Genomic DNA, 55,954 nt, shown 5'->3' on the forward strand with positions numbered 1-55,954 from the left:
CCGTGCACGGCCTCGTGATCGGCTACGGCTCCGCCTCGCTGCAGGAGGTCAGACGGGGGGTCGCCGTGCTGGCGGAACTGATCGACCGGTTCGCGCGGCGGGAGGCGGTGGCGCCTGAGGCAGGTCCCTGACCACGGGCATGGCCCGATGGGCGTAGAACGGGTCGACGGGCAACGCGTGCCGCCCCCACCACCGCGCGACCTCGGGCTCGGGTGAGGGCTCGACGAAACCGGGCAGGTAGTCGTCGTAGGGAGGGGCGTAGAGGTAGCCGGTGGCCACCCCGTGCCGCTCGAGCGCCGCGATCGCCGCATCCCGGTCGGCGACCAGCAGCGGCACCCGGAACAGCGGCTGGTCCAGGTGCTCACGCACGGCCCCGGCCACCGTGGGCAGCTCGGCCAGCGTCCGGACCCCGGCGATCCGCCGCTCCCGCTGCCCCGGCAGCGCCCGCAGCCGTCTCGACTGGTAGCGGCGGGAGACCCGGCTCCGCCTGGTCCGGTAGTCGTGCAGGTCCGCACGGACCCAGGAGTCGAACGGCGGCAGCTCGGGCACCCGCTTCATCGCCACGGCCAGTTCGTCGGGGCGCGTCGCGATCCGGTGGCCCTCGCGCTCCTCCTCCATGCCGAGCGCGCGCATCGTCCACAGCGCGGGCCTGACCAGGTTGAGGCGGACCGCCGTGTGCCTGGCGACCGAGGTCAGGACCGAGCGGATCTCGGCCGCGAGCGCGCGGGGCTGGAGCAGCCGGTCGCGTTCCGCCTCGAGCGCCCGCAGGTCCGCCTCGTCCTCGACCGCGACCACTCCGCCGGAGCCCGCCCCGGCGTGCTTGGACAGGCTGAAGACGCCGGCCGCCCCGAACGTGCCCAGCGGTCTGCCCCCGGCCGTCGTCTCCATGGCGTGCGCGACGTCCTCGATCAGGATCTTGCCCGCGAACGCGGCCACCCGGTCGGGCAGGCCGTACAGGTTGGTGGTCAGCACGGCGTCCACCATGTCGAGGTCGACGGCGTCGACGTCGATGTTGCCGTCGTCCGGCGACAGGGGCGCGATGACGGGGCGCAGCCCGGCGGCCAGCACCAGGAAGAGGATCTCGTCGGCGGAGATCGGCGACATCAGCAGCCGCTGCCCCGGAAGGCACCAGTGCCGCAGCGCGAGGTAGAGGCCGAGCCGGTTGGAGGGCACGGCGAGGCAGCGACGCCCGGTCCGGGCGGCCACCAGGTCTTCTGGGCTCACCGGGCGCTCACGACGACTGAAGGGAGGTGCGCAGGCGGCCGAAGGTCTTCAGCGCCCGGTCGGCCGTGCTGCGCAGGACCGGGTTGGCCAGGACCGTTCCCCTGGCCTTGCGGACCGGCACCCTGAGCATCCAGTGCACCCCCGCGCCCGCGCTCGGCCTGGCGACCTGGCCCTCCGCCACCTCGTACTCGCCGTTCTTGAGCTTCTCCTTGTACTCCTTCTCGCCGCGGCCCATGTCGATGACCTCGATCCCCGCCTTCGCCGCCTTCTCGGCCATGGCGAGGTGGTGGATCAGCCCGGGGGAGTACTTGGCGAAGGAGGTGTCGTAGGCGGGGAACCAGCCCGCGAGGGTGGTCGCGGTGCGCAGGCCGAAGTGGCCCGCGACGGGGCGCCCGTCCACGTAGAGCATGTCCAGGACCCCGCCGAAGTGCTCGGTGTCCGTGGCGAGCAGCCGCTCGACCAGCTCGACGATCCACGGACGGGCGAACCGGTCGGTGCGTCCGGTGCGCCGGTACTGGCCGGTCTTCCAGCCGAGCAGCGTCCGCAGCGTCGCGGAGTCCGTGACGGCGTAGTCGTGTTGGAGCGGTCCCACGTCACGCTGGAGCTTACGCGACTTGTAGGCGGTCGAACGGTACGTCTTGCCGGAGGTCAGCTTGATCGTCTCGATGTAGGAATCATAGCCGTCCCGCAGGTCGATGATCGGGGACGGGTGGAGGGTGTGCCGCGAGGTCAGCAGCGGCTGCCCGGCGACCAGATGGTCGAACTCGAACACCCCCAGACCGCAGGACTTGATCAACCGTTGCGGGTCGAACTCCAGGTCCTTGGCGTGCACGAGCCCCTGCGCGTCGGTCAGACCGGCGGCCACCGGTTTGCCGATGCCCATCGGGTGTCGTTCGTACGGGAAGAACCCCACCGTGTCCTGGCCGTCCTGCAGCACGGCCACCCGGACCTGGTCCTGCAGGTCACCGACCGTGATCGTGAACTCGGGTGAGAGGAACGGGCTGTCGAAGGCGGGATCGGCTCCCTGAAGTGTCCGCCATCTCTCGATGTCGGATTCGGCGAGGTCGCGGGGGTGGACGATAGAGACGCGCATGAGCTCCTACTGGGGTGTGCGGTTTCCCCGACGCCTTCCAGCATGGATACGTGCAGGACGTGCGTGAGCCCAAGCATGCGGGACGGCGCGTAATGTAACGGTAAAGGATCGTGACTGTCGGCGGCTGCGCGGGGTCACAACGTTTCGGAGACTCCTTCGATGACTCCTTCGATCCGTCCGCTTCCCTCTGGCGCGGGCCGACGCGGCGGCGTTCTAATGAGTGGCCATGAGCACCCCTGGCATTGACTGGGACCGGCTGGTCAGGTGGATGGCCGTCAACGTCTCCGACGCGGGGGAGCCGACCTCGGTCTCCCTGATCTCCGGCGGCAGATCCAACCTCACCTACCTCGTCGAGACCGGGGAACGCCGCCTGGTGCTGCGCCGCCCGCCGCTGGGGCACGTGCTGCCCGCCGCCCACGACATGAAACGCGAGTGGCGTGTGACATCGGCTCTCGCCTCCACCTCCGTCCCGGTTCCGGAGCCGGTCGCCTTCTGCGGCGACGAGGACGTGATCGGGGCACCGTTCTACCTCATGGGCCATGTGGACGGCGTGGCCGTACGGACGCCGGAGCAGGTCGCGGGGGTCGCGCCCGAGCGGAACCGGCGCCTCTCGGAGAGACTGGCCGAGGTCCTCGCCGCCGTCCACGCGGTCGGCTACGAGGAGGCGGGCCTGGGCGACTTCGGCCGCCCCACGGGCTACATGACCCGCCAGTTGGAGCGCTGGGGCCGGCAGTGGGAGCGGTCCAGGACCCGGGACCTGCCGGAGCACGACCGTCTGGCGGCCCGCCTGCGCGAGCGCCTGCCCGGCCGCGCGGCCGCGGCGCTGGTCCACGGCGACTACCGGCTGGACAACACGCTGGTACGGCTCTCGCCCGAGCCCGATGTCCTCGCCGTCGTCGACTGGGAGATGTCCACCCTCGGAGACCCGCTCGCCGACCTCGGCCTGACGCTGACCTACTGGCAGGACCCCGGTGACACCGAACGCGCCTCCGTCCCGGTGGCCGAGGGCGTGACCACCGCTCCCGGCTTCCTCACCGCGAGGGAGTTCGCCGCCCACTACGCGAAGATCTCCGGCGCCGACCTCTCCGACCTGGACTTCTACGTCGCGTTCGGCAACTACAAGCTCGCGGTCATCGCGGAGGGCGTCAACGCCAGGTTCAGACAGGGCAAGACGGTGGGGGAGGGGTTCGAGAACATCGGCGAGGCCGTTCCCACCCTCCTGCGGCGGGCGGCCCGCGCGCTGGAGGGCCGAGCGCTGGAGGGCTGAGCGCCCCTGGCGGGAGGGGCGTGGCCGATCACCGGGGGTTACCGGTGGAGCGGGGATCTGCGGTAGAAGTTTCAAGTGTTCTGCAAGTGAGCCCGGATAGCGTGAGGGCACGGTCGATAACGCTTGTCTGTGAACGACGCCCAGGCGCGGTCACGTCGGTTGTCGCTGTGGAACGCTTCAGAGGACCAGCGGCCAGGATCGAGGACGAGCGGTGATACCGACTAACGGACAGCACCAGCGGCGACGCCCGGGCTGGCCGATCGCACTGGGAGCGGGGCTGGTCGCGCTGGCGCTCCTCGTCGGGATCGTCATCATGTCGATCAGGCCGGACAGGCCCAGGGGGCAGGTCGTCGCGATTCCCCCCGCGCAGCCCGCGCCCGTCCTGCAGGAGCCGCCGGCCACCGCGGTCTGGCCGCGCTGGGGCGTCACGCACACCGAGTTCAGCGGCGACGCCGAGTCCGGTGAGGTGGCCGACGAGGCCTCGCACATCCTCAGCCGGGTCCCCCTGGTCCAGAACCAGCACATCATGGGCTGGGGCGCGGACAACCCCGAGCCCGTCCGGGGCAAGTACGACTTCCGCAACCTCGACCGCCGGATGAAGTTCATGGCCGAGTCGCAGGCGGTGCCCGTCATCACGCTGTGCTGCGCTCCCGACTGGATGAAGGGCGGCACGTCGGGGCGCACCGACTGGAACAGCCTGGAGACCGCGCCGAAGCGGGAGAACTTCGACGACTTCGCCAAGCTGGCCGCGACGGTGGCCAAGCGCTACCCCACCGTCGAGCACTTCATGGTCTGGAACGAGTTCAAGGGCTTCTGGAATCCCGTGGCCAACCGCTGGGACGCGGAGGCGTACACCGAGCTCTACAACAAGGTCTACACCTCGCTGAAGGCCGTGAACAAGGACATCAAGGTCGGCGGGCCGTACATCCCGATCGTGAGCAACAAGGGCGGCGGCGGCTCGGAGCTCAAGGGGGCCTGGGGCGTCGTCGACCAGCGTGACCTGGACGCCGTCGAGTACTGGATCAAGAACAAGAAGGGCGCCGACTTCATCGTGGTCGACGGCGCCTCGATGACCAAGGACGCCGGCGTCCACCCCGACGAGTTCACCGCGCTCGCCAAGTTCAGCGCCGTGACCACCTGGCTCAGGCAGAAGAGCGGCGACCTGCCGGTCTGGTGGGCCGAGTGGTACGTCGCGCCGGACAACGCCGACTGGACCGAGCAGCGCCGCACCGCCGTGCAGACGGTGGCCATGATGGAGTTCGCCACCAGCGGCGCGGCCACCGCTCTCTACTGGAACCCCCAGCGCAAGGCGGGCGAGGACTGCTCCGGCTGCCTGTGGAGCCCCGGAGAGGGCGCCGAGCTGCCGATGGCGGGGGTCCTGAGCGGCTTCACCAAGTGGTTCCCCACGGGGGTCACGCTGGAGACGGTCACCTCCTCCAACCCCAAGGTCAGGGTGCTCGCCCAGGAGCGCCAGCTCGTGATGGTGAACACCACGAACGCCGACGCGTCCGCGACGGTCGACGGCAAGAAGTTCGACCTGAAGCCGTACGAGGTCAGGTGGAGCGAGAGGGGCGGAGCTTAGGCGCGGACGACGGCGCGGCGGCGGGCCTGCGCCAGTTGGTCAACCAGCGCAGGAGCCACTCGACCGGGCCGTAACGGTGGCCGCGCAGCCACACCGCGCTGTAGGCGGCCTGGACCGCGAAGATCGCCACGGCGATCGACGAGACGACGAGCGGGCTGAGCCGGTCGACCAGGCCGAGCCCGTAGCCGGTGAAGATCAACGAGCAGATCAGGGACTGCGCCAGGTAGTTGGTCAGCGCTATCCGCCCCGGCGGCGTCAGCACGGCGGTCAGGCGCGGCATGGAGGGAAGCAGGCGCAGCAGGGTGGCCGCGTAGGCCGCCGCCAGCAGCGGCGCGGTGAGCAGGTCCACCGCCTGGCCGAGCATGTGGTAGGCGCTGCCGCCGCCCGACCAGGTCGAGTGCGCGTAGACGAACGCTCCGGCGCCGCCGATCGTGAAGCCCGCCCACTGGAGCCTGCGCAGCGCGGCCGTGTGCCCCGACAGGTCGGCGAGCAGCCGCTTCTTGCCGACGGCCAGCCCGATCAGGCAGGCGGCGAGCACCGCGGGCCCCTGGAAGAACACCCGCAGCACCACGATCTTGCCGAGTTTGTGCAGGTGCTCGGAGACGATCATGGAGACCGAGCTCTGCAGGGCCGCGTCGGACCTGGCCGCCTCCACCGTGCCCCCCGCCACGGTCCCCGAGGCGTCGGCGCCGAGCAGCGCCAGTCCCGCGAGCAGGACGAAGCCCATCGCGAGCATCATGGTCAGCCCGACCGCGGCGACCACCGCGGTCCGCGGCCTGATCCCCCGCACGGCCAGCAGCACCAGCCCCACCACGGCGTAGGTCGCCAGGATGTCCCCGGGGAACAGCAGCACGGCGTGGGCCAGGCCGAGCAGGAACAACCCGGCCAGGCGGCGCAGGAACCGGGGCACGAAGGCCGCCCCCGAGTTCGCCGCCGAGTCGACCTGGAGGGTGAGGCTGTAGCCGAAGAGGAAGGAGAACAGCAGGTAGAACTTGTTCTCGAAGAACATGGTGACGACCCAGCGCACCTCCTGGTCCAGCGGCGCGGAGAAGGCGGGCTCGGCCAGGCCCGCCATGCGGTACCCGGAGGCCAGGTAGGCGATGTTGACCACCACGATGCCGAACAGCGCGAACCCGCGCAGGGCGTCGACGGCGGCGATCCGCCGGGGCTGGGCGGGTGCGGTGGTCCTCACCGTGCCGAGTTGCTCTCCGTCGACCATCGAACCGTCCCTCAACGTACCGTGTGACACCACACGCCCCCCGGCAAACAGTGGTCAGTATGCCGGGGGGCGGAGGCATCTGGAGGCTTTCGCCCCTATTGGAGCCCTATTGGAGTTGGCTGAAGCCGATGACGATGAAGCGTTCGACGATCACCGCCACGGCCAGCAGGAACGCGGGAACCGCGACGAAAAGGATGCGCCGTCGCGCCTTCGCCGACTGGTCGAGGCCGCGCAGCCTGTACAGCTCGTAGGCGAACAGCGAGATCCAGGTGACGCCGAGCGCTCCCAGGCCGATCGGGGTCATGGGGGAGCCGCGGTCGCCGAGCCCGCTCAGGGGCTGCGGCTCGGGGATCTCGGCGCCCTTCGGGTAGTTCCGCAGGGTGTACACGGCGGCGGCGTCACTGGTGAAGACCCGTTTGAGCTCCTTCGAGGAGTCCAGGGCGGCGCGGAAGCGCTGCTCCCAGTCGGCGGGGTAGCCGTGGTTGAGCTGCAGGTAGGCGGCCTGGCCCCGGCTGGCGACGAGATAGGTGTTCGGCGGCGAGACGCGGAACTTGTCGATCACCGAGGAGAGCTGGGCCGGGTTCTTGTCCACGAGCACCTGCTCGTAAGCGATCTTACCGAGGTCCTGCTCTCCCCACGGGATGGTCGGCGTGACCTCGGGGCCGATGATCGGGACCAGGTACAGCACCCGGCCGCTGGGCTCGTCGTGCTGGTAGACGTAGTGCATCGCCGCGACCTCGCCGCTGGACACCCGCTCGAACTGCTCGTTGCCGTAGCGGGCGACCAGGAAGGCCATCGACAGCGCCAGCGCGCATCCCGCGGCGAGCAGCAGGGAGATCCTGCGGGTCAGCCGCGGGTCGAAGCGGATGTTGCGCCTGCGGATCGGCACCGTCTCCTCGGGGGCCTCCGCGGTGCCCGCGGGGAGGTTCGGGAAGAACGCGTACGCGGCCAGGATGCAGGCCCCCGGCAGCGCGAACAGGTAGATCCGCAGGCCGATCTCGCCGCCGTAGCTCTGCAGGCCCAGCGCGAGCACCGGGACGCACAGCAGCAGCAGGGCGGCCCGGTCGCCGACTCCCCTGCGCAGGCGGCGCAGCAGGCCCACGGCGGCCAGCAGCAGGATGGCGGCGCAGATGCCGAGACGGGTCATCAGCACGAGCGCGTGCCTGCTGTCGCTGCCCTCGATCCGGTCGCCGGTGTTGCTCTGGAGGTTCTCCAGGATCCGGCCGAGCCCGCCGAAGAGCTGGTCGATGTGCCCGCTCCAGAAGGTGACCGTCTGGTAGCTGATCCACGCCAGCACGATCAGTCCCAGCAGGAACGGCAGGCCCCAGCTGAGCGAGGAGCGTCGCAGCAGGATCAGGCCGGTCAGGGCGCCCAGCATCATGAACGGCGTGATCTGGTGCGAGGCCGTCGCGGTCCCGAACAGGGTGATCAGCACGATGAGCATGATCGACCGGTCGTACACCCCGGTCGAGTGGGTGAGCTCGCCGGGGGTCAGCCCGTCGAGCCGGGCCAGCAGCCGCCGGATCCTGCCCTTGGGCGGCGCGCCCTCCTCGCGGGGCTCCACCTTGCCGAACCAGCGCAGCACGATCGCCACGAAGGCGAGATAGATCGCGTAGGTGAAGCCCTGCGGGGAGAAGTAGTCCTGCCCGATCCACTGGACGATGACGAACAGCAGCGCGGCGAACCAACGCGCCCGGGTGGTCGCCACCACCTGGCGCAGGATCAGCACGAACGGCAGCAGGTAGAGCAGGTTGGACAGCAGCGGCGTCCAGCGCAGGATCATCGTCAGGTCGGTGACCCCGGCGGCCTTCGTGACGAACGCGACCAGGGCGAAGAATCCCGGCCACGCGAAACGGGCGTCGAGAATGGGGGAGGAGGTCCCCGTGCGGTTGATGAACTCCACGAAGCCCGCGTGGACGTAGGCCGTGTGGAAGCGGGGCGTGTCCTCGATCAGGGCGGCCGCGCCGTGCAGGGCGAAGGTGATCGCCGCGATCTGGAACAGCAGCAGGAACTTGCGGTCGGTGTTCTGCGCGATCGTGACGAAGAACGCCGTGATCATCAGTGCGATCGCGGCGAACGCGGTGACGGGCAGCGCCGAGATCAGGCCGAGGCCGTCGATGTGGGACAGGTCGACGCCCCGCAGCGGCCCCGGCGCGACGCGCAGGGCCAGCACGTACATGATCAGGCCCTCGACGGTGAGCAGCGGCGGCAGCCACGCTCCGGAGGTGCGCGCCAGCCTCTCCGTCCACGAGATCCTCTCCGTCCGCGCCTGGGGCCCGGAGGGGGGGACGGAGGCCGGGGCGCTCGCCGCGACGGCCTCGGGAACGGCTGAGACGCCCGAGGGGGAGAGCGCCGAGGCGGCGGGGGGCTGGGCGGCGGGGACGCGGGAGGGCGAGGGGAGGCGCAGCTCGGCCGTGGTCTCCGCGCCGTCCGACGCGGCCTCCTCGTCCGTTTCCGTCTCCTCGTCCTTCACCTCCTCGTCCTTGGCCTTCCCGAGGTCCCTGACGATCCCGGAGACGTCGATGACCGAGGTGTCCTCGATGGAGGCGTCTGTGACCGAGGCGTCGACGAGCGAGCCCTCGGTGCCGGAGAGGCCGGAGAGGCCGGAAGCGGAGGCGTCCACGACGGAGACGTCGATCACGGAGACGGCCAGGATCGAGGTGTCGTCGTCCGGGGCGTCCGGGTCCTCCGGGGCGTCCGGGTCTCCGGAACCCTCCGCGGCCTCGAGGGCGTCCGGCTCGCCCGGGGCGTTCCCGCCGCCGGAACCTTCCGCGCTCTCGGCGGCGTCCCGGTCGCCGGCGGTTTCGGGGTCTCCGGTGTCCTCCGCGCCCTCAGGGGCGTCCCGGCCGCCGGGGGTTTCCCCGGCGTCGGCGGTTTCCGGATCTTCGGGGTCCTCCGCGCTCTCGGCGGCGTCCCGGTCGCCCGGGGCCTCCCGGTCGTCGGAGGTCTCCTCGCTCTCGGCGGGGTCGGCCTCTCCCCGGGACTCCCGGGCCCCGTCGGTCTCGGAAGCCTCGGGGGAGTCCGGTCGCGGGACGCGCCCCTCGGGAGAGTCGTCCCCCTCCGGGGCCTCCTCCCGAGGCCCGGGGGCTGAGGGCGGCGTCTTGCGGACCGGGATGCGGAAGACGGCGGTGGCCGAGGGATCGTCGCCGCCGAGCGTCTCAGAGGACGGCTCCGCCGGCCCCTCGAGGGAGGTGTCGGTCTCCTCGGAGGGCGTCTCCCCGGCCTCTCGGGCATCCTGGGGCTCCCGGGCCTCCTCGGTCTCCTCGGGGGACGTCGCGTCGGCGGGCCGGTCCTCGGATCCGGCATGCGTCCTCTCCGGGGACGAGGGGCGGGCGGAGTCGTCGTTCTCCACCTCTGCGGCCTCCGCAGCCTCCGTTGTCACGTCATTACCTGGCCGTTGCCTCACGTCTAACATCATGGGGGCTACGCGGACCCCGCTGTGACGGATGATTGCGAAGTTTCGCCGCCGTTGAGCATTTTGCGGAGTCCCGGGAAGATCAACGCGGCGATCAGGAGCTCGCTCAGCAGCAGCGCGTAGCCCACCGAGTTCATCCCCGCCCCGGGGAACAGCAGCAGGGTGCCGGTGAGCACGAGAACCGCCAGGCACACCTGGACGAGCGCCAGCCTGCGGGCCTGTCCCATCGCGCGCAGGCCGCTCAGATAGATCTCGATCAGCACCCGGGGAAGCACCGCCACGGCCATCAGCTGCAGCAGCAGCGTGCCCTGGTCGGCGAAGCCGGCGCCGAAGACGCGCAGGATCAGGGGGGCCGCGAGAATTGTCACAACCACGATCGGAATAATGATCATGAAGGCCCTGCGGAGCGCCCTGCGGGAGTTCGACGCGAGACGGTCCCTGTCGAAGGAGCCCTCGACGGTGAGCGAGGTGGCCATGTTCATCGCCAGCAGCTCGATCAGCGATCCCAGCGTGTGGGCCATGGAGAAGTAGCCGAAGGTGACCTCGTCCACCCTGGCGGCGATCAGGACCGGGATCAGGTAGACGCTCGCCAGGATCGACAACGTGCCCGGATAGTCTCCCGACAGGAACCTGCCGACCTCGCGGAAGTCGAGCGGCCTGGTCGTGACGGTCTCGGTCTGCCGGACGTGCCGGGGGACGACCTTCCTGAACAGCAGGATGTTGATCGGGATCAGCGCCATCGCGGCAGGGATGATCCACGAGACGAAGATGCCGTCGTCGGGCAGCGCGAACGCGAGCCCGACCAGCATGGCCATCTTGACCAGGCCGTAGCCGAGGCTGTTGACCGGAACCCACGTGGCCTTGCGCAGCCCGGCCAGCGTCACGTCCTCAAGGGTGAACACCGACCAGACCAGGACCGAGGCCAGGAAGAACAGGCCGGGGCCGAACCCGCCGAGCGTGGCGTACGTCGGCCCCCACCACGGCAGCGTGATGAGGAAGCCGAGCGCGGCGACCACGCCGGTGGCCCCGGCGATGACGTAGGCCCTGACGATCAGCTTGGGCGTGTGCCGCCCGGCCACCGGAATGAACTTGGCCAGCGCCCCGACGAACCCCAGGGCCGTCAGCGAGGCGAACAGCCGCATGGCGGTGATCACCGCCTGGCCCCTGCCGAAGTCGGCGGGATCGTACAGCTGCGCGGCCAGCCACCAGTAGCCCATGCCGAGCACGGCGGTGATCGCGGTGTTGGCCATGAGCGCGTAACCATTGCGGAACAGTGGATTGCGCAGGTCGCGCAGTAATCCCTGCCACATCCCGGAGAGCCGTCCCGTGGGCCGCTCGCCTACCGGCGCGCTCATGCTCCTACCTCCCCCCACGTCCGAGGACGTGTGTTTCACGCGAGGCCGCGGACTCGGCGCAGGCCGTACCTGGTCCGCCTGACGACGGCGTAGCCCTTCGTCAGCACGCGTTCCCTCATGTAGATCAGCGGGACCTGGCTGCCCTCGACCGCCCGGCCGAACATCCTCATCGAGGTGCCGTCGGTGACGGTCAGGCGCGGCAGGGCGAGCACGTCGTGCCTGTCGGCGGCGATCGCGTTGTTCACCGCGCAGGCGGCCCAGTAGCCGGCGCGCCTGACCTCGCGTCTGACGCGGGCGCTGGAGTAGCCGTACGGGTAGGCCATGGTCGCGACCGGAGCCCCGATCTTGTCTTCGAGCAGGGCCTTGTTGCGGCGCAGCTCCTGACGGAGCAGGTCGTCGGGCAGCTGGTCCAGCTGGGGGTGGCTGTGGCTGTGGCCGCCGATCTCGACGCCGCACGAGGCGGCCTCGCGGGCCTGGCTCCAGGTCAGCATCGTGTCCAGCGGCCTGCCCGCGGCGTCCTTGCCGGCGTCCCTGACCCACCCGCTGGTCAGGAAGACCGTGGCGGGGAAGTCGTGGCGCTCGAGCACGGGCAGCGCCTCGCTGTGGAAGTCGGCGTAGCCGTCGTCGAAGGTCACCACGACCGGCCGCTCCGGAATGGAGCGGCCGTTGTTCCTGTGCAGCGAGGCGACCAGGTCGGCGACGGTCAGCGGGGTGAAGCCGTTGTCCTTCAGGTAGGACAGCTGCTCGGCGAACGCGGAAGGCCGTACGGCCAGCGGTCTGGTCTCGGCGTTCGGCTTGTCGGAGATCGAGTGGTACATCAGGATCGGCACCCGGATCATGACTTCGCCACCTTCAGCCTGAGAGAGCCGACGGCGTAACCCCACGTGGTCCAGGCGAGCCCGACCACGATCGCCCCGGCCCTGCCGAGCCCCGACAGGTCGCCGCGCAGCGCCTCTCCGACGCCGCGCAGCGCGCCCAGCGGCAGTGCCTTCAGCGCGTGCGCCCGCTCGCTCGCCAGGCCGTCACCGGCGCCGACGCTCTGCGTGACCAGCGCCTTGGACAGCCCTTCCGCGTAACACCGGGAGCGGAAGTAGGCGAACCTGGACCGTACGGCGGAGACCTTGTGGCCGATCACCGCCTCCGGCTCGAACAGCATCACCGCGCCGGGGGTCCGCTGGGCGAGCCGGATGCAGAACTCGGTCTCCTCGCAGCCGAGGGGCCGGGGCTTGCGCCCCTGCACGCTGCGGCCTATGCCCGTGTGGAACCCGCCGACGCCGCCGATGACCTCCCTGCGGAAGGCCGCGTTGCCGCCCATGACGTTGCGGATCGGCGCCCGTTCCGTGGGCATGCCCCGATAGGTGCAGCCCACGGTCCAGTCGAACTCGTGGGGAAACCAGCCAGGACGGCGTCCTGTCGCCCACAGCGGCCTGGTCAACCCGCCCACCCCCACGACGGTCGGGTCCTGGAAGCCCTCCTCCAGTGCTTCCAGCCAGCCAGGTTCCGCTATCGCGTCGTCGTCCAGATAGGCCACGATGTCGCCGGAGGCGGTCGCCGCGCCGGTGTTCTTGCCGCCGGACAGCCCCTTCTCCTGTGTGTTCTCCACCACGATCGCGCCGGGATACTCCTGCTTGAGCCTCAGGTGCAGGTCCGCGTTGTAGTCGACCACCAGGATGATCTCGTGCGGCCTGCGCCGCTGGTTCTCGACCGACTCGACGGCCGCCCGGATGTCCTCCCAGCGTTCCTCGGTGTAGACACAGATGACGACACTGGTCTTCATGACTATGCGGCGCCCTGGTCCGCCGCCGGGGTGGCGGTCGTGGGTTCGGGGACGGCGGGGGCGGGGTTGCCGCGCCACTCCCTGATGATGGTCCTCAGCACCCGGATGCCGTCGCGGACCGCGTGCAGGTTGCTCTCGCCGTGGATGCGGCAGCGCTCGTGGCTGGGCACCTCGTGGACCTTGAGCCCGGCCTTGACCGCCCTGATGTTCATCAGGGTCTCCACCTCGAAGCCGTCGCAGTCGAGGTTGAGGGCGTCCAGGTGACGCGCCCAGAAGGCGTTGTAGCCGTAGCAGAGGTCGCTGTAGCTGGTGCCGTAGATCTTGTTCACCAGGCCGGTGAGCACCTTGTTGCCGAACTTGCGGTTGAAGGTCAGGTCGTCGCTGCCGCCGCCCGCCGCGTAGCGCGATCCCTTGACGAAGTCGGCGCCGGTGACGAGCGCGCCGACGAACTGGATGATCTCCCGGCCGTCGGTCGACCCGTCGGCGTCGATCATCACGATGATGTCGCTGGTGCAGGCGGCGAAACCGGCGGCCAGCGCGTCGCCCTTGCCCTTGCCCTTCTGGGTGACCACCTTGACGTTGGGGCGCAGCCTCTTGGCGACGGCGACGGTGTCGTCGACGGAGTTGCCGTCGACGAGCACGATCTCGTCGATCCACTGGGGCAGCGTCGCGAAGACGTGCGGGAGGTTCTCCGCCTCGTTCATGGCGGGGACCACGACGCTGACCGTGGGCGCGATGGCCATGTGCGGGGTTATCGGGGTAAACCGCTCAATCGGTGGCATCGCTCGCAATGCTGGCTTGGTGTTGTGCTTGACGATGTCGGGACTCATGAAAGTTGTCCTTCCGGATGGGCGGTCGTCGAAGACGACTGACGGGAGGACCCGGAGCCAGACACAGCCTGAATGAACGGCGGGAATGGCGAATGCGATGAGGGATGCATGGGAGGGTCCTGGCGGGCGGTGTGCGATGCGGCGAGGTGTGGGCCTGTCAGCCCACGCCCCATGGTTCCTTGACGGCTGGAGTGGCTGATTGGTTCTGCGCTGAGGTGCGCATACGGCCGAAACCTTTCAGCACCCGGTCGGCAAAGCGATACAGATGAGGGCGATCCAAGACGATGGTGCGGGCCTTGTTGACCGGCGTACGGCCCATCCAGTGAACTGCGGCGGCGGGAGAGGGACGCGAGACACGGCCCTCCGCGACGAACAGGTCGCCGCTCTTCAGCCAGCTCTTGTACTCACGGCCGCCCTTGCCCATGTCCACCTGGTGCAGACCCGCGTTCGCGGCGTGCTCGGCCATGTGAAGGTGGTGCATGATGCCAGGGGAGTAGCGGGCGAACTCGGTGTCGTAGGCGGGGAACCAGCCGACCAGGGTGGTCGCGGTGCGCAGCCCGAAGTGACCGGCGACGGGGGTGTCGCCGGCGTAGACCATGGTCAGCACGCCGGAGAAGGTCTCCGAGCGCTGCGCGTGCATCTGGTCGATCAGCCGGACGATCCACGGCTGGGCGAAACGGTCCACCCGGCCCGTGCGCCGGTACTGGTCGGACTTCCAGTCCAGCAGCGTCCGCAGGACCTCGGGGTCGGTGGAGTCCCATTCGAAGCGGATCTCGCCCTGCTCGCGGCCGAGCTTGCGCTCCTTGTAGCGGACGGTCTTGTAGTTCTTCGGGGAGTTCGTCTTGACCTGGTCGATATAGGTGTCGAATCCCACGCTCAGGTCCATGACCGGCGCGGGCCGTACGTCTGACTGGTGGGCGGCGAAGGTCGGCTGGCCGGCCACCATGTGGTCGAAGTCGAAGACCGACAGCTTGCAGGCGCGCAGCAGCGTCCTGGCGTCCAGCCGCAGCCCGGGAACCGAGATCAGGCCGTGGCAGGTGGTCAGGAAGCCGCCGAGCGGCTTGCCGATCCCGAAGCTGTGCCGCTCGTAGGGGAAGAAACCGACGGTCTTGCCGCCGTCCTGGATGACGGCCACCCTCACGTAGTCGCGAAGACGGTCCATGGCCAGGGCGAACTCCACGGAAAGAAAGGGGTTGTCCAGGGACGGGTCCGCCCCCTGCAACTCCCGCCACCGGGATATCTCGGACTCCCCGAGGTCACCGGGGCGAACGACGACGATGTTCACCTTGACCTGGCCCCCTGTTCGGTCTGCAAGCTTCCGCTCCCCCGGTACAACACGCGTAGCACGTATATGAACCCGCCGAGCACCGCGATGGTCGCCACCCCTGCGCGGGGCGACCACGCGCCAAAAGACAACATGGCAACGGCAAGGAGGACGTTCACAACCAGGCTTGCCGCTGCCCCCACTGATAGTGCCGCAAGAGGGTCACGATCACGCAACAGTCCTACCACCGCCGCGCCCGGAACCACCAAAAGGAATAGAGGTGTCAGGACGAGGCGGAGCGGAGTGTCGATCCCGGCCAGCGCGATCACGGCCCCCGCCACGCACGCAAGGGTGAGCGCCCATCTGAGCACCTTGCGGTTGGTCGACATCTCCTGGCTCCCGGTGGTAGTGGCGTGATCGATCGCCCATTCATGGGATCAATCACTTCGCATGGACGTCAATGCCGACGTTTGGCCCCAGTCCATGGTTTACCGGATCGCAAAGAGATGTGCTGGCTTTATCCAGCACGAGGTCAAATGATCATGCTGTCTACGACTCGGGATCCGCCGTCTCCAAGGGGGACGCCGTGGGCTCGGGAGGCGGGTCGCCCGCCGGTTCGGAGGCCTGCGGTGCAGGGCTTTCCCACGATATCGCGCAGCTTGAGCCGCCTCCGGCGGCGGCGAACGAGACGCGTCCCGAGCCGCTCTCCTCGGGGTCGGAGGCCGTGACCCAAATCACGCCCATGGCCCCGGCCCTGAGCCGCCCCCGCCGGGGGTGGACGGCGAGCCCGCCGGTGGTGGTGGCCGACCAGGAGATCACGGCGTTGTGGGCGGTGAGCCTGATCTGCCCGGAGCCCTGTTCGATCTCCGTGGGGCATGACACGGCCAGCCGCGCGGCCGCCGGCGGGGCGGCGGGGGTGCGGGTGACGCGGGGCCGCGCGGCCGTGGGCCGCCGGGTCGCAGACGGCTTCGTCGGGGCGGGGGCCGTCGCGCCGGCCCGCCCGTCCCCGCCCCTGTCCCCGTCGCTGTCACTGTCCCCGTCTCCGTTCCTGGACGGGGTCGGGGTGGGAAGCGGGCCCGCGGGCGGTTCCGGCGGTCCCTGCTCCTCGTCGGCCCCGAGCGCGGGGTCGGGTCCCGGCTCCGGCTCGGAGGAAGGGGAGACCGGTGGGACGAGCGAGGGCGACCCGCCGGGCGCCGCCTCGGCGAGCACGTCCCCGCGGCTCGCGACGTCGTGGCCGGCGGCCACGACCGCCGCCGCCGTCACCGCCAGCACGCAGACGGCGGCCACGATCGCGGACTTCGCCCGCCGGGCGGGTCTGCGCCGCGGCTCGGAGGCCGCGCGCCTGGCGCTCCTGCGGCGCGTCCCCGAGCGCCCTTTCGCGGCGACGGGGAAGCCCGCCCTGTCGAGGCGGTCGCCCACGGCGGCGATCAGGGCGCGCGTCTCCGCGGAGTCCGGGTTCACGCAGGTCTCGACGACCTGGCGGCGCAGGGAGAGCGGCGGGAGGGCGGGAGGCGCCATGTCGAGCAGCCCCGTGGCCGAGACGTGCCGGTCCCGCAGCTCCGCGCAGACCTCGCAGCGGCCGATGTGGCTGGACAGCCGCCTGCGCAGCATCGTGGTGAGCGGGCCCTCCCAGGAGTCGACCATCGCCGACAGGTCGGGGCAGTGCGCCCGTCCCACCCTGGCCAGCACGACCGCGGCGGCGGAGTTCTCCAGGTGCTCACGTGCCCGGGTCGCCGCGGCCGTCGCCTGCCGCGAGGTCAGCCCGAGCACCAGGCCGACCTCGCCCGCGGTCAGCTCGTGCCGCAGGGACAGCTCCAGCGCCTGGCGGTCCCGCCCGTCCAGCTCGGCCAGCGCCTCGCGCACCAGCCCGCCCAGTTCCCCCTCACCCGGGTCGTCGTGGTCGCGGGGCGCCGGAGTCCGGTCGGCCGCGGACGTGGGGGATCCGCTCGGGGACCTGTTCCCGCACCGGGCGCGGACCAGGGCGTACAGCCACGGGCGCAGACGATCGCGCTCACGCAGCCTGTCCACCAGCTCGTGGGCGGCCACCAGGGCGTCGTGCACGGCGGCCGCCGCGTCCCGGTCGCCCAGCAGGGAGACGGCGTAGTCGTGGAGACGTTCCGCGTAGGAGTCGTAGAGGTCGCGGGACGCCTCGGCGTCGCCGCGCCTGAGCGCCTCGACGAGGTGACGGTCGTCGGTTCGGCCGACGGCGGGCCATGCGGGCACGGACATTCCTCCCCGTAGACGGACTCGTTCACGGGCCATGCCCGAGACCCCACACGCGTAGGACGCCACCTGGCCGTCATGGGTTGTCCTAACCGGTCGATATCATTCCCAACTGGCATGAACTGGTAAAATTGGGACAGGTGTGGCCGGTGGGGCGTGTGTCGTACGAGGGGAGGAATGTCAGCAGTGAGGTGCGCAGATGCGGCGCTTCATGCCTTCCAGGAAGAACGTGCGGACCTGACCGATGTCCTTGGCGATGTAGGCGTCGCCGCCGGTCGCCCTGGCCAGCGCGTCCATCTGGCGCTTGCCCTTGGGGGCGTCGGGACCGAAGGCGATGATCAGGACGCTGACCGGCCTCTCCGGGTCGTACGCCTCCTTCAGCCTCCTCAGGATCTCCGCGTTGGAGACGCCGCCGTCGGGGTCGTCGTTGCCCGCGCCGTCGGTGAGGATCAGCACCGTGTTGATCTTGTCGCCCTGGTACTCCTTGTTCATCTGCTCGTAGGCGGCGGCGAGAGTGTCGTTGAGGCCGGTGTCGCCGGTCTCGACGGCCTTCGTCGTGGCCAGTTTCCTGTTGATGAGATCCCTGCGCAGGACGCCGTCCAGGTTCTCGGTCAGCGGGCCGACGGGAACCGTCCTGCGGTAGTCGACGCCCTGGCCCTCGAGATGCGTGGAGAACTCCCAGAGCCCGATCTCGCTCTTGACGGGGAACAGCTTGATGCCCTCCGTGGCGATCCTCGTGATCGCCTGCATCCGGGTCAGGCCCGTGCCCGGCACCGGCAGCGCCATGGTGCCGGAGACGTCCAGCAGGGTGAGCAGCCTGGTGCCGAGGTTCAGTCGCGACCACGACTGCGACAGCTTCGCGACGGTCGCGGCGTCGGGCGTCCTGAGCGTCCGGGGAGCCTTCGCCTGGAAGCCGCCCGAGGCGGAGAGAGCCTCGCCGCCCTGTCCGTCGGGGGTGCGAAAGCCCCGGTCCCTGAGGTCCTTCGCCGCGGCCTCGCCGGCGAGGTCCTTCTGGAACGCCTCCGCGACCGCGCGGACCCTGGAGTCCTTCGCGGTGACCACCAGCGGGTAGTCGAGATCGATGGTTCCCTCGGCCGGATACAGCGGCACGGCGGGCGCCTGCGGCTTCTTGGCGTTGTTGAACGCCCACACGCCCTGCTCGGAGGCGACGCCGACCGGGATCCTCCTGCCCTTGACACCGAGGCTCGCCAGCAGCGCCTCCTGGTCGCGGACGGTCGAGCCGGACAACGTCTTGAGCGCGCCGACCAGCTCCTGCTGGCCGACGCCCGAGGCCGTGGCCGTGCCGGAGGCCGCCAGCAACGCGCCGAGCCCGGCGGCGTTGAGCGAGGGGTCCAGCGTGAGCACGCGCACCCTGCGTCCCGGACCGCCGGGGTCGGTCACGTTCGCGGCGGCGATCATGCCGCTCCAGCCCACCCTGCCGAGGTTCTTCCTGAGATCCTGGACGACCGAGCCCGAGGTCACCATCACGATGGGGGAGCGGGCGACCGACGGCCCGGGGGCGGGCGCCTGCGGGTTCTTCGCCCTGAGGCCGGTCACCCACAGCGACGAGTCCGGGATCCACACGTCCATCGCCCCGACCTTGCCGCCGGTGCCGCCCAGGCCGGCGGCCACGGTCGCGGACGCGTCCCCGGTCACCGTGACGACGGCGCACCCGCCGTCGATCTCGTGGGCGGCCTTGGTGAAGCGTTCGGCGATCCTGGACACGGCGGGCTGGATGTCGGGTGAGGCGGTGACCCGCAGCGGGATCTCGCCTCCCATGCACCCGCGGTCCCGGTTGATGATCACGAAGGCGGCGACGCCGAGCAGCACCGCGAGGGCGACCGATCCGGCCAGCGGGGCCAGCACCGCGGCGCGTCCGCGTCTGCGCCGCCTGGGAGGCAGGTTGTAGCCGTCGTCGAGCTCATCCGTCCGGTGACGTCCGCTCACGATGCCCTCTTCGGTGTCGATGTCCTGAAACTAGCGGGTCACCTTATCCGGAGGTTCTCCGCAATGTTCACGGAACTGTACTGGGAACGCTTATCGTGGCAAAACACCCTTCTTGGTGCATGTATCACCGTAAGTGACGCATATTGATCTCTGTGTCGTGCGAGAAAGCCCAGGTCAGTGACAGCAGCTCTGTCCGCGCCAGGCCTTGCGCCCCTCCCGTACGGCCACCGCCGCCAGCAGCACCGCCATGGCCGGATCGGCCCACCACCAGCCGACGCCGTTCAGGGCGACCCCGGCCAGCACTCCCGCGGCCACCGCCGCGCACAGCAGGTTCTGGGTGCCCTCGCCCGAGGTCGCCGCCGAACCCAGCCTCGCGCCGAGCCGCCGCTTCGCCAGGCCCAGGAGCGGCATGCTGACAAGGCTGACCGCCGTGACCGCCGCGCCCAGCGCGCTGGGCACGGCCCGGTGTCCCATCTGCAGGTCGTAGGCCACGTGCAGCGCCAGATAGGGGGCCAGCAGCCAGAAACTGATCGCCACCGCCCTGCTCGCCTTGCCCTCCGCGTCCGCCGAGTGGGTCCGGTGCCCGGTGAACCGCCAGACCACGATGAGGCTCGCCAGCGCCTCGACCAGCGACGACGCGCCCCAGCCGATCAGCGCGACCGAGTGCGAGCCGAGCCCCGCGGCGATGCCGAGGCCGCTCTCGACGCCCAGCCAGACCAGTGTGACCAGCGAGAGGGCGCGCGCCCTGCGGGCGTCGCGCAGCCATTCCTCGCTCGTGGTCCTGGCCTGCGACGTCTGGTCGGCCACGATGACGCCCGGATCACCAAATATCACGCTGGGTAACATACACCTCACGCGCCGCGGTGACGGCGCGAAGCCGTGAAGCTCTCGATGATCGCCGCGGCCGCGTAGTCTCCCGGATGAAGCGTCAGCGGACGTCCGGGGCTCTCCCGGGCGGAGCACCGACAGACGCCCGGGCTCTCCCGGGCGAAAGAGCCCATCGGACTCCCGGAGGTAGAGTTCTCGTGCCGTTCACGCCCAGCCACGTCGCCGCCGTGCTGCCGCTGATCTCCTCGGCACGGCTCCGCCGCATCCTCGACCCCTGGGCGCTCGCCCTGGGCGCGATGACGCCGGATCTGCCGATCTTCTTCTCCTTCCTGCCGGACTACACGATCTGGCACTCCCTCCAGGGCATCCTCACAATCGACCCGTTCGCCGTCGTCGTGATGTTCGTGCTCTTCCACGGCCTGCTCCGCGACCCCCTGATCGCCCTGCTGCCCCAGAGCCTCGTGGGCAGGGCCGCCTCACTGGCCCCGAAGTGGCAAGGTCTGCGACGGCTGCCCGCCGTGATCGCGGGAGGCGTCGTCGGCGCCGCCACCCACAAACTGTGGGACTCCTTCACACACTCCTACGGCCAGAGGGTGTGGGGCTGGGAGTGGCTGTCGGAGCCCGCCATCGGTCCCCTGCCGACCTTCCGCGTGCTGCAGTACCTCTCGACCGTGGTCGGTCTCGCCGTCGTACTCTGGTGGACCTGGTGCGGGCTCTCGCGCATGGAACCGGTCACGGCCCCCGAACGGCTGCTGCTCTCCGTTCCGGTACGGCGCGGTGTGCTCCTGGCGACGGTGGCCGCGACCCTGATGGGCGCGGCGGTGTGGCCGAGGATCTATCCGCCGTCGGGCAGGGCGGAACTGATCACCAGGATGGGGGCCGGAGTCGTGGTCGGCTGCTGCGCGCTGCTGATCGCGTATGCCGTGATGTGGCAGCTCAGGCGGGCCATGACAGTATCTCAACGTGCCTAACGCCTCAGATCCCCGCCTGGCCGACTACGCGGGCCTGCGCGACGTCGAACTGCGCAAGAGCCTGGAGGCCGAGCACGGCCTGTTCATCGCCGAGGGAGAGAAGGTGATCCGCAGGGCCGTCGCGGCCGGTTACCCGGTACGGTCGGTGCTGTTGACCCGCCGCTGGGAGAACTCCCTGGCCGACCTGCTGGGCGGCCTCGGCGACCGGGTCCACGTGGTCGAGGACGACGTCATGGAGGCGATCGCCGGCTTCCCCGTCCACCGGGGCGCCCTGGCCGCGATGGACCGCAAACGGCTGCCCACGGTCACCGAGGCACTGCGCGGAGTCCCTCCCGAGGTCCCCGTTCACGACCCTGTTCCCGGGCGGGGGACTCCGGACGTCCATGAGCGGGGGAAGCCCGACGCTCCCGGGCGGGGGACTCCAGACGTTCACGAGCGGGGGAAGCCGGACGACCAGGCGGCTGCGGAGACCTCAGGACGGTCTCTTACCGGCCCTCGCCGCATCCTCGTCCTTGAGGATCTCGTGGACCACGGCAACGTCGGCGCGATCTTCCGGTGCGCCGCCGCCCTCGGCGTCGAGGCCGTGATCCTCTCCCCGCGCTGCGCCGATCCCCTCTACCGCAGGTCGGTGAAGGTCTCCATGGGCGCGGTCTTCGCCATCCCCTACGCCCGGATGACCAACTGGTACGACGGCCTGGCGGAACTCCGCACGGCGGGCTTCCAGACCCTGGCGCTGACCCCGGACCAGTCCGCCACACCGATCGACGGGATCCCCATGGGTGAGCGGGTCGCCCTCCTGCTCGGCTCGGAGGGCGACGGCCTGTCCTCCCGCTGGCTGCACGAGGCCGACGAGCCGGTGTGCATCCCGATGAGCCGGGGCGCGATGGACCTCGGCGTCGACTCCCTCAACGTGGTCGCCGCCGCCGCCATCGCCTGTCACGGACTGATGCGCTCCTCGTAGAGCCTGCTTCGTGGGTCGGGCGGCTTGGGGACTGCGCTCGGGCGGTTGTCCTTGGGGTGCCGGTGATCCTGAGTCGCTGACGGCGTGGGTGTTCGGTGGGTTCTCTTGGTTCGGGTGGTTCGAGGAGCATCCCGACGCCGCCTGTCGTTTCGGGGATGACCCCGGTAAAATCGCCGATCCTGTCCGTCCTGATCGATCGAGGAGGGCTCCGTGCCCCACGTGCTGTTGCGGCCCGTCGTCGAGGAGGACCTGGCGACCTTCGAGGCCGAGTTCTACACGTCCGAGGGCGTGGGGCCGTACCAGTGGTTCGGTCATCGCACCACGGCCAGGGATCGGCGGGCGTTCGCGGAGACGGGGATGCTGGGCGACGACGGCGGCACGCTGACCGTCTGTTCCGGCGAGGAGGTGGCCGGACGCGTCGAGTGGTTCAAGCGGTCCTGGGGAAGGCCGCTCACCTCGTGGTGCTGGGAGATCGCCATCGGTCTGCGGACGGGTTTCCAGGGCCGGGGCGTCGGTACGGAGGCTCAGCGGCAGCTCGCCGCCTACCTGTTCGAGCACACCCGCGCCCATCGGATCCAGGCTTTCACCGACATCGCCAACCGGGCTGAGCAGCGCGCGCTGGAGAAGGCGGGGTTCGAGCGGGAGGGAGTCGTCCGCGAGGCTCAGTGGCGCGGCGGGCGCTGGCACGACCAGGTCCTCTACTCGCTGTTGCGTCCCGGGGCGGGCCCGAAGGAGCCGTAGACGGCGCTGACCTGGACGTCCGTGTGGAGGATCTCTGACGCCCAGGTCGCGGGGGAGGCGGACCGCCCTCAGGCGTCGTCGCTGAGGTTCCCCTCCTGGTCGCCGTCGTCCGTCGTCTGCTCGCCGCCCCACTTCAGGAGCTTGGTCGCGGTCTGGAAGCGGCGGTCGGGCTTGGAGTCGCCGAGGATCACGCCGATGAACCGGTGTCCGTCGCGGTCGGCGGCGAACGACAGGCAGTAGCCCGCGGCCTTGGTGTAACCGGTCTTGACGCCCAGGGCGCCGGGGGACTTGCCGAGCAGTTTGTTGGTGTTGGTCCAGGTGTGGGCCCGGTGCACCTTGGACGCGGGCAGGACGTGACGTCTGGTCGAGGCGATGGTCAGCAGGATCGGGTCGCGAAGCACGACCTCGGCGAGCTTGGCCTGGTCCTGGGCGGTCGAGTAGCCGCCGCTCGGCTTGGGGAGCCCGTCGGGGTTGGTGTAGCGGGTGCTGGTCAGGCCGAGCGAGCGGGCCGCGGCGTTCATCTTGGCCACGAACCCGGCGTCGCCGGGGCCGTAGACGCGGGCCAGCGCGTGGGAGGCGTCCGCTCCCGAGGGGAGCATCACCCCGTAGAGCAGGTCTCTGACGGTCAGGCGCTCTCCGGCGCGGAGCGAGGCGCTTGTCGCGTCGTTGGTCGCCGCGTGCCGCACGTCGTCGGCGTTGATCTTCACGACGTCGTCCAACTTGGCCTCGCGCAGCACGACGTACGCCGTCATGACCTTGGTCAGGCTGGCCACCGGCATCCGCTTGGTCGCCTGCTTGCTGAGGAGGGCCGTTCCCGAGGTCGCGTCGAACAGGTAGGCGGCCCGTGCGGCCACCGTGGGAGCCGAGCCGCGGAGGGCCCTGTGGGTGACCCCGTGGACGGCGCTGTGGACGGCGCTGTGGGTGGTGCTCTGGGAGGCGTTCTGGGCGGTCCCGTGCGCGACGCCGCCGAGGGCGCTGTGAGCTGTGTCGTGGACGGCCTGTACGGCGCTGGCCTGCTGGGCGTGGGCCGGCATGGCGATTCCGGTGACCACGGCGGCCAGGGCGGCAGAGACGATGAGGCGGATTCCCCCGGTTTGCATGGGGAACATGGTGGCAGAAGTGACTGTCATTATGCGGGTCTTGCTGACTTAGCGGAGAAACCTCGATGTCCCTGCCATCTGCCATGAAACCGGACAGTGCCATCTGCCCGGAAGCCGGGCGGCGCCGTGACGCCGTTCGTCGGCGCCGGACCGGGCGGCGCCACCGCTCGCCGCTCGCCGTGCCGGCGGCGTGGAACGTCGCGGGCACGGTCGCGGGCACGGTGGGGGCGAGGGGGTGGTCGCGCCGGAGCTCAGGGGACGGGGAGTTCGTCCTCGACGCGCCGCCGCGCGGCCCTGCGGCGTCTGCGGACGAGGAAGGCGACCACCGCGACCACCGCGACGAGGCCGGCGCCCGCCAGCGGCGGCGACTCGGCGGCCAGCTTCAGCCAGCCCCAGAGCACCGAGTAGAGGCCGAAGGACGTCACGGGGACCCAGGTCAGGCAGCCGAGCGCGCTCGCCACGACGTACCAGGGGTAGGAGATCCGCAGCACGCCGGCGACCCAGGGCAGTGTGTGCCGCAACCCGGGCACCCAGAAGCAGCCGTAGACGGCGAGCGCGCCCCATCTGCTGACGGCCCTCTCGACCTTGTCGATGGCCTCTTGGTTGATCTTCCTGCCGAGGCGGGACGCGTAGAGCCTGGGGCCGAGCTTACGGCCGATCCAGTAATAGGCCTGAAACGCGCCGAAAAGGCCCACGCCGCCGAGGAGAACCCAGAGCCACAGGGGCATGCCCAGGACGGATGCCGAGGTGGGATCAGGGATGCCTGCCGCGAACGGTTGCATCTGTGAACATCACCGCCCCACTGGTCGCTTTGCCGTATTCGATATTAGGGCAGGCTTACCTGACCTTGTCCATCGGAGTCCCAGGAACATGTTTCGAAGCCCTGCAACCGGACGTCAAGCGGAGATCAACCATCTGGGTCTACATGTATGGGTAACGGAAGGGAAGGGATCTGGAATGAGTCCGCGAGGCAGTGTCACGCCGGTGGTGGCGAGTGGGACCGCGAGCGTCGTGAAGCTGCTGGTCGCCTCGCTCGCCTTCGCCGGAGCCTACGTGGGGGTCGAGGCGTCCCGCACCGCCTCCGTCCCGGCGCGGGCGAGCGTGACCGCGGGGACCGCGGCCGGGGGCACACCGGTCGAGACCGTGGTGCTGTCGTCGAAGTCGATGCAGGACACCACGGAGCAGGCTCCGGCTCGCGGGACGATCCTGGTCAGTCCGGTCACCGGGTCCCGGGAGTGCGACAGGCCCTACCGGATCCAGAGCGTGATCGACAACCCGAACCCGGCCCGGACCGTCTCGTACGGCTGGCGCCTGCAGCGCTGGAGCGAGGGCAGCCGGACCTGGCGCACCTACCTGAGCGGGAACTCCGGCTTCACCGGCAGGAGGCAGACCGTCGAATGGCAGCCGCGCGTGGTCGACAATCCCGGCTGGTACCGGGCGACGCTCTCCGTCTCCGACGGCACGACCCTGCGCAGTGCGAAGTTCCGCGTCAACTGCTGAGCGGGCCGTCAGCCGCCGCGCCAGCCGCTGAGCGGGGCGTCAGTCGCCGCGTCAGCCGCTGAGCGAACGCTGCGCCGCCTCGATCCAGCGGGGCACCGCGACCCGTCGGGCGACCGACAGGGCGTTCTCGTAATGCGGCTTGACCGCCTCGGAGAAGCCCAGCCTGAGCGCCAGGTCGCCGAGGGTCAGCGAGACCGGCCACAGCGCGACCACACCGGTTCCCGCGCCCGCGATCCGCTCGGCGAACGGCTTCAGCGTGTCGTAGGCCTCGGTCATCCGCTCCCTGTCGTCGAGCAGCATCCCGGCGAGGGCTCGCCAGATCATCGCCAGCTCGTAGAGGAAGTCGGGCCGGACCGGGGTCTTGACCGCGATGACGGCCCGCGCGTCGCGTGTGTGCCCGGCCGAGGCCAGGGCCACGGCGTACGCGTCGAGGGTCCACTTGGCCCCCCGCTGGTGAGCCTCCGCCAGGGGCTCGACCATGTCGGCGGCCCTGCCGTTGACCAGGTGCAGGCAGAACGCGGCGATCAGCGGCAGGTCCTGGCGGCCCTCCAGCATGCCCGCCCTCGCGGTCAGCCTGGCCGCGTCGCGGTAGGCGCGCTCCGCGCCGGCGAAGTCACCGGCGATCATCAGGCGCTGCCCGGCGTACCACGCGCCGACGGCGGCGGGCGCGGGCAGGCCGTACTGCCTGGCGAGTCCCTCGGCGGCGGCCACGTGCGCGTCGGCGTCCGCGAACGCGCCCGAGGCCGCGGCGCACTCCATCAGCACCAGGTGCGCCAGTGCCTGGACCGAGACCTGGCCGGTCGCCTTGCCGACCTCGAGCAGCTCCCTGCCGATGACCTCGCGCTCCCCGACGGGGGTGATGCCGTAGGACTGGCGCAGCCGGCCGCTCAGCGCGGTCGCCAGCAGCGCCGGGTCGCCGCTCCGCCTGGCCAGCTCCTCCGCCTCCAGCGAGGCCTGCTCGCCCCTGGGGGTCGCCGACCCCTCGAGCTCGAGCGCGAGGGTGGCCAGCAGGCTCGCCCGCAGTGACTGCTCGCCGGCGGGCAGCTCGACGAGCGCCTGCTCGGCGACGTCCACGATCTCCCACGCGGTGCGGGTGAAGTCACGGGCCATGCCCTTGTGCGGCACGGCCAGGGAGGCCGCGACCCGGGCGGTGAGCTCCAGGTTGCCCAGCGGCAGCGCCGCGTCCATCGCCTCGCGCCGCCGTCTGCGGGCCGCGGCCATGTCCCCGCACAACGCCAGCGCCTTGATCAGGCTCAGGGTCAGCAGCAGGCGCTCGCGGGTGCTGTCGGGGGTGTGGGCGACGCCGGAGCGGTCGAAGGCGGCGATGGCCTGCTCCCACAGGGACGCGGCCTCGCGGTGGGCGAAGCGCCGTTCGGCCTGCTCGGCGGCGAGCCCGGCGTAGCGCACGGCCTTCGCGGCCGTGTCGGCGGTGCTCGCCGCGTCGTAGTGGTGGGCGAGCGCGGCCACGTCGCCCGGGTGCCTGCGCTCGATCGCCGCGGCGACCGAGGCGTGCAGGCGGGAGCGGCGCAGCCGGGAGGCGTCGGAGTACAGGGTGTCGCGGACCAGGTCGTGGTCGAAGCGGAGCATGCCGGGGCCCGGCTCGGTGACCAGCCCGGCGAGCAGCGCGGCCTCGACCGCGTCGACCACGGCGTCCTCGTCGCCCGTCACGTCGACCAGCACGTCGACGTCGACGTCACGGCCGATGACGGCGGCCTGCAGCAGGATCTGCTGGGCCGTGGCGGGCAGCCGGGAGATCCGCCGCCGCAACACGTCGCGGACGCCGGAGGGCACCCCCGAGATGACCTCCGCCGCCGTCGCGCGGTCGCTCACCGCCTCCGCGTCGAGCAGACGGACGGTCTCCCGCACGAAGAAGGGGTTGCCGCCGGTCCGCTCGACGATGCTGTTGACCGCGTCCTCGTCGACCTCGCGCACGCAGGTCGCCCTGACCAGCTCGGCGACCGCCTCGGTGTCCAGCCCCGTCAGGCCGACCCGGACGGGTCCGAGGCGGGCGAGCGCGGCCAGCACGTCGGCCTGCTGGTCGGTCAGCTCGCTGTCACGGCAGGTCACGACCAGCAGCACCCTGCTGGTGGCCAGCAGGCTCGGCAGCGCGCGCAGCAGCGCGAGCGTCTGGTCGTCGGCCCAGTGCAGGTCCTCGAGCGTCAGCAGGATCGGCGTCTCCCTGGCGACCGCGGCGAGGTAGCCGCCCACCGCCCTGTGCAGCCGGAAGCCGCCGGAGGCCTGGTCGTCGTCGGGGTCGGGGGCCGCGTCGTCGAGCAGGGGGGCCAGCAGCTGGCCGTACTCGCCGGGGCCCGCGGCGTTGACCAGGGTGCGCAGGATCTCCACCCACGCCCAGCCGGGAGGGGTGGCGCTGCTGTCGGGGCACGCGCCGGACGAGGTGCCCCAGCCGTCCTCGGACAGGCGCCTCGTCAGCTGGCGGACCAGCGTGGTCTTGCCCGCGCCCGCGTCGCCGCCGACGATCGCGACGGTGAAGCGGGCCGTCCTGGCCGCGGTCGAGACCAGGCGGCTCAGCTCGGCGTCCCGGCCCACGAACGGCTCGGGTTCCAGCGGCGGCAGCTCGGCGGCGGCCACGGCGGGCCTGGGCGGCCAGGTGTCCGCGGGCGCTGCGGGGCGCTGCCTGGCGGTCGCGGAGACGGTGAGCTGCAGCCCCGGATCCTGGGACAGGATGTCCGACTCCAGCTTGCGCAGCGCGGGCCCCGGGTCGATGCCGAGCTCGTCGGCGAGGATCGTGCGGGCCCTGCGCAGCGCGGCCAGGGCGTCGCCCTGCCTGCCGCACCGGTACAGGCCGAGGGCGAGCAGCCGCCAGCCCTCCTCGCGCAGCGGGTGCTCGGCGGTCAGGGCCTCCAGGTCGGGCACGGCCTCCGCGGGCAGGCCCAGGCGCAGGCTGCTGTCGGCGTGCCGTTCGCGGGCCACCAGGCGCAGCTCGGCCAGCCGGTTCACCTCGGCCTCCGCCCACGGCTGGTCGGCGAAGTCGGAGTAGGGGGTGCCGCGCCACAGCCCCAGCGCCTTCTCGAGGCGGGCCCGCGCCGAGGCGGGGTCGTCGCCCTCCAGGTGCTCGCCCGCGGTGCGGACCAGGGCCTCGAAGCGGAGCGCGTCGACCTGGTCGGGGGCGACGCGCAGCGCGTAACCGGAGGCGACGGTCACCAGCAGCCTGTTTGGGCCTCCGCGCGGGCGGCCGGGCTCGAGGACCCGGCGCAGGCGGGAGATGTAGACCTGCAGGCCCGACTGGGCGCCCTTGGCGGCGTCGTCGTCCCACAGGTCGTACAGGATCGAGTCGACGGGCACGACCTGGCCGCGCGCAACCAGCAACCGGGCGAGCACGGCGCGTTGCCGTAGTCCGCCAAGGTCGAACTCGTCGTCCCCGGAGTGCGCCTCGACCGGGCCGAGGACCCGGAACGCCACGATGTCAGCCGCCATGTCAGCCGCCACGCTATGCGGGCCTTCGAATCGCGCACAAGGTCTTTCCCAATCTAGCGGCTGATCGGCTCTTTCTCGGGGGCCGGGACGGCGCTGTCACGCCGGCGCAGAAGCGCCCACGCGCCGAGCGCCAGGCCGCCGAAGGGGATTTCGACAGTGTAGGTCCAGAAGCCGAAAAGCAACGCAGCGGCCGTCGCGGAATCGAGCGGCGCCCCGAAGAAGACCAGCGCGCCGACGGTTCCCGCCTCCATGATGCCGGTCCCGCTCGGGGTGACGACGGCCGTGGTCAGCACCCTGGACAGGGCGAACACGGCGATCGACTGCGCCAGCCCCGGGTAGGCGCCGGTGGCCTTCAGGCAGCAGACCAGGATCAGCCACTGGAGGCCGAGGAAGAAGATCATGCCCAGGGTCAGCCCGGGCCAGCGGCGCCGTACGATCTCGGAGGTGTCCGCGCGCAGTCTGTTCAGCGAGTGCGACGGGGCGTGCTCGGCGGGGCGGACCCTGCGAGGGAGCAGCCCGACCCCGGCGTCGAGGGCGCGGCCGAGCACGGCGGCGGCCCGGTCCCAGTAGAGCGCGGTGGCCACCAGGGCGACCAGGGCGAGGATGGACAGCACCCCCACCCAGCCCGCGCTGGTCACGGCGGGGCTGAGCGGCTGCCCGCTGACGAGCAGGGCCAGGATGCCCGCCGCGGGCAGGATGAAGCGGAACATGGTGTTCCAGATGCCGGTGGTCAGCGTCGAGACCACGACGGGACGCAGCGGGAAGCCCCAGCCCTTGGTCATCCCGATCGTCATCGCCACCCCGGCCGCGCCGCCGAACGGCAGCAGGTTGCTCACCGCGCTGCCGGCCGCGTTCAGCGTGAGGGCCTGCGAATGGGTCAGACCGGGCAGGGAGGCGGTCAGCACGAACGTGTACGCCAGCAGGCTCGCCAGCCAGACGACCGCCATCAGCGCGATCGTCTGCCAGCTCAGCCGGGCGAACTGGGCGCCGATCTGCGACCACGAGACGTGTTTGCCCGTCAGCGCCTCCACGATCTGCGGCAGGAAGCGCACGAGCGTGGCGGCCAGTGCGAGCGACACGACCGACAGTCCGATCTGGACCCATCTGTTCTTCATGTAACCCCCCTGACCAAGTGTGCCGGTCCGGGACTCATCCTTGGGGAGGAACTTCGAACGGATGTCTCAGCCTGGTGCCGGGCGGCAGGCCGCGCCTGACGTACCACTCCGTGCCGAAGACCAGCCGGTAGATCGGCTGGGGGACCTTGAGCATCACCCCCAGCGTGCGGGTGTCGGCCCCGGTGGCCTGGGAGGCGTGCGCGGCCATGCTCGCCCGCTTCTGCCGGGCGAAGCGCCGCACGCCGACCCGGTGGGTGATCGCCTCGCCGGGGGAGTAGGCCCGTTCGAAGGCGCGCAGGTCCAGCTGGGGGTAGAACCTGTGGATCAGGCGCAGCCCCTTGAGCAGCGGGTCGCGGTTGACCGTCGCCTCGAGCACGATCGGGGTGCCCGCCATCTCGGCGGCCATGGCGCCGACCCGGTGCACCTGGACGTGGTCGGGGTGGCCGTACCCTCCCGCGGGGTCGTAGGTCGTCAGCAGGTCGGCGCCCTCCTCGACGAGGACGGCGGCCAGCCGTCCCGCGGCCTCCGCCGCGTCGGCGTCGATGAACGCGTTGTCCGGGCGGTCCTCGGCGATCCCGCCGCCGGGGGCGAGCCCCGAGTCGCCGTAGCCGAGGTTCACCACCCTGGCGCAGCCGAGCGCGGCGGCGGACTTGTACAGCTCCGCCATCCGCGCGGCGCCCAGCGCCTCGCCTGGTTCGAGGTCGGCCTGCCCGCGCTCCCCCGAGGTCGCCACGACGAGGACGACCCGGTGTCCCTCGGCGGCGAGCATGGCCATGGTGCCCGCGGTCAGCAGGGCCTCGTCGTCGGGATGGGCATGGAAGAACACGGCTGTTCTGACGGTCTTGATCGCCCTCACTCCGTTCGCGCGCTCCGGCCCGCCCCCGGCGGGCACGCAGGCATGATCTCACGCGGGGCTACGCTGGCACGGTGAGGATCCTCCACGTCAGTGACTGTTATCTGCCGCGCCTCGGCGGGATCGAGGTGCAGGTGGCCGACCTGGTCCGGATGCAGCGGGAGGCGGGTCACGAGGTCGAGGTCGCGACCGCGACGCCGGGGGAGCCCCTGGAGGGCGTGCACCGGATCGTCGCGAGACTCCCCTTCGACCTGCCCGTTCACCCGTTCGGGGTGAGCCACCTGCTGCGGCTGGCGAAGACGCGGCGGCCCGACGTGGTGCACGTCCACACGGGCGCGGTCTCGCCGTTCGCCTGGATGGGCGTCCGCGCCGCGGTGCGCGCGGGCCTGCCGGTGGTGGTGACCGTGCACAGCATGTGGGACCCGGTCACCAGGGGGGTCTACCGGGGTCTGCGGCTGCTGTTCGAGTGGCACCGCTGGGGGCTGGTCGGCACCGCGGTGAGCGAGGCGGCGGCCCTGCCGATCCGCGCCGTCGCGGGCCGGCGGGTGCCGGTCCACGTGGTCTCCAACGGCCTGGACGTCTCAGGCTGGCGTTCTTCCCTCCCCGCCCCGGTTCCCGACGGCGGCTCCGGTTCCGCCCCGGATCCGGACCACGCGCAGGACCCCGACCCGGTACGGCGGGAGCCCGGCGGGCCGGTGCACGTCGTGGCCGTGGGGCGGCTCGCGCCCCGCAAGCAGCCCGTCCGGCTGCTCAGGCTTCTCAAGGAGGCGCGCGCCCAGGTGCCGGCGGAGACGCCGATGCGGGCCACCGTCGTCGGCGACGGCCCCGCGCGCTCCCAGATGGAGCGCTATCTGAGGGCCAACGGGATGAGCGGCTGGGTCTCGCTGCCCGGCCGCTACAGCCGCGACCGGATCCGCGAGCTGCTCGCCTCCGCGGACGTCTTCGTCGCCCCCGCGCCCCGCGAGTCCTTCGGGCTGGCGGCGCTCGAGGCCAGGTCGGCGGGGGTCCCGGTGGTCGCGCGCGCCCAGAGCGGGGTGGCCGACTTCGTCCGTCCGGGCAAGGAGGGCCTGCTCGGCGAGAGCTTCGAGGGGCTGGTCGCCTCGGTCGCCAGGCTGGTCCGCGACCGCGAGCTGCGCGAGTCGATCGCGGCGCACAACCGTGAGACCGAGCCGGTGCGCAGTTCGTGGCCCGTGGTGCTCGCGGGGTTCGAGCAGTGCTACGAGGAGGCCCGCGCGATCAGGGGCTGAATCTGGAACGGGCCGTGGGAAGCCGGGGGAAGACACCGAAAGCCCCTGCCGGGCGGACGGCAGGGGCTTTCGAGGTTCGCCGGCACGGTCGCCGCGCCGCACTGCCCCCCGCAGGCGGAGCGGCGACCGTGCCGGGAGTGTGCCCCCTCTCCCCAAGGGGGCACGGGCTCATCAGGAGGAGCAGGCCTTGGCGAGCTTGGCGGTGCCCTCCTGGAGGTTCTTGGTCATGTCCTGCGTGGCGGCGGCGGCTCCGGCCGGGTCCTTCGGGTCGATCTTGAGCTTCTCCCACGCGGTGGCGAGGTCGTTGATGGCGCTGGCGAGGTCGCCGTCGGTCTTGCCCGCCAGCTCCTTCAGGTCGGCCGACAGCTTCTGGCTGGCGTCGTTCATCTTTTTGATGTCGAGGCCGGCACTGCTGACAGAGGTGGTGTAGTCGGTGAAGGCCTTGGTCCACGGCGCGTCGGCGCAGAAGGCGGCGTTACCGGACCCGCCACAGGCGGCGGTGAAGGAGAGGAGAGCGGCTCCCGCGACGGTGGCGGCGATACGACGGGAGGAGAGGACGGAGAACATTTCTGCCTTTCATTGCATCTTGTGACAGACAGAAAGGTAGTGGATCTTACTTGCGGCTCACTTTCATGATGCTTACAGCTGGGACTCGGGTGACGCAGGGTGATTCCCGTCCGGCTCTGGGTAAGAGCGCGGCATGGCTGAGGCGACGATCGATCCTGCTTCCGCCCAGCACTCGCTAAAGCGGGTGATCGGGCGCAAGGTGCTGTTGCTGTTCGTGGTGGGCGACATCCTCGGCGCGGGGATATACGCCCTGGTCGGAAAGGTCGCCGGATATGTCGGCGGCGCCCTGTGGCTGCCCTTCCTGGTGGCCTTCGTGCTGGCCGCGCTGACCGCGACGGCCTACGCCGAGCTCGTCGGCAAGTACCCCCGGGCCGCCGGGGCCGCGCTGTACGCCAACAAGGCGTTCAACATCCCCTTCGTGACCTTCGTCGTGGCCTTCGCGGTGCTGATGAGCGGGATCACCTCGGCGAGCGCCGCGGCCCGCGCGTTCGGCGGCAAGTACCTCGGCGAGTTCGTCACGCTGCCGGTGGTCGTCGGCGCGTTCATCTTCCTGGGGCTGGTGACGCTGGTGAACTTCGCCGGGATCTCCGAGTCCATCAAGGTCAACGTGGTCCTGACCGTCATCGAGGCGTTCGGCCTCGTGGTCGTCATCGCGATCGGGGTCTACGCCCTGCTCTCCGGGGACGGCGAGCCCGCCCGCGCCCTGGAGTTCCACCCGGCCAACGGCGCGTTCCTCGGCGTCCTCGGCGGCACGGCTCTCGCCTTCTACGCGCTGCTCGGCTTCGAGGACTCCGTCAACCTCGCCGAGGAGTCGAAGAACCCGCAGCGTGACTATCCCCGGGCGCTCTTCGGCGGCCTGGCCGTGGCCGCCCTGATCTATCTCGCGGTCGCCTTCACCGCGACCACGCTGGTGGACACGCGAACGCTGATGGATTCGAGCGGTCCCCTGCTGGAGGTCGTCAAGGTGGCGGGCCTGGCGTTCCCGCCCAAGCTGTTCGCGCTCATCGCGCTGCTCGCGGTCGGCAACACCGCGCTGATCAACATGCTCATGGCCTCCCGTCTGGTGTACGGCATGGCGCGCGAGGGCATCGTGCCGAAGGTCTTCGCCTCGGTCCACTCGACCAGGGCGACCCCGTGGGCGGCCATCCTGTTCACCACGGCGATCGCGGTGGTGCTGGTCGCGACCGGCGACGTGGGCGGCCTGGCCGACACGACGGTGCTGCTTCTGCTGCTGGTGTTCGCGCTCGTCAACGTGTCCGTCCTCGTTCTGCGCAGGGACCCCGTCGACCACGACCACTACCGGGCGCCGAGCTGGATGCCCGCGCTCGGCGCGGTGGTCTGCCTCGTCCTGGCGCTGCCCGTCACCGGGCGCGGCGCCGACGTCTACGTCCGCGCGGGCGTTCTGCTCGCGGTCGGGGTGGTCCTGTGGTTCGTCAACAGGCTGTTCCTGTCAGAACGGAAGCGCTCGTCCTGAGGGCGTGCGCAGGTCGAGAGAGGCGGGCCGACGCGGCGGACGAGGCTTATGGGTAATTTTGACACGTTTCATGTCACACTCCCCCTTTATTGGAGTTTGGGAGAGACTACGGCAGTCGACCGACAGTTTGGGCCGTTTTGTGGTGATCGCATTGGCTTCGGCGGGTCTCCGAGGGGAAGGCGAGGCCCTCTCCTGGCCGTGGACGGACCGTGAACGCCGACGTGACAGGGGATCCGCGCCGGACGGGCGGAAGCGGAGGAACGGAGAACTCTTCGGGTAAAACCTGAAATCAGCGGCGGAGCACGAAGTCGTCCTCGTCGTCCCCCACGCCGACCGAGCCGACCGCCCACAGCGCGGCGGTGCCCGGCACCCGGGCGACGCCCGTCCGGCGGACGTCGTCGGTCTCCTCGTACTGCTGGTCCTCCCGATGGGCCCGGAACAGCGGGCCGTACTCCTTCGACCACGTCGTGCCGTCGAAGTGGAGGAAGAGCGCCTGTCCGGCGTGGTCGGCGTCGACTCCGCTGATCCACAGGTCGCCGGGGCCGAAGGCGGTGACGCCGTGCAGGGACCCGCGGGGAACCGGCACCTCGACCCGCTTCCACCGTGCGCCGTCCCAGTGCAGGACCAGCGGCCGCGCGTTCGGGTCCCCCGGCCCGTCCGGCCCCGTCGAGACCTCCCCGACCGTCCACACGTCGGACGGCGAGACCTGCCAGACCCGCCGCAGCGTGCCCCCGGGGATCGCGGGCGGCCTCATGCGCTCCCAGGAGCCGGAGCGGCCGTGCCAGACCAGCGGCGTGCGCTCCTGGCTCGACCCGACCGCCCAGACATGTCCCTCCTTGGCGGTGACCGCGGCGAAGGTCCCGCCGCCGCCCGCGTTGTCCAGCACGTCGGCGAACTCCCCGTCCCGCCACTCCACCAGGACGGCGCCCGACGGGGTGTTCGCGGTGAACCACGCGCCGCCGCCGCTGACGGCGACGTCCGTCATCAGGTGGCCCTCCGCCACCCCGAACGGGCGATGCCGCGTCCAGCGCCGCCCGTCCCAGTGCGCGGCGAAGGCGTTCTCGCCGTTGCCCACGACCCAGACGTCGGCGGGGCCGCCCGCGCTGACGCCCACCAGGTGGTAGACGTCGCGGTCGGTGAACGCCGGAACCTCGCGCCACCGGACGCCGTCCCACCGCACGACGGCGGGAGCCCCCTCCCGGTCCTCCGCGCCGCCCTGAAATCCGACGGCCCAGGCGTCGCGGGGCCCGGTCACCGCCACGTCGAGCAGCGCCGAACTCCCCGACAGGCGGGCGGGATCGACGACCTTCCACGCGGCCGAGGCGGGGACCTCCCCGGTGGCCCCGGGGCTCAGCGCCGGGCTCCACGGCTCCGCACGGCCCGGCGTCGGGTCCGGCCGCGTCACGGACGGGGACGCGGGCGCGGAGGAGAACGCGGACGGTGAGGGCGTCGCCGCACGGCCGCCGCCGCACGCGGCCACCAGAGACACCCCGACGAGCGCGAACGCGGCAGACCGCAGGCTTCCCATCCCGACATCCTTCCAGGACACACGTCTTTCCAGGAGACACGTCGACGCTCATCCGGAATAGTCCCGTCCTCCGTGGGCACCTGAGAAGACGAGGGGCCGCGGGGCGCCGGTTCCTTGATCGACGTAGGTGTCTCGGTCATCATGGGCGATGACCGGACCGTCCTGGAACGGGGGAGACGTTGGGCACACCTGACACAGCCGGAGGGGCGATCCACACGCTCCTCGCCGCCTGATCTCCGGGGTGGGGGCGCGTCGCGCGAGGCGGGCGGCGTTCCGCCCGACCTACCCGGGCTCCCGGGCCAGCAGAATGACTCGTCCCGTATGAGACAGTTACACGGCTGGGAGAGGTTTGGTATAGAAGGTTGATCATGTTCGTGGGAAAAGAGCCGGAGTCGAGTTTCACCGCCACGTCCGGCCTGCACGGCACGACACTTGTGGTGAGCGCGAGCGGAGAGCTGGATCACTACCACACGCCGGTGCTGCGGGCCGAGATCGGCAGGGCCTGGGAGCTCCTGCAGTCGCCGACCCTCATCCTCGACCTGTCGGCTCTCACCTTCTGCGACTCCTCCGGCATAGGCGAACTGCTCCAGGCCCGGCACCAGGGCCAGGTGGCGGGAGTCCGCCTCATCCTCACCGGCGTCCAGGGAAACCTGGCACGCAGGCTCAACCTCGCAGGCCTGACCCAGGTGTTCGAGGTCTTCCCCTCCGTGGCCGACGCCCTCGAAGCGGCCTAGCCTCCCCACACGCGTCCCGGCAGGGGTCCGCCCGCGCTCGCCGCTGACCTGATCCGTCCGGTGCGGTGCCCGTACGGCCCTGCTGAAGCGGGACGGCGAGTTGTAGCGTGAGCGCCGTGGCCGATCACAGGGCCGGGAGCACCGGCAGAGTCGTGGTGCTGGTCCTGCCGGAGGTGAATCTGCTGGACCTGGCGGGTCCGGTGCAGGTGTTCGACGCCGCGACCCACCTCGGCGGCGGATACCATGTGGAGCACGTCGCGGACGACGACCAGGTGACCACCGCCCACGGGGTGCGCCTCGCGGGTCTCGGACCGCTGCCGGAGGTCGGAGCCGGAGACCTGGTGCTGGTGCCGGGGCCGCGGCTGAGGACGGCCCCGCGGGACGGGGCGTACGTGTCCGGCTCCGTGGTCGGCTGGCTGCGCGCGGCACTGCGCGCGGGGGCGCGTCTCGCGTCGGTGTGCACGGGCGCGGTCGCGCTCGGAGAGGCGGGCCTGCTGGACGGCCGTCGCTGCACCACGCACTGGTCGCTGATCGAGGCGATGCGCGCCAGATATCCGGCGGCCAAGGTGCAGGACGCGGTGCTCTACGTCCACGACGGCCAGATCAGCACCAGCGCGGGCGTCTCGGCGGGCATCGACCTCGCGCTGTCGCTGGTCGAACGGGACCACGGCCCGGCGCTGACCGCGGCCGTCGCCCGCGAGCTGGTGGTCTACCTTCGCAGGGACGGCTCGGGCGAGCAGATCAGCCAGTTCCTGAGGCACAGGACGCACCTGGACTCGGCCGTGCACCGGGTGCAGGACCATCTCGCGGAGAACGTCGACGCCGCGCACACCCTGACCGAGCTGGCCGAGGTGGCGAACCTGTCGCCGAGAGGACTCAGCAGGGCCTTCACCGCGGCCACCGGGATCACGCCGCTGGAGTACCGGCAGCGGCTGCGTCTGGAACGCGCGGTCTCCCTGCTGCGCGGGACCAGCCTGCCGATCGACGCGGTGGCCGCCCGGTGCGGCTTCCGCGAGGAACGGCACTTCCGCCGCCTGTTCAAGGCCAGGTACGGCATGCCCCCCTCCGCCTTCCGGCACGACACGGCCTGACCGCCCCGGCGAGGCGTCTCCTCCGCACGGTCCACCGTCCCCGATCTCGGCCGGCCGGTTCCCCCTCACCGATCTCGGCCGACCGGTTCCCCTCACCGATCCTCACCGTTCAGGAGTCGCAGCATGCAGCCCAGAAGCAGACGCCTTCCCAGGATCCTCCTCGCCGTCACGCTCTGGGCCGCCCTCGTGGCGGGAACCTGCGTGGCCGGGGTGGCCGTGTCCATGCGGGACAGCTACCCGGGTCCTGCGCGAGCGGCGCCGTCCCAGGGGTGGCCGGTCGCCCGCGAGGCGGGGAAGGGGCGGATCGAGGTCGCGGTCGTGGTCGGGGCGAGCGGGTCGGTCACCACCGACGTGCTCGGCCCCTACGAGGTCTTCGCCCGTTCCAGCCGGTTCTTCGTCTACACGGTGTCCGCGCGCAGGCAGCCGGTTCCGCTCTCCGGCGGTCTGCGCGTGCTGCCGGACCGGACACCGGACGAGGTGGTGGGGGAGCGGGCCCCCGACGTGGTCGTGGTCCCGGCGGTCGTCGACCCGGAAGGGGAGAGGGAAGCGCCGCTGCGCTCCTGGATCAGCCGCCAGGCCGCCGGAGGGGCCAGGATCCTGGGCGTCTGCGCGGGTTCCCGGCTGGTGGCGGCCAGCGGCCTGCTCAGGGGGCGCGCCGCGACCTCGCACTGGGGGGTCGTCGGATCCCTCCGGCGGGACTACCCGGACACGCGCTGGGTGCGCGGTCTGCGCTACGTCGAGGACGGCCCGATCGTCACGACGGCGGGCGTGACCTCCGGCATGGTCGGCGCCCTGCGGCTGGTCGAAGAGCTGGCGGGGGCGGCGGAGGCCAGGCGCGTCGGCGGAGAACTCGGTTATCCCGGCTGGTCGCTCGACGCCTCCGCCGCCATCCCCGCCCAGGAGGCGGCCCCCGAGGACCTGCCGTACGCGCTCAACGCCGCGTTCCCCTGGTTCGCGTCCGTCGTCGGCGTCGGGTTGAACCCGGGCGTGGGCGAGATCGACGTCGCCGCGGCGTTCGAGGTCTACGCGGGCGGCTCGTTCGCGGCCCGCGCGGTCGCACTCGCGGGCGCGTCAACGGGATCCGGCGCGGGCACTCCCGCGGACGCTCCGGCGGGAGCGACCGCGGGCGCGTCGGCGGGATCCGGCGCGGACACCGCTGGAGGCACCGCTGGGGGCGCCGCCGTGGTCACCACCCGGCACGGCGTGGTCCTCGTGGCCGAACCGGCCGACAGCGCCGCCGGGGACGTGGGGCGGCTGGTCGTCCCCGGTGTCGCCGACGCCCGTGAGGTCGACCCTCGGCTCGCCCGCTGGGCGGGCGGACGCGGTCTGACCGTCGAGTTGCCGCACGCCGGACGCGGCGGCGGCGAGTCCGGTTTCGACCCTGTGCTGCGCGATCTCGCCGCCCACACCGATCTGGCCACGGCCCGTGCCACCGCGAAGTACAACGAGTATCCCGTCGAGCACCTCACGCTGACCGGTCCCGCCTGGTCGTGGCGGCCGACCCTGCAGCTCCTCCTGACCGCCGTGGCCGCCGCGCTTCTCGCCGGCGCGGCCGTCCGGCCGATGCGCCGCAGGGGCGTTTCCGCCAGGTGACGCCTCCGTCCCGCCGGGTGGCGTTCCCGGTCGGCGACGCCCTTGACCGTGGCGTCGGCCGGCCAGGGGCGTCGCTATCCGGGAGCGTCGCCGAAGACGTCCCGGTGGGCGATGGACAGGGCGGTGAACAGGGCGCCGTGCAGGACGGCGTTGCCCTCGACCGTGCTCGCGCGCACCTGGGTGGGGACGGGGGAGAGGGCTGCGAGGTGTTCGGCCGCCCGCGCGGCCAGCGTGTCCCCTCCGGAACGGCCCGTCTCCCCGCTGAGGACCACGAGGCCCGGGTCCAGGACCGCGACCGTGGTGAAGGCCACCCGCGCGATCCTGGCGGCGAGGGCGTCCTGGTCGAGTCCCCTGACGGCCTCGGTGCCCAGCAGGTCGCAGAAGGAGCCCTCCGGCAGGCCGAGCGAGGCGATCTCGCCCGCTCCTCCCGACGCGCCCCTGCGCAGTCTTCCGCCGAGCGTGACCGCCGCGCCCACGCCGTTGTCCATCCAGAGCAGGACGAAGTCCTCACGCCCCCGCGCGGCTCCGGCGCGGTGCTCGGCGACGGCGGCCAGGTTGACGTCGTTCTCCAGGGTGACCGGGGCGTCGATCCGATGGCTCAGCACCTGGAGCAGGTTCGGCCGCCAGCCGGGCACGCCGTTGTCCCCCGCGAGTTCACCGCTGTGCGGGTTCACCAGCCCCGGCGCGCCCAGCACGACCGCGTGCATGCTCCTGGAGCCGGCCGCCTCCGCGACGGTCGCGGCGATGAGCCTGGCCAGCTGGTCGCCCGGCCCGCCCGAGAGGCGGTACTCCGTGCGGCGCTCGCCTCCCGGCGGGCGCGCGGCCTCGATCCGGCGTCTCGCCGAACCGACCGGCCTGCCGGTGATGTCGGCGACGGTCGCGGTGACCGTGTCGAGCCGTACGTCCACTCCGGCCACGTGGGCGCGCTCCGCCACGATGCCGTAGACGCGGGCGTTCGGTCCTCGCCGGTCGTCGCCGCTCTTGCCGACGACCTCGATCAACCCGTTCGTCCGCAGGCGTTCGACGAGGTCGGACACGGTCGGGCGGGACAGGCCCGTCAGCGCCCGCAGCTGCGGAGCCGTAAGGGTGCCGTGTTCGAGCATCAGGTCGAGGGCGAGACGGTCGTTGATCGCTCTGGCCATCTGCGGGGTAGCGGTCCTCATTTATCCCCTTTTAATCAGGAAGCCTGCCTGTTAGTTTTTCACAGCATGCGCAACGACAATCAACGGGCCCGCATAGCGGTCGCGGCGGTGTTCACTGCCCATGGCGCGGTCTCGGGAAGTATGGCGACTCGCGTTCCGTGGTTGCAGGACCATCTGCATCTCGGCCCCGCCGAACTGGGGCTCGCCCTGTTCTGCCCCGCCCTCGGAGCCTTCGTCGCCATGCCGATGTCAGGCCGCCTCGTCCATCGGTACGGCGGGCGCGCGGCCACGAGGGTCCTGCTCGCCCTGTGGTGCGCCGCGCTCGCCCTTCCCTCCCTGTCTCCGGGCTTCGTCTGGTTGTGCGCGGCGTTCCTCGTGTACGGCGCCGTCTCCGGCATGTGCGACGTCACGATGAACGCCCAGGGGGTGATCGTGGAGCGGCGTCTGGAGCGCTCCATCATGTCCGGGCTCCACGGGATGTGGAGCGTGGGCAGCCTGACCGGCGCGGGGATAGGCGTGGTCGCGGCGCAGGCCGGGGTCGACGCGCGCGTCCATCACGGGGCGATGGCCGCGGTGCTCCTGCTCGTCGGCTGGGTGGCGAGCCGGGGGCTGCTCGACACGCGCTCCGAGCCGGGCAGGCAGGCGCCGCCCCGCTTCGCCGTGCCCTCGCGGGCGGTCGTCGCCATCGGCGCCGTCGGTTTCTGCGCGACCTTCGCCGAGGGCGCGAGCATGAACTGGGCCGCGGTGTACGTCAAGGACGTCACCGGCGCGGGTCCCGGTCTCGCCGCGGCGGGCTACGCGACGTTCGCCCTCGCCATGGCCGTCACCCGGCTGGCCGGAGACCTGGTCGTCCGCAGGCTCGGCCCGGTCGCGACCGTCCGCGCGGGCGGCCTGCTCGCCGCGCTCGGCGGAACGGTGATCGTCCTCGCCCGCACCCCGCTTCTGGGGATCGCGGGCTTCACCCTGGTCGGGCTGGGGGTGGCCGTGATCGTCCCGCTGACCTTCGCCGCGGGCGGCAACGCGACCCCGACTCCCAGCCAGGGCGTCGCGGGCGTCGCGACGATCACCTATCTGTCGGGGCTGGCGGCCCCCGCGGCCACCGGCTGGATCGCCCATCTGACGTCACTGCCCGCCACCTTCGGCCTGATCGCGGCCATCACCCTGGTGGGAGCCGTCATCGCGGGGGCCCTGCGTCCGGCCACGCCGCGAGAGGCGCCGTCCGAGGCGGGCAGGGCCTGATCGGGGCCGGAGGACTCCGCGCGCCGGCCCAGGACGCCGTACGGCTCCGCGGCCCCCGAAAGGCCTCCTCCGCCCGGAATAGACGGGCGGCGTCCCGGGTTGCCGCGGTCATGGAGCCGATCACACGTGGGCGGGTCCGCGTCGAGCGGGCCGCGAAGAGGGTGCGGGTCTTCTTCGGAGGCAGGGCGGTCGCCGACACCACCAGGGCGCTGCTGGTCTGGGAGATCCCCTACTACCCGACCTACTACTTCCCCCGTGAGGACGTCGCCGTCGAGCTGAGGCCCAACGGCCGCGGCGTGCGCTCGCCGAGCCGGGGGGAGGCGGTGCTGTACGACGTGGAGGGCGTGGCCGACGCGGCGCTGGCCTACCCCGACTCGCCGATCGAGGAGCTGCGCGACCACGTGCGCTTCGAGTGGGAGGCGGCCGACGCCTGGTTCGAGGAGGACGAGGAGGTCTACGTCCACGCCCGCGACCCCTACACCCGGGTGGACGTCCTCCACTCGTCACGGCACGTCCGCGTGGAGGTCGACGGCGTGACCGTCGCCGACTCCCACAGCCCCAGGATCCTGTTCGAGACCGGCCTGCCGCCGCGTTACTACCTGCCCAAGACCGACGTCCGCCTCGACCTGCTCAGCCCCACGGACACCGTGACCCGCTGCCCCTACAAGGGAACCGCCGAGTACTGGAGCGTGAACGGCCGCCCGGACCTGGCCTGGTCCTACCGGACGCCGCTGGAGGAGAGCGGGCGGGTCGCCGGGCTGATCTGCTTCTACGACGAGAAGGTCGACGTCTACGTGGACGGCGTCCTGCAGGAGCGCCCGAAGACGCCGTTCTCCTGATCAGGTCGGCAGGTCGAACGGATTGACGACGGACACCCCCGTGCCGTCGAAGTCCTTGACGTTCCGGCTCACGAGCGTCCAGCCGTTCACCCGGGCCGTCGCGGCGATCAGGCCGTCCGCCGTCGGGAGGGGGCGTATGGCGTTCAGCCGCCCCCACTCCTCGGCGACTTCCGAGGTGATCGGGACGATGCGATCTCCGAACTGCCGGTGAAGGTCGTGGAGCCAGCGTTCCAGAGAGGTCGCCTGTACGGGGTCACGGCGCCGACAGCGTTCGACTCCGCAGCGGATCTCGCCGACCGTCAGGCTGCTGAGATAAAGGGTGGGGCCGTGAGTGGCGCTGATCCAGCCCCTGACTCGAGGGCTTCCGTTCCGTTTGAGGGTTTCGGAGACCACGTTCGTGTCGAGCAGATAGCCGATGCCCATCAGTCGAAGTCGATCTCTCGGGGAAGATCACGGTTCCGGGGGAACTCGATGTCGTCATCCCAGTCGGGATCGGCGAGAAGAAACCGCCTGAAGTCGGGGGCGTCGCCTTTGAGGCGGCGGTACTCGGCGATGTCGATGACGACGGCCACTTCCTCTCCGTGCCTGGTGACCACCTGGGGCCCTTCGTTCACCGCACGCCGTACGACCTCGCTGAAGCGCTGCTTCGCCTCCTGGACCTGCCATCCGGTCATCCGGCACCTCCTGTCTAGTCAGTCTAGATTCAGAGTAGACCGGTGCGCGCTCGAAAGCGTCGAATGCCGCTGCCGCTGCCGCTGCCGCTGCCGGAGCGAGCGACGATGTCCGTGCGGCGGACGTGGTCCCGGCGGGCGGGTCCGGGGCATAAAAATCACTTAAACAAATATGCTTAATCCCTGTTTAGCGCCTTCTCGTTAGAAAGCCGGTATGGCAGATACGAGAATCCGGATCGCCGCTCTTGTGATGATCCCGCTCATCCTCGCCGGGTGCGGGCAGGGGGCGGGCCCGGGAGTGGACTCCACGGGGAACGGCACGGCCGCGGGCGCTTCGCCCAACCCGTCCGCCGACCCGGCGAAGTACGCGTCATGCCTGCGTGAGCACGGCCTCACCGTGGTCGAGGACGGCGACTCGCTCCGCATCGACGCGCCCGACCCGAAGACGGGAGACGCCGCGAGGGAGGCCTGCAAGCAGTACGCGCCGGACCGGCCGGGAATGTCGGGCGAGGAGAAGAAGAAAATCATGGACCAGGCCCTGGCGTTCACCGCGTGCATGCGTCGGCGCGGGGTCACCATGGCCGATCCCGAGCAGAACGCGGAGGGCGGCGTCAAACTGAACATGCCGCAGGGGGCGGAGGGAGACTCCCCCGCCGTGCAGGCGGCTCAGCAGGCGTGCCGGTCCCTGATGCCGGGGCGCCCGCGGTGAGCCGCAGGGCCACAGTGGTGGGCGTCGTCGCGGTCGCGGTCGGAGGCGGGGCGGCGGCAGCCGTTCTCAACGCCGGACCGGCGACTCCCGGCGGAGGACCGGCGACGCCACAGACGGGCGTGACCGCCCCCGCGAAGGCCACCGCGGGGATCACCCGTTCGGACCTGGTGGACACCAGGAGGTTCGGCGGCACGCTGGGCTACTCGGGGCGCAGGGTCCAGCCCAACCGGGCGCGGGGCGTCGTGACCGGGACACGCCCCGAGGGGACGGTCGTGCGGCGCGGCGGATGGCTCTACAAGGTCGCCCGCCGTCCGGTCGTCCTCATGTACGGCTCCATCCCCATGTACCGGAGCCTCGCCCCGGGCTCGGGAGGCGGAGACGTCGGACAGCTGGAACGCAACCTGGTCGCGCTCGGCTACGACCCGGGCACGGTCGACGACGACTTCACGTGGGCGACCGCGCGGGCCGTACGGCGCTGGCAGGGCGACAGCGGCCTGACCAGGACGGGCTCGGTCGACGCCGGCCAGGTCGTCGTGGCCTCGGGGCCGCTGCGGATCGCCGGGAACACCGCGGAGAAGGGCGACACCGCCGGGCGGACGGTGGTCACGACCACGAGTACCCGGCGGACCGTCCACATCGACCTGCAGACGGCCTACCAGCGGTTCGCCCGCGTGGGGGCGAAGGTGACGGTGGAACTGCCGGACGGCCGCACGGTCAGGGGCCGGATCTCCTCGGTCGGCGTCACCGCCAGGGTCGGGGCGGACAGGGACAGCCCCGCGACGATCGACGTCGACGCCACCGTGGCCGGTGGGCTCGGTCGCCTCGACCAGGCCCCCGTCACCGTCGACCTGCGGACCGAGCGGCGGGAGAACGTGCTGTCGGTGCCGGTCGAGGCGCTTGTCGCGCTGCGTGAGGGGGGCTACGGAGTGCGGGTCGTCGACGGCTCCGCCACACGTGTGGTCGCCGTCAGGACCGGCCTGTACGCGGTGAGCCGCGTCGAGATCACCGGAGACGGCCTCACCGAGGGCATGAAGGTCGAGGTCCCGCGGACATGACCCCCGACCTCCGCCGCGATCGTGGGCGGTCGCCCGCGTCGCGGAGCAGCGGACGCCCGGCCACGCGACCGGGAGGCTCCCCGTGATCCCGGTGATCGAACTGGTCGGCGTGGCCAAGACGTACCCGGGCGGCGTGCACGCGCTGCGCGGTGTGGACCTGAGAGTGGAGGCGGGGGAACTGCTGGCGATCGTCGGCCCCTCGGGGTCGGGCAAGTCAACCCTTCTCCACCTGATCGGCACCCTGGACCGCCCCTCGTCGGGCACGGTCAGAATCGCCGGGCACGACGTCGCCGAACTGGACGACCGTCAGCTCTCCGCCCTGCGGGCGCGGCACGTCGGTTTCGTGTTCCAGCGCTTCCACCTGGCCGACGGCGTGCCGGCGATCGACAACGTGGCGGACGGGCTGCTGTACGCGGGGACGCCGAGGCGGGAACGCAGACGTCTCGCGGCCGACGCGCTCGACCGGGTCGGCCTCGGTCACCGGCTCGGTCACCGGCCGGACCAGCTGTCCGGCGGTGAGCGGCAGCGGGTCGCGGTGGCCCGCGCGGTGGTCGGCGATCCGTCGCTGCTGCTGGCCGACGAGCCGACCGGCAACCTCGACAGCGCGTCGGGCGCGGACGCGCTGGAGCTCCTGAGGGAGCTGAACGCGGCAGGCACCACGGTGGCGATCATCACCCATGACGGCGACGTCGCGGACGCGGCGCCCCGCCGGATCCGGCTGCGCGACGGCAGGGTCGTCGCCGACGAGGGCTCGCGTCCTGGCGCGGGCGTTCCAGGAGCGCGGCTCGCAGCTCCCGGGCCGGGGAACGCGGCTTCTGGGCCGGGGAACGCGGCGACCACGCGAGACAGGGGGACAGGGAGCCGTCATGAGTGACCGTTCGAAGACGCCGTCCGGGCCGGGCCGTGAGCCCGCGCGGCTCCTCGGGAAGGACAGGCTGACGCCCGCGCGGCTGGGCGTCCTGGACGTGGTCAGGGTGGGGGCGGCGGGACTGCGGAGCAGGCCGACGCGGGTCGTGCTGTCCGCGCTGGGCATCGCGCTGGGCGTCGCGACCGTGATCGCGGTCATGGGCGTCGCCTCCTCGAGCCGGGCCGGGCTGCAGCGTGAGCTCGACAGCCTCGGCACGGACATGCTGACCGTCGCTCCGGGAGACCGCCTCCTCGGCGGGCGGGCCGAGTTGCCGAAGAAGGCGGAGGCGATGATCCGAGCGGTCGGCCCGGTCCGGATGACGGGCCAGACCGGTGACACCGGTGCGCCGATCTTCCGTACCGACCGCATCCCGGCGGACCGCACCGCGGGACTCCAGGTCCGCGCGACCTCCCTGGATCTGCTGCGGATCCTGCGGACCCCCGTACGGCACGGCACGTGGCTGAACGCGGCGACGGCGGCGCAGCGGGCGGTGGTGCTGGGCACGACGGCGGCCGACCGGCTGGGCGTCACGGCGGGGGACCCCGTGTGGGTCGGCGGCCAGTGGTGGACCGTGGTCGGCGTGCTCGAGGAGTCGCCCCTCGCCGAGGAGGTCGACGCCTCGGCGCTGGTCGGTTTCCCCGCCGCGGCGGGCTTCCTCGGCTTCGACGGGCACCCGACGACGATCTACGTCAGGTCCGCGGACGAGCACGTGCAGGACGTGCGGAGCGTCCTGGCCCGCACGGCCAACCCCGAACATCCCGAGGAGGTCACCGTCAGCCGCCCCTCCGACGCGCTGGCCGCGCGCGCGGCGGCGTCGGGGGCGTTCGTCAACGTGTTGCTGGGCGTCGGCGGGGTCGCCCTGCTCGTCGGCGGCGTCGGGGTGGCCAACACCATGGTCGTCTCCGTGCTCGAGCGGCGGGGCGAGATCGGCCTGCGCCGCTCGCTCGGCGCGACCCGCGGCCAGGTGCGGCTCCAGTTCCTGATGGAGTCCCTGCTGCTGTCCGGTCTCGGAGGGGCGGGTGGCGTCGTGCTCGGTGTGGTCGCCGTCCACGCCTACGCGGCCTGGCGGGGCCTGCCCCCGGTGGCACCCGCGTGGACGCTGGGCGGCGGGCTGGCGGTGACGCTGCTGGTGGGCGTCGTCGCCGGGATCTACCCGGCGGCGCGCGCCGCCCGGATGCCGCCCACCCTGGCGCTGTCCGTCACCTGACCGATGCGGCCTCCGCCGATGCCCGGCCGACACAGACAGAGCCGACACAGACAGAGCCGACACAGACAGAGCCGACGCCGACCACTTCCTAGGATCATCGAGACATGCGGGTGCTGATAGCGGAGGACGAGCGGGTCCTGGCCGACGTCGTGGCGACCGGGCTGCGCAAGGAGAGGATGGCCGTGGACGTCGTGTACGACGGCGACGCGGCCCTGGAGCGGGCGACGACCCATGACTACGACGTGATCGTCCTGGACCGGGACCTGCCGAGGATCCACGGCGACGAGGTGTGCCGCAGGCTCGCCGCGGAACGGGTCCCGGCCCGGATCATCATGCTGACCGCGGCGGGCGACCTGCGCTCGAAGGTGGAGGGGCTGTCGATCGGCGCTGACGACTACCTGGCCAAGCCGTTCGACTTCCCGGAGCTGGTGGCCAGGCTGCGCGCGCTGGCCCGCAGGGTGTCCTCGCGGGTTCCCCCCGTCCTGTCCAGGGCGGGCGTCACCCTCGACCCGGCGCGGCACGAGGTGTTCAGGGACGGCCGGTACGTCGCGCTCAGCCCGAAGGAGTTCGCCGTGCTCGAGGTCCTCATGCGGGCCGAGGGGGCGGTGGTGAGCGCGGAGGACCTGCTCGAGAAGGCGTGGGACGAGAACATCAGCTACTTCACGAACTCGGTCAGGGTGACGGTGGGGACGCTGCGCAGGAAGCTGGGCCTGCCCCCGGTGATCGAGACGGTCACCGGCGTGGGGTACCGCCTGTGAGCGCCCGGCGCCTGCCGGTCAGGTGGCGGCTGACCGTGGTGTACGGGAGCCTGTTCTTCCTGGCCGCGGTCATCCTCGTGGTCGTCAACCACTTCGTGGTCACGCGGATCGCCGGCGAGCCGTTCGAGATCGACGGGCGTCCCGTCGGGGCCGACCTGCCCCCCGAGTCCGCGGAGCGGGCCCTCTTCCGGCATGTCGCGGCCCAGGTGAACACCTACCGGGACCAGGTGGTGGCCTCGACGGTCGTGTGGTCGATCCTGGCGACCATGCTCGTCGGGCTGGCGGGGCTGGCCGTCGGCTGGACGGTCGCCCGGCGCGCACTGGCGCCGCTGCGCACCGTCACCGAGGCCGCCCGCCGCCTGTCGGACAGCACCCTGCACCGCCGGATCTCGATGGACGGCCCCGACGACGAGATCAGGGAACTGGCCGACACCTTCGACTCCATGCTCGAACGGCTCGACCGGGCCTTCGACGGGCAGCGCAGGTTCGTCGCGAACGCCTCGCACGAGCTGAGGACGCCGCTCGCGATCGACAGGGCGCTGCTCCAGGTGTCGTTCGCCGATCCGGCGCTCCCGGCGGCACTGCGTCCGGTGCGTGACGAGTTGCTGGCCTCCAACGCCCGCCAGGTGCGTCTCATCGAGGGGTTGCTGACGCTGGCCCACACCGAACGCGAGTTGACCGACCGCGAACCGGTCGACCTGGCCGATCTGGCGCGTGCCGCGCTGGCGGGGCGTCCTGAGGCCGGGACGGGACTCGCTCCCGCCCCCGCCGTCGGCGACGCCGTGCTGCTGGAACGGGTGATCGCCAATCTCGTGGACAACGCCGTCAAGTACAACGACGAGCGAGGGACGGTGAGCGTGCGGACCGGAGCCGACTCCGCCGGCTCCTTCGTCACGGTGGAGAACACCGGCCCCGAGATCGCCGGGCCTCTGGTCCCGCGCCTGTTCGAGCCGTTTCGCAGGCTGAACGACGACCGCACGGGCTCGGCCTCGGGCGCGGGTCTCGGTCTGTCGATCGTGCGCGCCGTCGCCCACGCGCACGGCGGCGTCGCCGAGGCCGTCCCCCGCGACGGCGGCGGTCTCGTCGTGACCGTACGGCTCCGCCCGGCCGAGGCGTTCCCGGGAGGCGACCCGCGCCGGACGAGCCCGCACGGCCGAGACGACGAGACGTGAGCCGTGACAGGCGACCCCGTCCGGCGCGGCCGTCACGGGCGGGCCCGCGCGGACCCCGCGCCTGGCGGGGGCCGGCTCGGGCTCAGGCGGCCGCGGGCTCCTGGCGGGCCTCCTGACGGGCGCTCGGGTGAGCCGTCAGGTGGGCGGGGGCCGTACGGCGGACGCGTTCGCGCAGGATGGTGCGCAGCACCCGCAGGCCGTCGCGCACGGCGTGCAGGTTGCTGACGCCGTGGATGCGGCTGCGCTCGTGGCTGGGAACCTCCCGGATCACGAGTCCGGCCTGCGCCGCCCGCACGTTCATCAGCGTCTCGATCTCGAAGCCGTCGCAGTCGAGCCCGAGGGCGTCGAGGTGGCGGGCCCAGAAGGCGTTGTAGCCGTAGCAGAGGTCGGTGTAGCGCGTGCCGTACAGGCGGTTGGTGATCAGGGTGAGCGCCCGGTTGCCGAGCGAGCGGGTCGGGCTGATGTCGTCCGATCCGCCTCCGGGGGCGTAGCGGGAGCCCTTGGCGAAGTCGGCGCCCTCGACCAGGGCGGTCACGAAGGAGGCGATCTCCCTGCCGTCGGTCGACCCGTCGGCGTCGATCATGACGATGATGTCGCCGGTGGCGGCGGCGAATCCCTCGGTGAGGGCGTTGCCCTTGCCCCTGCGGGTCTGTGTGATGACGCGCAGCCCCGGCCGGAGCGCCTTGGCGACGGCCACCGTGTCGTCGGTGGAGTTGCCGTCGACCAGGATGACCTCGTCGATCCAGCCAGGCAGGGTCGCGAAGACGTGCGGCAGGTTGGCGGCCTCGTTCATGGCGGGAACGACCACGCTGACGCTGGCCGTGAAGGGAGCGCTGTTCATGGGAACAGGATGGCCCGGCGCGCCTGCAGCCCACTTGAAGTCCTCTTGAAACGGCCTTCTCGTCGAGGCCGTGACCTGCTGTCACGCGGCGGGGCGGGCCGCTGGGAACGGCGTCGGATCCCGCGGGAAACGGTTCGGCCGCGGGAAGGAGGTCGAGTCCCTGGAAGGGGAGCCCCTAGAAGTAGAGTCCCTGGAAGGGGAGGGCCTAGAAGGGGAGGGCCTTGCCCGACGGGGTGCGGAGGTCGAGAGGAACCGGCTCACGTGGGGGACGCGGACGCTGGATGACGTGGATCCTTTTCACGATCCCGCTCCTTTCTGGGCTTGATCATCGGGTGTTACCCATGTGAAGCCCAAGAATCACCTATCTGCGTATCACATGAAGCACACTGGCCACACGTTCCGCGGCCGTGGCGACGTCTTCCGCCTGTCCGATACGGCCGGCCCACGACAGCCAGAACCACCATTCGCCGTCCTCCTCGTGGGCGGCGAGGACGTCCTCGGTCATGGTGGGGGCCATCGGGTTGATCACGTGGAGGCGGGGATAGAGTCCCGGGGACGACTTCAGGCGCACCTGGAAGGAGTGCGCCTCCAGTTGGGAGGCGAGTCGCCGTAGATGGTCGACGGCCTCGCCGCGCTCTGCCGTCATATGGATCACTCCTGGCGGACGGTGTTGGCTTTAATGTGCAGAGTGCGGTTTGGCGGGATGTGAGGCAATCGCCCCCTCGCTGGATCGGTCCAGGATCAGTGGAATACATCGGAAAGTTGCCGCCGATCCGTGCGTAATCCGCGAATAAAGGGAATGCAATGCACAGGCATGCTTACGCTGTGCTTCGTTCTCGTTAATCTTGTGTAAACAGCGACGGGGAGGCGCCGTGGCGCGAGGTGAGCATTCTCCGGCGTGCGCGCGACGTTGGCGCGAGCAGGCGGACTCGGAGCAGTGGACGCCCTGGCAGACCGCGCAGGCCATCCACGGCTGCTGCAGTGTCAGCCTTCTCAAGGCGCACCGGCTGGCCAGAGGGTGGTCGGCCAGGCAGGCCATCGAGGAGCTCGAGGAGCTGTGCGAGCGCCAGGACCTGGGGGAGGCGAAGGCCAGCATCGACCTCCTCAACGCCTGGGAGAACAGGCGCGCCAGGCCTCGGCCGCAGACCATCGACCTGCTGGCCAGGCTCTACCGGGCCAACGCGGTACGGCTCGGCCTGGCCGGCGACTACTGCGACGACAACGGCGGGACCAGGGTCGTCGTGCTCTCCGGCGGAGAGCACCGCGCGCCGTACCGCGCGGAGGACCGGATCGACGACGACGTCGAGCGGCGCGCGCTGTTCCACCACGCCTTGCTCGGCCCCCGGTTCGTGATGAGCGGTCGGCTGCTCGCCGAGGTCGAGCGGACCCGCCACGACCTCGACCGGACGCTCGCCTTCACCACCGTCTCCGAGGAGCAGCTCGACCGGCTCGACGAGCAGGTGCTGCGCTACCGCAGGGAGTACATCACCAGCGCCCCGCTCCCGATGCTCTACCGGCTGATGCTGGAGCTGTCCGACGTGCGGGCGCTCACCGCCGCCAGACAGCCCGCGATGGCCCAGCGCCGCCTGCTCAGCGCGACCGTGATGCTCGCGCTGCTGTCGGCGGACGCGCTGATGAAGCTCGGCGACACCCGTCAGGCCCACGCCTGGTACGGCACCGCCCGCACCGCCTCCGACGACATGGGCGATCTGCGGCTGCGCGCGCTGGTCAGGGCCCAGGAGGCGATGCTCCCCTACTACTACGGGGACCTGGCCGAGACCGTACGGCTCGCGCGCGAGGCCAGGATGCTCGCCGGGAGCGCGCCGAGCTCTCCGGCGGCGCTCGGCGCGGCGGCGGAGGCGCGGGCGCTGGCCAGGATGGGCGAGCACAAGGCCGCCAGGGTCGCCCTGGCCGAGGCCGAGCGGATCTTCGCCAGAATGCCCCCCGAGGGCCATGACCACCTGGCCTTCCGCTTCTCCGAGCGGCGCCTGCAGTTCTACCGGATCGGCACCCTGATCGAGCTGGGGGAGGAGGTCGACTGGACGCCCGGCCCCTCGTGCGCGTACGCCATCGACCCGGTCCTCATCCTGCTCGACCAGGCCGCCCACCTGGCCCGTGGCGGCAAGATCGACGATGCCTGCCACCTGGCGGAGAAGGCGCTGCTCCAGGTTCCGCTCGAGCACCGCACCTCCATCGTGCTCAGCCGGGCCAGGGCGGTGCTGTCCGAGGTGCCGAAGGGCAGGAGCAGAGCCGTGGCGGTGCGCCGCCTCACCGACCTGCTCGTCGACGCCGCGCCGGTCAGCTGATGGGGCCGCTCGCGGAGGCGGCGTTCAAGGTTCTCCACGATGTCTGCGAGGACCTCGGGATCGACCACAGGGACGCCCAGCTCCTGCGTGTGCGCAGCAACGCCGTCTTCAAGCTGCGCAGCAGGATCGTGGTCAGGATCGCCACCGCGCCCAACGCGCTCACCCGCCTGCCGCTGGTTCTCGCGGTGGCCCGCTGGCTGGCCCAGCAGGGGTTCCCCGCCGTCCGCCCCGCCGACGAGATCTCCGAACAGCCGGTGGTCCACGAGGGCAGGGTCGTCACCTTCTGGCACTACGTCCCGGCCAGCGGCCGTCCCACGACCACCGAGCTGGGCGAGATCCTGCGCAGCCTGCACCTGCTGCCGGTCCCCCCGGTGGCGCTGAAGCGGTTCGCGGACCCGCTGGCCGAGCTGCGGGGGACGGTCGACGGTTCCGCGGTGCTCACCCCCTGCCAGCGGGTCTGGTTGCGCGACCGCATCGCCGAGCTTTCCGAGCGCTGGACGGGCCTCGACATGGACGGCCCCCCGGTGCTGCTGCACGGAGACGCCTGGATCGACAACCTGCTGCGCCGCACCGACGGTCACGTGGTGCTCTGCGACTGGGACGGCGTCGCGGTCGGCCCCCGCGAGTGGGACCTGGTCCACACCTACCACGGTCAGCGTCGCTTCGGCCTGACCACCGCCGACGTGGACGCCTTCGCCGACGCCTACGGCAGCGACCTGCGGTCGTGGACCGGCTACTCCACACTGATGGAGATCAGGGACATGTACGCCGTGGGCATCCACATCCGCAACGCGGGAGCCGACCCCTTCTCGCGCAGGGAGCTGCCCCGCAGGCTCGACTCCCTCACGCGAGGTGAGCAACACACCCGGTGGTACATGTCGGAACCGGCTACTGTCTCCCCTTAAAGATCTTCATCTGGGGGGCAGAGCATGCCGAAGGCCACGCTTCATCACACCTTTCACGTTCGCAACACTCCGGGCGCGCTCAAGGCGCACCTGAGCCAGCCGCAGAGCTATGTGGGGCTCTCTCCGCTGGTGATCGCGGTCAAGGACGTCCAGCGGGGGGAGAAGGAGACGCGCTACACCTCGGTCGAGCGCCCCAGGTTCCTCGGCCTCGTCAAGTACGACAGCCTGACCAGGGTGACGCTCCGGAGCACGCCGGAGACGGTGGAGGGGGAGGCGGCCGGTCCCGGCGGGGTCCGCCTCGCCTACCGGTTCACTCTGACGGAGAAGGACGGCGGCACCGAGGTCGGGGACACACTCGTGGTGCACGCCTGGAACCGCACGCTGCTGGGCTACGCGGTGCGCAGGGCGCGTGGGGCGCAGCTCGCGCGCGCCGGGATCCTCGTCGCGCGTCTGGGCTGAGGGGCCGGGGCGGGTCCGGGCCGGGAGGCGTCGCTCCGCCGGTCTGCCGCCCGCTCGGGCCGGGTCAGTAGGCGCCCTTCGCCCGGCTCCCGCCCGCGTCGGCGAGCTTCAGGTGGCTCGTCCAGGAGATGCCCTGCCCGGTCCGGGGGCGCGAGTCTCCCGCCTGCCCCGAGGGTGGCTCCAGCGGGAAGGCCGCGGAGGCCGCGGAGGCCGCGGCGGGAAGGAACGTCGCGGACACGGCCCCGAGGGCCACGCTGCCGAGAGCCGCGGCGAGCAGGGCGAGGGCGAGTCTCTTCGAGGGTTTCATTCGTCACTCCGTGAAGGTAAAGGGGGGTTCGGGAAGGTGCCGCGGATGTCTTGGCGGACACGAGTCGATTACTCCCCTGTTGCTTTTCCCGGTAAACGGGAAAAGCTCTGTATCAATGTTCGAGCGAAGTGTCGGAAATAAAATTAAATATGCGCTTATTATGGGTTGATTGGTGACTTCTGTGGCCGCCTCCGGGTGCTCGGGGCTCCCTCCCGGGGGCGGTGAGTCTCCTCGCGCGGCCTCCGCGCCACCCCTCGTGCCGCCTGTCGTGCCACCTGTTCGGATGTCGCCATGCCCGTGACCTCGCGGGCGACGTTCGGCGTGTTCGCAAGGGCGGCGCGACCCGTCGTCGGAACGAGGCGCTCCCGGTGCGGGCGTCCCGCGGGCGGGAAACCCGGGCGTCCCGGCTGCGTGCCGCTCCGGACGGGCGTTTTCGGGCCCCGATGGACGTCTCCCGTGGGAACGGCGGCGGGAGGCGGTATTCGGACGGTCTTCTCAGGCTCCCGCCGTACACCTTAATGCTTTTTTGGTTTTAGGTGTCATGTCAGATTATTTATTTCCTTCAGGTGTGAAACGGGTGTGCCGCGCAGATGGGGAAAAGCATGCGAAGCCGCCCGGTGTGCTCCCTGGCGGGCCCAAGGGGGCACGCCCGGTAACTTCTCCCCATGACCACCATCGCTGTCACAGGAGCCACAGGCAGGCTGGGCGGGCGCGTCGCCGCCAGGCTCGCCGCCGCAGGGACCGACCAGAGGCTCGTCGTCCGTGACCCCGCCCGCGCGCCGCGGCTCGCCGGGGCGCAGGTCGCGCAGGCCGACTTCGCGGACACCGAGGCGGTGCGCCGGGCCCTCGAGGGGGTCGGGACCGTGCTCATGGTCTCGGCGTCCGAGGCCCCCGACCGCGTCGCCCAGCACCGTTCCTTCGTGGACGCCGCGATCGCCGCGGGAGTCGGCCACCTGGTGTACGTCTCCTTCTACGGAGCCGCTCCCGACGCCACGTTCACCCTCGCCCGCGACCACTGGGCGACCGAGCAGCACATCCGGGCCCAGGGAGTGCCCTTCACGTTCCTGCGGGACAACATGTACGCCGACCTCCTGCCCCTGATGGTCGGCGAGGACGGCGTCCTGCGCGGTCCCGCGAAGCAGGGGAGGGCGACGGTGGTCGCCCTTGACGACATCGCCGACGCCGCCGTCACCGTCCTGGGCTCGCCCGGCGAGCACGCGGGCGCGACCTACGACCTGACCGGTCCCGAGGCGCTCACCCTCGACGAGATCGCCGCGACCATCTCCGAGGTCACGGGACGCGCGGTCTCCTACCACTCGGAGACGGTCGAGGAGGCCTACCGCTCCAGGGCCCACTACGGCGCCCCCGACTGGGAGGTCGACGCGTGGGTCTCGACCTACACGGCCATCGCCAACGGTGAGCTGGACGGCGTGAGCGACGCCGTCCCCCGTCTGACGGGACGTCCCGCCACGTCCCTGGCCGCCCTGCTCGCTCCCTGAGCCAGGCCGCCGCCCGCGCCCGGCTGCCGGCCCGGCCTCCACCGGAAAGCGTCGATCCCGACTTTTCCGGTCCTCTCGGGGGGATTATCGCCCCCTGAGGGGAACCCTCAAGGGAGGTCCGGATACGGCACCGCAGCGTGACCCGATCAGCAAGCAGACGTGATTCCGTCAGGAAAGCAGGGAAAATCGGAAGAGGTTCTCATGCGCGCTCTCATACTCCTGGGCTTCGTGGGCTTCGTGGCCCAACTGGTGGACGGCAGTCTGGGCATGGCCTACGGCGTCACCTCGACGACGCTGCTCCTGGCGGCGGGGACCAATCCCGCCGCCGCCTCGGCCACCGTCCACCTCGCCGAGATCGGCACCACCCTCGCCTCCGGGATCTCCCACTGGCGCTTCGGCAACATCGACTGGGGAGTCGTCGGGAAGATCGGCATTCCCGGCGCTCTGGGCGCCTTCGCGGGAGCCACCTTCCTGAGCAGCCTGTCGACCGAGACGGCCTCGCCGATCATGTCGACCATCCTGCTGGCCCTCGGCGCGTACGTGCTGGTCCGCTTCACCGTCTTCGGCCTGCCGCGCGGCAACCTGCACAAGCCGTTGCGCAAGCGTTTCCTCGCCCCGCTCGGCCTGGCCGCGGGATTCGTCGACTCCACCGGCGGTGGCGGCTGGGGGCCTGTCGGCACCCCGGCCATCCTGGCCAGCGGCCGGCTGGCGCCGCGCAAGGTGATCGGCTCCATCGACGCCAGCGAGTTCCTCGTCGCCGTCGCGGCGAGCACGGGTTTCCTCGTCGGACTCGGCTCGAAGAACATCGACTTCGCCTGGGTGGCCGTCCTGCTCCTCGGCGGCGTCCTCGCTGCCCCCATCGCCGCCTGGCTGGTGCGCCACATCCCGCCGCGCGTTCTGGGGTCGGCCGTCGGCGGCCTGATCATCCTCACCAACGCGCGCACCCTGCTGCGCGGCGAGTGGCTGCACGCCTCCGACGGGGTGCGGACGGTCGTCTACTCCGC

51 protein-coding genes (2 of these 51 only partly in view) are annotated in these 55,954 nt (G+C 71.4%); 25 read left to right on the forward strand and 26 right to left on the reverse strand.

What is annotated here, in order from left to right; translation table 11 throughout:
* Positions 1–131, forward strand: partial view of a MocR-like pyridoxine biosynthesis transcription factor PdxR gene (gene pdxR, locus PKF00_RS33980; RefSeq protein ID WP_271221805.1) — the final stretch only. 1,369 nt of this gene lie to the left of the window's left edge; 131 of the gene's 1,500 nt are visible here — the last part of the coding sequence; its start codon lies beyond the left edge, outside the window; it ends in the stop codon at positions 129–131.
* Here pdxR and PKF00_RS33985 read toward each other — a convergent pair.
* On the reverse strand, positions 49–1,224 hold the full coding sequence (locus PKF00_RS33985; RefSeq protein WP_271221806.1) for a DegT/DnrJ/EryC1/StrS family aminotransferase: 1,176 nt from the start codon (positions 1,222–1,224) through the stop codon (positions 49–51). The genes pdxR and PKF00_RS33985 overlap by 83 nt on opposite strands.
* Positions 1,225–1,231: 7 nt before the next feature.
* Positions 1,232–2,317: a GNAT family N-acetyltransferase gene (locus PKF00_RS33990; RefSeq protein ID WP_271221807.1), complete on the reverse strand. Its 1,086-nt coding sequence runs from the start codon at positions 2,315–2,317 to the stop codon at positions 1,232–1,234.
* A gap of 226 nt (positions 2,318–2,543) precedes the next feature.
* On the opposite strand from PKF00_RS33990, the gene PKF00_RS33995 reads away from it, so the two are divergent.
* Together PKF00_RS33995 and PKF00_RS34000 are read left to right on the forward strand one after the other, a co-directional pair.
* Entirely contained in the window at positions 2,544–3,584 is a 1,041-nt protein-coding gene (locus PKF00_RS33995) for a phosphotransferase family protein (RefSeq protein WP_271221808.1), read from the forward strand.
* A 211-nt stretch (positions 3,585–3,795) separates the two neighbouring features.
* The gene (locus PKF00_RS34000; protein WP_271221809.1) at positions 3,796–5,166 is read left to right on the forward strand and encodes a GH39 family glycosyl hydrolase; all 1,371 of its coding nucleotides are present in this window, start codon (positions 3,796–3,798) and stop codon (positions 5,164–5,166) included.
* Here the strand turns inward: PKF00_RS34000 and PKF00_RS34005 are convergent.
* The 11 genes from PKF00_RS34005 to PKF00_RS34055 all read right to left on the reverse strand — a co-directional run bounded on the left by PKF00_RS34005 (position 5,138) and on the right by PKF00_RS34055 (position 20,030).
* Complete coding sequence (locus PKF00_RS34005; protein ID WP_271221810.1) at positions 5,138–6,385, reverse strand: DUF418 domain-containing protein; 1,248 nt, start codon at positions 6,383–6,385, stop codon at positions 5,138–5,140. The genes PKF00_RS34000 and PKF00_RS34005 overlap by 29 nt on opposite strands.
* Before the next feature lie 106 nt (positions 6,386–6,491).
* Positions 6,492–9,767: an ICP22 family protein gene (locus PKF00_RS34010; protein WP_271221811.1), complete on the reverse strand. Its 3,276-nt coding sequence runs from the start codon at positions 9,765–9,767 to the stop codon at positions 6,492–6,494.
* 41 nt (positions 9,768–9,808) lie between these two features.
* Positions 9,809–11,155: a lipopolysaccharide biosynthesis protein gene (locus PKF00_RS34015; RefSeq protein ID WP_271221812.1), complete on the reverse strand. Its 1,347-nt coding sequence runs from the start codon at positions 11,153–11,155 to the stop codon at positions 9,809–9,811.
* A gap of 35 nt (positions 11,156–11,190) precedes the next feature.
* Complete coding sequence (locus PKF00_RS34020; protein ID WP_271221813.1) at positions 11,191–11,994, reverse strand: polysaccharide deacetylase family protein; 804 nt, start codon at positions 11,992–11,994, stop codon at positions 11,191–11,193.
* The gene (locus PKF00_RS34025; protein WP_271221814.1) at positions 11,991–12,932 is read right to left on the reverse strand and encodes a glycosyltransferase family 2 protein; all 942 of its coding nucleotides are present in this window, start codon (positions 12,930–12,932) and stop codon (positions 11,991–11,993) included. Before PKF00_RS34025 ends, PKF00_RS34020 begins: the two co-directional genes overlap by 4 nt.
* A gap of 2 nt (positions 12,933–12,934) precedes the next feature.
* Entirely contained in the window at positions 12,935–13,675 is a 741-nt protein-coding gene (locus PKF00_RS34030; RefSeq protein ID WP_271221815.1) for a glycosyltransferase family 2 protein, read from the reverse strand.
* 244 nt (positions 13,676–13,919) lie between these two features.
* Entirely contained in the window at positions 13,920–15,047 is a 1,128-nt protein-coding gene (locus PKF00_RS34035; protein ID WP_271221816.1) for a GNAT family N-acetyltransferase, read from the reverse strand.
* Positions 15,044–15,415, reverse strand: coding sequence for a hypothetical protein (locus PKF00_RS34040; protein WP_271221817.1), 372 nt, complete (start codon positions 15,413–15,415; stop codon positions 15,044–15,046). Before PKF00_RS34040 ends, PKF00_RS34035 begins: the two co-directional genes overlap by 4 nt.
* A gap of 160 nt (positions 15,416–15,575) precedes the next feature.
* Positions 15,576–17,249: an RNA polymerase sigma factor gene (locus PKF00_RS34045; protein ID WP_271221818.1), complete on the reverse strand. Its 1,674-nt coding sequence runs from the start codon at positions 17,247–17,249 to the stop codon at positions 15,576–15,578.
* Positions 17,250–17,429: 180 nt separating this feature from the next.
* Positions 17,430–19,196, reverse strand: coding sequence for a substrate-binding and VWA domain-containing protein (locus PKF00_RS34050; protein ID WP_271221819.1), 1,767 nt, complete (start codon positions 19,194–19,196; stop codon positions 17,430–17,432).
* Between the two features lie 174 nt (positions 19,197–19,370).
* On the reverse strand, positions 19,371–20,030 hold the full coding sequence (locus PKF00_RS34055; RefSeq protein WP_271221820.1) for a cation diffusion facilitator family transporter: 660 nt from the start codon (positions 20,028–20,030) through the stop codon (positions 19,371–19,373).
* A gap of 191 nt (positions 20,031–20,221) precedes the next feature.
* On the opposite strand from PKF00_RS34055, the gene PKF00_RS34060 reads away from it, so the two are divergent.
* The 3 genes from PKF00_RS34060 (at position 20,222) to PKF00_RS34070 (ending at position 22,697) form a co-directional block, all read left to right on the forward strand.
* On the forward strand, positions 20,222–20,995 hold the full coding sequence (locus PKF00_RS34060; RefSeq protein WP_271221821.1) for a DUF4184 family protein: 774 nt from the start codon (positions 20,222–20,224) through the stop codon (positions 20,993–20,995).
* Complete coding sequence (locus PKF00_RS34065) at positions 20,988–21,956, forward strand: TrmH family RNA methyltransferase (protein ID WP_271221822.1); 969 nt, start codon at positions 20,988–20,990, stop codon at positions 21,954–21,956. Before PKF00_RS34060 ends, PKF00_RS34065 begins: the two co-directional genes overlap by 8 nt.
* A gap of 210 nt (positions 21,957–22,166) precedes the next feature.
* Positions 22,167–22,697: a GNAT family N-acetyltransferase gene (locus PKF00_RS34070; protein WP_271221823.1), complete on the forward strand. Its 531-nt coding sequence runs from the start codon at positions 22,167–22,169 to the stop codon at positions 22,695–22,697.
* Between the two features lie 68 nt (positions 22,698–22,765).
* Here the strand turns inward: PKF00_RS34070 and PKF00_RS34075 are convergent, their stop codons facing one another.
* Positions 22,766–23,797, reverse strand: a complete 1,032-nt coding sequence (locus tag PKF00_RS34075) for a D-alanyl-D-alanine carboxypeptidase family protein (protein WP_271221824.1) — start codon at positions 23,795–23,797, stop codon at positions 22,766–22,768.
* Between the two features lie 251 nt (positions 23,798–24,048).
* Positions 24,049–24,579: a DedA family protein gene (locus PKF00_RS34080; protein WP_271221825.1), complete on the reverse strand. Its 531-nt coding sequence runs from the start codon at positions 24,577–24,579 to the stop codon at positions 24,049–24,051.
* Between the two features lie 175 nt (positions 24,580–24,754).
* Here PKF00_RS34080 and PKF00_RS34085 point away from each other — a divergent pair, with 175 nt between their 5' ends.
* Positions 24,755–25,297, forward strand: coding sequence for a hypothetical protein (locus tag PKF00_RS34085; RefSeq protein WP_271221826.1), 543 nt, complete (start codon positions 24,755–24,757; stop codon positions 25,295–25,297).
* 51 nt (positions 25,298–25,348) lie between these two features.
* Here PKF00_RS34085 and PKF00_RS34090 read toward each other — a convergent pair whose 3' ends face one another.
* Genes PKF00_RS34090 through PKF00_RS34100 form a run of 3 tightly spaced genes read right to left on the reverse strand, consistent with a single transcriptional unit; the run spans position 25,349 to position 30,739 of the window.
* Positions 25,349–28,732: an ATP-binding protein gene (locus PKF00_RS34090; protein ID WP_271221827.1), complete on the reverse strand. Its 3,384-nt coding sequence runs from the start codon at positions 28,730–28,732 to the stop codon at positions 25,349–25,351.
* A 53-nt stretch (positions 28,733–28,785) separates the two neighbouring features.
* Positions 28,786–29,847: a lysylphosphatidylglycerol synthase transmembrane domain-containing protein gene (locus PKF00_RS34095; RefSeq protein WP_271221828.1), complete on the reverse strand. Its 1,062-nt coding sequence runs from the start codon at positions 29,845–29,847 to the stop codon at positions 28,786–28,788.
* 34 nt (positions 29,848–29,881) lie between these two features.
* Positions 29,882–30,739 (reverse strand): PIG-L deacetylase family protein, encoded by an 858-nt coding sequence (locus PKF00_RS34100; RefSeq protein ID WP_271221829.1) that lies wholly within the window; start codon positions 30,737–30,739, stop codon positions 29,882–29,884.
* A gap of 35 nt (positions 30,740–30,774) precedes the next feature.
* On the opposite strand from PKF00_RS34100, the gene PKF00_RS34105 reads away from it, so the two are divergent.
* Positions 30,775–31,947, forward strand: coding sequence for a glycosyltransferase family 4 protein (locus PKF00_RS34105; RefSeq protein ID WP_271221830.1), 1,173 nt, complete (start codon positions 30,775–30,777; stop codon positions 31,945–31,947).
* Between the two features lie 171 nt (positions 31,948–32,118).
* Here the strand turns inward: PKF00_RS34105 and PKF00_RS34110 are convergent, their stop codons facing one another.
* Positions 32,119–32,514 (reverse strand): DUF8711 family protein, encoded by a 396-nt coding sequence (locus tag PKF00_RS34110; protein WP_271221831.1) that lies wholly within the window; start codon positions 32,512–32,514, stop codon positions 32,119–32,121.
* 133 nt (positions 32,515–32,647) lie between these two features.
* On the opposite strand from PKF00_RS34110, the gene PKF00_RS34115 reads away from it, so the two are divergent.
* Positions 32,648–33,988, forward strand: coding sequence for an APC family permease (locus PKF00_RS34115; protein WP_271221832.1), 1,341 nt, complete (start codon positions 32,648–32,650; stop codon positions 33,986–33,988).
* A gap of 289 nt (positions 33,989–34,277) precedes the next feature.
* Here PKF00_RS34115 and PKF00_RS34120 read toward each other — a convergent pair whose 3' ends face one another.
* Positions 34,278–35,516, reverse strand: a complete 1,239-nt coding sequence (locus tag PKF00_RS34120) for a hypothetical protein (protein ID WP_271221833.1) — start codon at positions 35,514–35,516, stop codon at positions 34,278–34,280.
* A 368-nt stretch (positions 35,517–35,884) separates the two neighbouring features.
* On the opposite strand from PKF00_RS34120, the gene PKF00_RS34125 reads away from it, so the two are divergent.
* The 3 genes from PKF00_RS34125 (at position 35,885) to PKF00_RS34135 (ending at position 38,934) form a co-directional block, all read left to right on the forward strand.
* Positions 35,885–36,250 carry an STAS domain-containing protein gene (locus PKF00_RS34125; RefSeq protein ID WP_271221834.1) on the forward strand — a complete coding sequence of 122 codons (366 nt, stop codon included), beginning with the start codon at positions 35,885–35,887 and terminating at the stop codon, positions 36,248–36,250.
* A gap of 116 nt (positions 36,251–36,366) precedes the next feature.
* The gene (locus PKF00_RS34130) at positions 36,367–37,341 is read left to right on the forward strand and encodes a GlxA family transcriptional regulator (RefSeq protein WP_271221835.1); all 975 of its coding nucleotides are present in this window, start codon (positions 36,367–36,369) and stop codon (positions 37,339–37,341) included.
* A 123-nt stretch (positions 37,342–37,464) separates the two neighbouring features.
* A complete protein-coding gene (locus tag PKF00_RS34135; RefSeq protein ID WP_271221836.1) occupies positions 37,465–38,934 on the forward strand; it encodes a DJ-1/PfpI family protein in 1,470 nt (489 codons plus the stop codon).
* Positions 38,935–39,008: 74 nt separating this feature from the next.
* Here the strand turns inward: PKF00_RS34135 and PKF00_RS34140 are convergent, their stop codons facing one another.
* Positions 39,009–40,097 carry an ROK family transcriptional regulator gene (locus PKF00_RS34140; protein ID WP_271221837.1) on the reverse strand — a complete coding sequence of 363 codons (1,089 nt, stop codon included), beginning with the start codon at positions 40,095–40,097 and terminating at the stop codon, positions 39,009–39,011.
* Between the two features lie 45 nt (positions 40,098–40,142).
* Between PKF00_RS34140 and PKF00_RS34145 the strand changes: the two genes are divergently transcribed.
* Together PKF00_RS34145 and PKF00_RS34150 are read left to right on the forward strand one after the other, a co-directional pair.
* Positions 40,143–41,315: an MFS transporter gene (locus tag PKF00_RS34145; RefSeq protein ID WP_271221838.1), complete on the forward strand. Its 1,173-nt coding sequence runs from the start codon at positions 40,143–40,145 to the stop codon at positions 41,313–41,315.
* A 110-nt stretch (positions 41,316–41,425) separates the two neighbouring features.
* Positions 41,426–42,154, forward strand: a complete 729-nt coding sequence (locus tag PKF00_RS34150; RefSeq protein ID WP_271221839.1) for a DUF427 domain-containing protein — start codon at positions 41,426–41,428, stop codon at positions 42,152–42,154.
* Here PKF00_RS34150 and PKF00_RS34155 read toward each other — a convergent pair whose 3' ends face one another.
* Both PKF00_RS34155 and PKF00_RS34160 read right to left on the reverse strand, forming a co-directional pair.
* Positions 42,155–42,577, reverse strand: a complete 423-nt coding sequence (locus PKF00_RS34155; RefSeq protein WP_271221840.1) for a type II toxin-antitoxin system VapC family toxin — start codon at positions 42,575–42,577, stop codon at positions 42,155–42,157. It lies immediately after the preceding gene.
* Positions 42,577–42,828: a type II toxin-antitoxin system Phd/YefM family antitoxin gene (locus PKF00_RS34160; protein ID WP_271221841.1), complete on the reverse strand. Its 252-nt coding sequence runs from the start codon at positions 42,826–42,828 to the stop codon at positions 42,577–42,579. The genes PKF00_RS34155 and PKF00_RS34160 overlap by 1 nt, the downstream gene beginning before the upstream one ends.
* Positions 42,829–43,039: 211 nt before the next feature.
* On the opposite strand from PKF00_RS34160, the gene PKF00_RS34165 reads away from it, so the two are divergent.
* The 6 genes from PKF00_RS34165 (at position 43,040) to PKF00_RS34190 (ending at position 48,633) form a co-directional block, all read left to right on the forward strand.
* Positions 43,040–43,534: a hypothetical protein gene (locus PKF00_RS34165; RefSeq protein ID WP_271221842.1), complete on the forward strand. Its 495-nt coding sequence runs from the start codon at positions 43,040–43,042 to the stop codon at positions 43,532–43,534.
* Positions 43,501–44,589 (forward strand): peptidoglycan-binding protein, encoded by a 1,089-nt coding sequence (locus PKF00_RS34170; RefSeq protein ID WP_271221843.1) that lies wholly within the window; start codon positions 43,501–43,503, stop codon positions 44,587–44,589. Before PKF00_RS34165 ends, PKF00_RS34170 begins: the two co-directional genes overlap by 34 nt.
* 82 nt (positions 44,590–44,671) lie before the next feature.
* Positions 44,672–45,463, forward strand: coding sequence for an ABC transporter ATP-binding protein (locus tag PKF00_RS34175; RefSeq protein WP_425582322.1), 792 nt, complete (start codon positions 44,672–44,674; stop codon positions 45,461–45,463).
* On the forward strand, positions 45,456–46,703 hold the full coding sequence (locus PKF00_RS34180) for an ABC transporter permease (protein ID WP_271221844.1): 1,248 nt from the start codon (positions 45,456–45,458) through the stop codon (positions 46,701–46,703). Before PKF00_RS34175 ends, PKF00_RS34180 begins: the two co-directional genes overlap by 8 nt.
* A gap of 104 nt (positions 46,704–46,807) precedes the next feature.
* The gene (locus PKF00_RS34185) at positions 46,808–47,461 is read left to right on the forward strand and encodes a response regulator transcription factor (RefSeq protein ID WP_271221845.1); all 654 of its coding nucleotides are present in this window, start codon (positions 46,808–46,810) and stop codon (positions 47,459–47,461) included.
* Positions 47,458–48,633, forward strand: coding sequence for an ATP-binding protein (locus PKF00_RS34190; protein WP_271221846.1), 1,176 nt, complete (start codon positions 47,458–47,460; stop codon positions 48,631–48,633). Before PKF00_RS34185 ends, PKF00_RS34190 begins: the two co-directional genes overlap by 4 nt.
* 82 nt (positions 48,634–48,715) lie before the next feature.
* Here PKF00_RS34190 and PKF00_RS34195 read toward each other — a convergent pair whose 3' ends face one another.
* Together PKF00_RS34195 and PKF00_RS34200 are read right to left on the reverse strand one after the other, a co-directional pair.
* Complete coding sequence (locus tag PKF00_RS34195; RefSeq protein WP_271221847.1) at positions 48,716–49,474, reverse strand: glycosyltransferase family 2 protein; 759 nt, start codon at positions 49,472–49,474, stop codon at positions 48,716–48,718.
* A gap of 361 nt (positions 49,475–49,835) precedes the next feature.
* Entirely contained in the window at positions 49,836–50,120 is a 285-nt protein-coding gene (locus tag PKF00_RS34200) for a hypothetical protein (RefSeq protein WP_271221848.1), read from the reverse strand.
* Positions 50,121–50,346: 226 nt separating this feature from the next.
* Between PKF00_RS34200 and PKF00_RS34205 the strand changes: the two genes are divergently transcribed.
* From PKF00_RS34205 to PKF00_RS34215, 3 genes are read left to right on the forward strand one after another with little or no spacing between them, the layout of a single operon-like run.
* Positions 50,347–51,780, forward strand: coding sequence for a helix-turn-helix domain-containing protein (locus PKF00_RS34205; protein ID WP_271221849.1), 1,434 nt, complete (start codon positions 50,347–50,349; stop codon positions 51,778–51,780).
* Complete coding sequence (locus PKF00_RS34210; protein ID WP_271221850.1) at positions 51,780–52,685, forward strand: phosphotransferase enzyme family protein; 906 nt, start codon at positions 51,780–51,782, stop codon at positions 52,683–52,685. Before PKF00_RS34205 ends, PKF00_RS34210 begins: the two co-directional genes overlap by 1 nt.
* A gap of 24 nt (positions 52,686–52,709) precedes the next feature.
* Complete coding sequence (locus PKF00_RS34215) at positions 52,710–53,144, forward strand: SRPBCC family protein (RefSeq protein WP_271221851.1); 435 nt, start codon at positions 52,710–52,712, stop codon at positions 53,142–53,144.
* A 64-nt stretch (positions 53,145–53,208) separates the two neighbouring features.
* Here PKF00_RS34215 and PKF00_RS34220 read toward each other — a convergent pair whose 3' ends face one another.
* The gene (locus PKF00_RS34220; RefSeq protein WP_271221852.1) at positions 53,209–53,451 is read right to left on the reverse strand and encodes a hypothetical protein; all 243 of its coding nucleotides are present in this window, start codon (positions 53,449–53,451) and stop codon (positions 53,209–53,211) included.
* Positions 53,452–54,116: 665 nt separating this feature from the next.
* Here PKF00_RS34220 and PKF00_RS34225 point away from each other — a divergent pair.
* Positions 54,117–54,950 (forward strand): SDR family oxidoreductase, encoded by an 834-nt coding sequence (locus tag PKF00_RS34225; protein ID WP_271221853.1) that lies wholly within the window; start codon positions 54,117–54,119, stop codon positions 54,948–54,950.
* 201 nt (positions 54,951–55,151) lie between these two features.
* Positions 55,152–55,954: the 5' portion of a sulfite exporter TauE/SafE family protein gene (locus PKF00_RS34230; protein ID WP_271221854.1), read on the forward strand. The gene runs 142 nt beyond the window's last position; only the first 803 of its 945 coding nucleotides appear in the window; the start codon lies at positions 55,152–55,154; its stop codon lies off the right edge, out of view.

The organism is Streptosporangium carneum, from assembly GCF_027922005.1.
GTDB classification, from domain to species: domain Bacteria; phylum Actinomycetota; class Actinomycetes; order Streptosporangiales; family Streptosporangiaceae; genus Streptosporangium; species Streptosporangium carneum.

What these genes read in the sequence shown, in the direction of transcription:
- PKF00_RS34225 (WP_271221853.1), top strand. Translation starts at nt 54,117, where the DNA reads ATGACCACCATCGCTGTCACAGGAGCCACAGGCAGGCTGGGCGGGCGC.
- PKF00_RS34120 (WP_271221833.1), bottom strand. Translation starts at nt 35,516, where the DNA reads ATGGGAAGCCTGCGGTCTGCCGCGTTCGCGCTCGTCGGGGTGTCTCTG.
- PKF00_RS34185 (WP_271221845.1), top strand. Translation starts at nt 46,808, where the DNA reads ATGCGGGTGCTGATAGCGGAGGACGAGCGGGTCCTGGCCGACGTCGTG.
- PKF00_RS34025 (WP_271221814.1), bottom strand. Translation starts at nt 12,932, where the DNA reads ATGAAGACCAGTGTCGTCATCTGTGTCTACACCGAGGAACGCTGGGAG.
- PKF00_RS33990 (WP_271221807.1), bottom strand. Translation starts at nt 2,317, where the DNA reads ATGCGCGTCTCTATCGTCCACCCCCGCGACCTCGCCGAATCCGACATC.
- PKF00_RS33995 (WP_271221808.1), top strand. Translation starts at nt 2,544, where the DNA reads ATGAGCACCCCTGGCATTGACTGGGACCGGCTGGTCAGGTGGATGGCC.
- PKF00_RS34040 (WP_271221817.1), bottom strand. Translation starts at nt 15,415, where the DNA reads ATGTCGACCAACCGCAAGGTGCTCAGATGGGCGCTCACCCTTGCGTGC.
- PKF00_RS34195 (WP_271221847.1), bottom strand. Translation starts at nt 49,474, where the DNA reads ATGAACAGCGCTCCCTTCACGGCCAGCGTCAGCGTGGTCGTTCCCGCC.
- PKF00_RS34075 (WP_271221824.1), bottom strand. Translation starts at nt 23,797, where the DNA reads ATGCAAACCGGGGGAATCCGCCTCATCGTCTCTGCCGCCCTGGCCGCC.
- PKF00_RS34110 (WP_271221831.1), bottom strand. Translation starts at nt 32,514, where the DNA reads ATGTTCTCCGTCCTCTCCTCCCGTCGTATCGCCGCCACCGTCGCGGGA.
- PKF00_RS34140 (WP_271221837.1), bottom strand. Translation starts at nt 40,097, where the DNA reads ATGAGGACCGCTACCCCGCAGATGGCCAGAGCGATCAACGACCGTCTC.
- PKF00_RS34145 (WP_271221838.1), top strand. Translation starts at nt 40,143, where the DNA reads ATGCGCAACGACAATCAACGGGCCCGCATAGCGGTCGCGGCGGTGTTC.
- PKF00_RS34180 (WP_271221844.1), top strand. Translation starts at nt 45,456, where the DNA reads ATGAGTGACCGTTCGAAGACGCCGTCCGGGCCGGGCCGTGAGCCCGCG.
- PKF00_RS34215 (WP_271221851.1), top strand. Translation starts at nt 52,710, where the DNA reads ATGCCGAAGGCCACGCTTCATCACACCTTTCACGTTCGCAACACTCCG.
- PKF00_RS34220 (WP_271221852.1), bottom strand. Translation starts at nt 53,451, where the DNA reads ATGAAACCCTCGAAGAGACTCGCCCTCGCCCTGCTCGCCGCGGCTCTC.
- PKF00_RS34085 (WP_271221826.1), top strand. Translation starts at nt 24,755, where the DNA reads ATGAGTCCGCGAGGCAGTGTCACGCCGGTGGTGGCGAGTGGGACCGCG.
- PKF00_RS34160 (WP_271221841.1), bottom strand. Translation starts at nt 42,828, where the DNA reads ATGACCGGATGGCAGGTCCAGGAGGCGAAGCAGCGCTTCAGCGAGGTC.
- PKF00_RS34020 (WP_271221813.1), bottom strand. Translation starts at nt 11,994, where the DNA reads ATGATCCGGGTGCCGATCCTGATGTACCACTCGATCTCCGACAAGCCG.
- PKF00_RS34150 (WP_271221839.1), top strand. Translation starts at nt 41,426, where the DNA reads ATGGAGCCGATCACACGTGGGCGGGTCCGCGTCGAGCGGGCCGCGAAG.
- PKF00_RS34005 (WP_271221810.1), bottom strand. Translation starts at nt 6,385, where the DNA reads ATGGTCGACGGAGAGCAACTCGGCACGGTGAGGACCACCGCACCCGCC.
- PKF00_RS34115 (WP_271221832.1), top strand. Translation starts at nt 32,648, where the DNA reads ATGGCTGAGGCGACGATCGATCCTGCTTCCGCCCAGCACTCGCTAAAG.
- PKF00_RS34135 (WP_271221836.1), top strand. Translation starts at nt 37,465, where the DNA reads ATGCAGCCCAGAAGCAGACGCCTTCCCAGGATCCTCCTCGCCGTCACG.
- PKF00_RS34155 (WP_271221840.1), bottom strand. Translation starts at nt 42,577, where the DNA reads ATGGGCATCGGCTATCTGCTCGACACGAACGTGGTCTCCGAAACCCTC.
- PKF00_RS34090 (WP_271221827.1), bottom strand. Translation starts at nt 28,732, where the DNA reads ATGGCGGCTGACATCGTGGCGTTCCGGGTCCTCGGCCCGGTCGAGGCG.
- PKF00_RS34080 (WP_271221825.1), bottom strand. Translation starts at nt 24,579, where the DNA reads ATGCAACCGTTCGCGGCAGGCATCCCTGATCCCACCTCGGCATCCGTC.
- PKF00_RS34165 (WP_271221842.1), top strand. Translation starts at nt 43,040, where the DNA reads ATGGCAGATACGAGAATCCGGATCGCCGCTCTTGTGATGATCCCGCTC.
- PKF00_RS34095 (WP_271221828.1), bottom strand. Translation starts at nt 29,847, where the DNA reads ATGAAGAACAGATGGGTCCAGATCGGACTGTCGGTCGTGTCGCTCGCA.
- PKF00_RS34125 (WP_271221834.1), top strand. Translation starts at nt 35,885, where the DNA reads ATGTTCGTGGGAAAAGAGCCGGAGTCGAGTTTCACCGCCACGTCCGGC.
- PKF00_RS34015 (WP_271221812.1), bottom strand. Translation starts at nt 11,155, where the DNA reads ATGAGCGCGCCGGTAGGCGAGCGGCCCACGGGACGGCTCTCCGGGATG.
- PKF00_RS34210 (WP_271221850.1), top strand. Translation starts at nt 51,780, where the DNA reads ATGGGGCCGCTCGCGGAGGCGGCGTTCAAGGTTCTCCACGATGTCTGC.
- PKF00_RS34030 (WP_271221815.1), bottom strand. Translation starts at nt 13,675, where the DNA reads ATGGCCATCGCGCCCACGGTCAGCGTCGTGGTCCCCGCCATGAACGAG.
- PKF00_RS34200 (WP_271221848.1), bottom strand. Translation starts at nt 50,120, where the DNA reads ATGACGGCAGAGCGCGGCGAGGCCGTCGACCATCTACGGCGACTCGCC.